Source organism: Caulobacter sp. SRI_008, from assembly GCF_057586355.1.
Map to the genome: position 1 here is coordinate 112,549 of NZ_JBYCZS010000008.1, position 55,113 is coordinate 167,661.

General features: G+C 68.9%; 52 protein-coding genes and 1 pseudogene (2 of these 53 cut by a window edge). 29 read left to right on the forward strand and 24 right to left on the reverse strand.

What is annotated here, in order from left to right; all coding sequences use genetic code 11:
- The 5 genes in view from AC2YHT_RS09270 to AC2YHT_RS09290 are tightly spaced (at most 52 nt apart) and all read left to right on the forward strand, a layout consistent with a single transcriptional unit that may run on beyond the window.
- Positions 1-1,273, forward strand: the 3' portion of a protein-coding gene (locus tag AC2YHT_RS09270; RefSeq protein ID WP_487289347.1) for a glycoside hydrolase family 1 protein. 44 nt of this gene lie to the left of the window's left edge; only the last 1,273 of its 1,317 coding nucleotides appear in the window; its start codon lies off the left edge, out of view; its stop codon occupies positions 1,271-1,273.
- A 4-nt stretch (positions 1,274-1,277) separates the two neighbouring features.
- Positions 1,278-1,487 (forward strand): hypothetical protein, encoded by a 210-nt coding sequence (locus AC2YHT_RS09275; RefSeq protein ID WP_487289348.1) that lies wholly within the window; start codon positions 1,278-1,280, stop codon positions 1,485-1,487.
- A 52-nt stretch (positions 1,488-1,539) separates the two neighbouring features.
- The gene (locus AC2YHT_RS09280; protein ID WP_487289349.1) at positions 1,540-4,815 is read left to right on the forward strand and encodes a glycosyl hydrolase; all 3,276 of its coding nucleotides are present in this window, start codon (positions 1,540-1,542) and stop codon (positions 4,813-4,815) included.
- A 6-nt stretch (positions 4,816-4,821) separates the two neighbouring features.
- The gene (gene rhaT / locus AC2YHT_RS09285; protein ID WP_487289350.1) at positions 4,822-5,877 is read left to right on the forward strand and encodes an L-rhamnose/proton symporter RhaT; all 1,056 of its coding nucleotides are present in this window, start codon (positions 4,822-4,824) and stop codon (positions 5,875-5,877) included.
- 9 nt (positions 5,878-5,886) lie between these two features.
- On the forward strand, positions 5,887-6,591 hold the full coding sequence (locus AC2YHT_RS09290) for an IclR family transcriptional regulator (RefSeq protein ID WP_487289351.1): 705 nt from the start codon (positions 5,887-5,889) through the stop codon (positions 6,589-6,591).
- Between the two features lie 102 nt (positions 6,592-6,693).
- Here AC2YHT_RS09290 and AC2YHT_RS09295 read toward each other — a convergent pair whose 3' ends face one another.
- Positions 6,694-7,047: a hypothetical protein gene (locus tag AC2YHT_RS09295; RefSeq protein WP_487289353.1), complete on the reverse strand. Its 354-nt coding sequence runs from the start codon at positions 7,045-7,047 to the stop codon at positions 6,694-6,696.
- A 161-nt stretch (positions 7,048-7,208) separates the two neighbouring features.
- Between AC2YHT_RS09295 and rhaT (AC2YHT_RS09300) the strand changes: the two genes are divergently transcribed.
- The 3 genes from rhaT (AC2YHT_RS09300) (at position 7,209) to AC2YHT_RS09310 (ending at position 11,966) form a co-directional block, all read left to right on the forward strand.
- Positions 7,209-8,276, forward strand: coding sequence for an L-rhamnose/proton symporter RhaT (rhaT, locus tag AC2YHT_RS09300; RefSeq protein WP_487289354.1), 1,068 nt, complete (start codon positions 7,209-7,211; stop codon positions 8,274-8,276).
- Positions 8,277-8,283: 7 nt separating this feature from the next.
- Positions 8,284-10,167, forward strand: a complete 1,884-nt coding sequence (locus AC2YHT_RS09305; protein WP_487289355.1) for an NPCBM/NEW2 domain-containing protein — start codon at positions 8,284-8,286, stop codon at positions 10,165-10,167.
- A 119-nt stretch (positions 10,168-10,286) separates the two neighbouring features.
- A complete protein-coding gene (locus AC2YHT_RS09310; RefSeq protein WP_487289356.1) occupies positions 10,287-11,966 on the forward strand; it encodes an O-linked N-acetylglucosamine transferase, SPINDLY family protein in 1,680 nt (559 codons plus the stop codon).
- Positions 11,967-12,200: 234 nt separating this feature from the next.
- On the opposite strand, the gene AC2YHT_RS09315 is transcribed toward AC2YHT_RS09310, so the two are convergent.
- Genes AC2YHT_RS09315 through AC2YHT_RS09340 form a run of 6 tightly spaced genes read right to left on the reverse strand, consistent with a single transcriptional unit; the run spans position 12,201 to position 16,873 of the window.
- Positions 12,201-13,220 carry an aromatic ring-hydroxylating oxygenase subunit alpha gene (locus AC2YHT_RS09315; protein ID WP_487289357.1) on the reverse strand — a complete coding sequence of 340 codons (1,020 nt, stop codon included), beginning with the start codon at positions 13,218-13,220 and terminating at the stop codon, positions 12,201-12,203.
- Entirely contained in the window at positions 13,220-13,843 is a 624-nt protein-coding gene (locus AC2YHT_RS09320) for an LbetaH domain-containing protein (protein WP_487289359.1), read from the reverse strand. The genes AC2YHT_RS09315 and AC2YHT_RS09320 overlap by 1 nt, the downstream gene beginning before the upstream one ends.
- A 25-nt stretch (positions 13,844-13,868) precedes the next feature.
- Positions 13,869-14,630 carry an SDR family NAD(P)-dependent oxidoreductase gene (locus AC2YHT_RS09325; protein ID WP_487289360.1) on the reverse strand — a complete coding sequence of 254 codons (762 nt, stop codon included), beginning with the start codon at positions 14,628-14,630 and terminating at the stop codon, positions 13,869-13,871.
- Positions 14,627-15,661: a 3-oxoacyl-ACP synthase III family protein gene (locus tag AC2YHT_RS09330; RefSeq protein ID WP_487289361.1), complete on the reverse strand. Its 1,035-nt coding sequence runs from the start codon at positions 15,659-15,661 to the stop codon at positions 14,627-14,629. The genes AC2YHT_RS09325 and AC2YHT_RS09330 overlap by 4 nt, the downstream gene beginning before the upstream one ends.
- On the reverse strand, positions 15,661-15,882 hold the full coding sequence (locus AC2YHT_RS09335; protein WP_487289362.1) for a phosphopantetheine-binding protein: 222 nt from the start codon (positions 15,880-15,882) through the stop codon (positions 15,661-15,663). Before AC2YHT_RS09335 ends, AC2YHT_RS09330 begins: the two co-directional genes overlap by 1 nt.
- A 10-nt stretch (positions 15,883-15,892) precedes the next feature.
- A complete protein-coding gene (locus AC2YHT_RS09340) occupies positions 15,893-16,873 on the reverse strand; it encodes a 3-oxoacyl-ACP synthase III family protein (RefSeq protein ID WP_487289363.1) in 981 nt (326 codons plus the stop codon).
- A gap of 105 nt (positions 16,874-16,978) precedes the next feature.
- Here AC2YHT_RS09340 and AC2YHT_RS09345 point away from each other — a divergent pair, with 105 nt between their 5' ends.
- A complete protein-coding gene (locus AC2YHT_RS09345; protein ID WP_487289364.1) occupies positions 16,979-18,643 on the forward strand; it encodes an O-linked N-acetylglucosamine transferase, SPINDLY family protein in 1,665 nt (554 codons plus the stop codon).
- An 18-nt stretch (positions 18,644-18,661) separates the two neighbouring features.
- A pseudogene (locus AC2YHT_RS09350) lies at positions 18,662-18,809 on the forward strand (hypothetical protein); the annotation flags it as partial.
- A gap of 17 nt (positions 18,810-18,826) precedes the next feature.
- Here AC2YHT_RS09350 and AC2YHT_RS09355 read toward each other — a convergent pair.
- Positions 18,827-19,741 (reverse strand): phytanoyl-CoA dioxygenase family protein, encoded by a 915-nt coding sequence (locus AC2YHT_RS09355; protein ID WP_487289366.1) that lies wholly within the window; start codon positions 19,739-19,741, stop codon positions 18,827-18,829.
- Between the two features lie 156 nt (positions 19,742-19,897).
- Here AC2YHT_RS09355 and AC2YHT_RS09360 point away from each other — a divergent pair, with 156 nt between their 5' ends.
- Complete coding sequence (locus AC2YHT_RS09360; protein WP_487289367.1) at positions 19,898-21,016, forward strand: DegT/DnrJ/EryC1/StrS family aminotransferase; 1,119 nt, start codon at positions 19,898-19,900, stop codon at positions 21,014-21,016.
- Here the strand turns inward: AC2YHT_RS09360 and AC2YHT_RS09365 are convergent.
- From AC2YHT_RS09365 to AC2YHT_RS09375, 3 genes are read right to left on the reverse strand one after another with little or no spacing between them, the layout of a single operon-like run.
- Positions 21,000-22,469, reverse strand: a complete 1,470-nt coding sequence (locus tag AC2YHT_RS09365) for an efflux transporter outer membrane subunit (protein WP_487289369.1) — start codon at positions 22,467-22,469, stop codon at positions 21,000-21,002. The two genes, AC2YHT_RS09360 and AC2YHT_RS09365, sit on opposite strands and share 17 nt — an antisense overlap.
- Positions 22,453-23,994 carry an MDR family MFS transporter gene (locus AC2YHT_RS09370; protein ID WP_487289370.1) on the reverse strand — a complete coding sequence of 514 codons (1,542 nt, stop codon included), beginning with the start codon at positions 23,992-23,994 and terminating at the stop codon, positions 22,453-22,455. The genes AC2YHT_RS09365 and AC2YHT_RS09370 overlap by 17 nt, the downstream gene beginning before the upstream one ends.
- On the reverse strand, positions 23,991-25,094 hold the full coding sequence (locus AC2YHT_RS09375; RefSeq protein ID WP_487289371.1) for an HlyD family secretion protein: 1,104 nt from the start codon (positions 25,092-25,094) through the stop codon (positions 23,991-23,993). Before AC2YHT_RS09375 ends, AC2YHT_RS09370 begins: the two co-directional genes overlap by 4 nt.
- Positions 25,095-25,213: 119 nt before the next feature.
- Between AC2YHT_RS09375 and AC2YHT_RS09380 the strand changes: the two genes are divergently transcribed.
- From AC2YHT_RS09380 to AC2YHT_RS09410, 7 genes are all read left to right on the forward strand, one after another.
- Positions 25,214-26,158: a LysR family transcriptional regulator gene (locus AC2YHT_RS09380; RefSeq protein WP_487289372.1), complete on the forward strand. Its 945-nt coding sequence runs from the start codon at positions 25,214-25,216 to the stop codon at positions 26,156-26,158.
- A gap of 201 nt (positions 26,159-26,359) precedes the next feature.
- Positions 26,360-28,474 carry a TonB-dependent siderophore receptor gene (locus tag AC2YHT_RS09385; RefSeq protein ID WP_487289374.1) on the forward strand — a complete coding sequence of 705 codons (2,115 nt, stop codon included), beginning with the start codon at positions 26,360-26,362 and terminating at the stop codon, positions 28,472-28,474.
- 262 nt (positions 28,475-28,736) lie between these two features.
- Positions 28,737-30,023, forward strand: a complete 1,287-nt coding sequence (locus tag AC2YHT_RS09390; RefSeq protein WP_487289375.1) for an RNA polymerase sigma factor — start codon at positions 28,737-28,739, stop codon at positions 30,021-30,023.
- Between the two features lie 61 nt (positions 30,024-30,084).
- Positions 30,085-30,609, forward strand: coding sequence for an SRPBCC family protein (locus AC2YHT_RS09395; RefSeq protein WP_487289377.1), 525 nt, complete (start codon positions 30,085-30,087; stop codon positions 30,607-30,609).
- Positions 30,610-30,648: 39 nt separating this feature from the next.
- Complete coding sequence (locus AC2YHT_RS09400; RefSeq protein WP_487289378.1) at positions 30,649-30,858, forward strand: hypothetical protein; 210 nt, start codon at positions 30,649-30,651, stop codon at positions 30,856-30,858.
- A 377-nt stretch (positions 30,859-31,235) separates the two neighbouring features.
- Entirely contained in the window at positions 31,236-32,864 is a 1,629-nt protein-coding gene (locus AC2YHT_RS09405; protein ID WP_487289379.1) for a DEAD/DEAH box helicase, read from the forward strand.
- A gap of 120 nt (positions 32,865-32,984) precedes the next feature.
- Positions 32,985-33,242 (forward strand): hypothetical protein, encoded by a 258-nt coding sequence (locus AC2YHT_RS09410; protein WP_487289380.1) that lies wholly within the window; start codon positions 32,985-32,987, stop codon positions 33,240-33,242.
- A 132-nt stretch (positions 33,243-33,374) separates the two neighbouring features.
- Here the strand turns inward: AC2YHT_RS09410 and AC2YHT_RS09415 are convergent, their stop codons facing one another.
- A complete protein-coding gene (locus AC2YHT_RS09415) occupies positions 33,375-34,832 on the reverse strand; it encodes a coniferyl aldehyde dehydrogenase (RefSeq protein ID WP_487289381.1) in 1,458 nt (485 codons plus the stop codon).
- 180 nt (positions 34,833-35,012) lie between these two features.
- On the opposite strand from AC2YHT_RS09415, the gene AC2YHT_RS09420 reads away from it, so the two are divergent.
- From AC2YHT_RS09420 to AC2YHT_RS09430, 3 genes are all read left to right on the forward strand, one after another.
- Positions 35,013-36,074, forward strand: coding sequence for a GGDEF domain-containing protein (locus AC2YHT_RS09420; protein ID WP_487289383.1), 1,062 nt, complete (start codon positions 35,013-35,015; stop codon positions 36,072-36,074).
- 157 nt (positions 36,075-36,231) lie between these two features.
- Positions 36,232-37,035, forward strand: coding sequence for an enoyl-CoA hydratase/isomerase (locus AC2YHT_RS09425; protein WP_487289384.1), 804 nt, complete (start codon positions 36,232-36,234; stop codon positions 37,033-37,035).
- 20 nt (positions 37,036-37,055) lie between these two features.
- Complete coding sequence (locus tag AC2YHT_RS09430) at positions 37,056-37,379, forward strand: low molecular weight protein tyrosine phosphatase family protein (protein WP_487289385.1); 324 nt, start codon at positions 37,056-37,058, stop codon at positions 37,377-37,379.
- Positions 37,380-37,574: 195 nt separating this feature from the next.
- On the opposite strand, the gene AC2YHT_RS09435 is transcribed toward AC2YHT_RS09430, so the two are convergent.
- From AC2YHT_RS09435 to AC2YHT_RS09445, 3 genes are all read right to left on the reverse strand, one after another.
- A complete protein-coding gene (locus AC2YHT_RS09435) occupies positions 37,575-40,775 on the reverse strand; it encodes a TonB-dependent receptor (RefSeq protein WP_487289386.1) in 3,201 nt (1,066 codons plus the stop codon).
- Positions 40,776-41,043: 268 nt separating this feature from the next.
- Positions 41,044-41,430: a DUF6165 family protein gene (locus AC2YHT_RS09440; RefSeq protein WP_487289387.1), complete on the reverse strand. Its 387-nt coding sequence runs from the start codon at positions 41,428-41,430 to the stop codon at positions 41,044-41,046.
- The gene (locus AC2YHT_RS09445) at positions 41,430-42,404 is read right to left on the reverse strand and encodes a glycosyltransferase family 9 protein (protein WP_487289388.1); all 975 of its coding nucleotides are present in this window, start codon (positions 42,402-42,404) and stop codon (positions 41,430-41,432) included. Before AC2YHT_RS09445 ends, AC2YHT_RS09440 begins: the two co-directional genes overlap by 1 nt.
- A gap of 95 nt (positions 42,405-42,499) precedes the next feature.
- On the opposite strand from AC2YHT_RS09445, the gene AC2YHT_RS09450 reads away from it, so the two are divergent.
- Genes AC2YHT_RS09450 through AC2YHT_RS09475 form a run of 6 tightly spaced genes read left to right on the forward strand, consistent with a single transcriptional unit; the run spans position 42,500 to position 45,722 of the window.
- The gene (locus tag AC2YHT_RS09450) at positions 42,500-43,060 is read left to right on the forward strand and encodes a TetR/AcrR family transcriptional regulator (RefSeq protein WP_487289389.1); all 561 of its coding nucleotides are present in this window, start codon (positions 42,500-42,502) and stop codon (positions 43,058-43,060) included.
- An 11-nt stretch (positions 43,061-43,071) separates the two neighbouring features.
- The gene (locus AC2YHT_RS09455) at positions 43,072-43,857 is read left to right on the forward strand and encodes a lysophospholipid acyltransferase family protein (protein WP_487289391.1); all 786 of its coding nucleotides are present in this window, start codon (positions 43,072-43,074) and stop codon (positions 43,855-43,857) included.
- Positions 43,858-43,870: 13 nt separating this feature from the next.
- Positions 43,871-44,230: a hypothetical protein gene (locus AC2YHT_RS09460; RefSeq protein ID WP_487289392.1), complete on the forward strand. Its 360-nt coding sequence runs from the start codon at positions 43,871-43,873 to the stop codon at positions 44,228-44,230.
- A gap of 23 nt (positions 44,231-44,253) precedes the next feature.
- A complete protein-coding gene (locus AC2YHT_RS09465) occupies positions 44,254-44,811 on the forward strand; it encodes a hypothetical protein (RefSeq protein WP_487289393.1) in 558 nt (185 codons plus the stop codon).
- A gap of 24 nt (positions 44,812-44,835) precedes the next feature.
- Complete coding sequence (locus AC2YHT_RS09470; RefSeq protein ID WP_487289394.1) at positions 44,836-45,351, forward strand: CDP-alcohol phosphatidyltransferase family protein; 516 nt, start codon at positions 44,836-44,838, stop codon at positions 45,349-45,351.
- Positions 45,351-45,722 (forward strand): hypothetical protein, encoded by a 372-nt coding sequence (locus tag AC2YHT_RS09475; RefSeq protein WP_487289395.1) that lies wholly within the window; start codon positions 45,351-45,353, stop codon positions 45,720-45,722. Before AC2YHT_RS09470 ends, AC2YHT_RS09475 begins: the two co-directional genes overlap by 1 nt.
- Before the next feature lie 19 nt (positions 45,723-45,741).
- On the opposite strand, the gene AC2YHT_RS09480 is transcribed toward AC2YHT_RS09475, so the two are convergent.
- The 9 genes from AC2YHT_RS09480 to AC2YHT_RS09520 are packed head-to-tail and all read right to left on the reverse strand — an operon-like array spanning position 45,742 to position 52,869.
- Positions 45,742-46,134: a HesB/IscA family protein gene (locus tag AC2YHT_RS09480; RefSeq protein WP_487289396.1), complete on the reverse strand. Its 393-nt coding sequence runs from the start codon at positions 46,132-46,134 to the stop codon at positions 45,742-45,744.
- 11 nt (positions 46,135-46,145) lie between these two features.
- A complete protein-coding gene (locus tag AC2YHT_RS09485) occupies positions 46,146-46,505 on the reverse strand; it encodes an SUF system Fe-S cluster assembly protein (RefSeq protein WP_110119803.1) in 360 nt (119 codons plus the stop codon).
- Between the two features lie 4 nt (positions 46,506-46,509).
- Positions 46,510-47,730, reverse strand: coding sequence for an aminotransferase class V-fold PLP-dependent enzyme (locus tag AC2YHT_RS09490; RefSeq protein ID WP_487289397.1), 1,221 nt, complete (start codon positions 47,728-47,730; stop codon positions 46,510-46,512).
- Entirely contained in the window at positions 47,727-48,752 is a 1,026-nt protein-coding gene (gene sufD / locus AC2YHT_RS09495) for a Fe-S cluster assembly protein SufD (protein ID WP_487289398.1), read from the reverse strand. Before sufD ends, AC2YHT_RS09490 begins: the two co-directional genes overlap by 4 nt.
- A complete protein-coding gene (gene sufC, locus AC2YHT_RS09500) occupies positions 48,749-49,498 on the reverse strand; it encodes a Fe-S cluster assembly ATPase SufC (RefSeq protein WP_110119806.1) in 750 nt (249 codons plus the stop codon). Before sufC ends, sufD begins: the two co-directional genes overlap by 4 nt.
- The gene (locus AC2YHT_RS09505) at positions 49,498-49,818 is read right to left on the reverse strand and encodes a hypothetical protein (protein WP_487289399.1); all 321 of its coding nucleotides are present in this window, start codon (positions 49,816-49,818) and stop codon (positions 49,498-49,500) included. Before AC2YHT_RS09505 ends, sufC begins: the two co-directional genes overlap by 1 nt.
- On the reverse strand, positions 49,815-51,284 hold the full coding sequence (gene sufB, locus AC2YHT_RS09510; protein WP_110119809.1) for a Fe-S cluster assembly protein SufB: 1,470 nt from the start codon (positions 51,282-51,284) through the stop codon (positions 49,815-49,817). Before sufB ends, AC2YHT_RS09505 begins: the two co-directional genes overlap by 4 nt.
- Positions 51,284-52,420: a cysteine desulfurase family protein gene (locus tag AC2YHT_RS09515; protein ID WP_487289401.1), complete on the reverse strand. Its 1,137-nt coding sequence runs from the start codon at positions 52,418-52,420 to the stop codon at positions 51,284-51,286. Before AC2YHT_RS09515 ends, sufB begins: the two co-directional genes overlap by 1 nt.
- The gene (locus AC2YHT_RS09520) at positions 52,417-52,869 is read right to left on the reverse strand and encodes an Rrf2 family transcriptional regulator (RefSeq protein WP_110119811.1); all 453 of its coding nucleotides are present in this window, start codon (positions 52,867-52,869) and stop codon (positions 52,417-52,419) included. The genes AC2YHT_RS09515 and AC2YHT_RS09520 overlap by 4 nt, the downstream gene beginning before the upstream one ends.
- A gap of 194 nt (positions 52,870-53,063) precedes the next feature.
- On the opposite strand from AC2YHT_RS09520, the gene AC2YHT_RS09525 reads away from it, so the two are divergent.
- Both AC2YHT_RS09525 and AC2YHT_RS09530 read left to right on the forward strand, forming a co-directional pair.
- Positions 53,064-53,717, forward strand: a complete 654-nt coding sequence (locus AC2YHT_RS09525) for an alpha/beta hydrolase (RefSeq protein WP_110119812.1) — start codon at positions 53,064-53,066, stop codon at positions 53,715-53,717.
- Positions 53,718-54,043: 326 nt separating this feature from the next.
- On the forward strand, positions 54,044-55,113 hold the 5' portion of the coding sequence (locus AC2YHT_RS09530) for an NAD(P)/FAD-dependent oxidoreductase (protein ID WP_487289403.1). Its footprint extends 211 nt past the window's final position; only the first 1,070 of its 1,281 coding nucleotides appear in the window; it begins with the start codon at positions 54,044-54,046; its stop codon lies beyond the right edge, outside the window.

Here is a 55,113-nt window from a genome sequence, read left to right on the forward strand (position 1 = left end):
GGCCGGCGCCGCGGCCGCCGCTGCTCCCGCTGTGTCTCAGGCCAAGGCCACTGGCGGCGACTTCCCCAAGGGCTTCCTCTGGGGCGCGGCCACCGCCGGCCACCAGGTGGAAGGCAACAACGTCAACAGTGACACCTGGCTGTTGGAGCAGCTGAAGCCCAGTCCGTTCATGGAGCCGTCGGGCGACGCCTGCGACCACTATCATCGCTACGAGGCCGACATCGCCCTGCTGGCGAAGCTGGGGTTGAACACCTATCGCTTCTCGCTGGAGTGGGCGCGGATCGAGCCGGCCAAGGGCCAGTTCTCGGCCGCCGAGTTGGAGCACTATCGCCGGGTCGCCCTGACCTGCCGCAAGCACGGCGTCACGCCGCTGATCACCTTCAACCACTTCGTCGTGCCGCGCTGGTTCGCGGCCCAGGGCGGCTGGGAGAACCCGGAAAGCCCGGCCCTGTTCGCGCGCTACTGCGCCTATGCGGTCAAGGGCGTGGGTGATCTGGCCGGTGGGGCCGCCACCTTCAACGAGCCCAATATCGGCCTGCTGCTGCAGTGGATTCTGCCGCCGTTCATCCTCGACCAGATGAAGCAGGCGATGGTCGACGCGGCCAAGGCTTGCGGCACGCCGCTTTTCTCCAGCGCCCAGTTCGGTCGCCAGGACGTGATGCTGCCCAACCTGATCGAGGCCCACAAGCAGGGCTACGCCGCCATCAAGGCCGGTCCCGGCGACTTCCCGGTCGGCGCCACCCTGGCGATGTTGGACGACCAGGCCGTGGGCGAGCACAGCCGGCGCGACGAGAAGCGGGCCCAGTGCTACGACCCCTGGCTGGAGGCCATCAAGCAGACCGGCGACTTCGTCGGCGTGCAGACCTACAGCCGCGCCGAGATCGACGCCAAGGGCCAGATGCAGCCGCCGCAGGGCGTCGAGCTGACCCAGACCGGCGAGGAGTTCTCGCCCCAGGCCCTGGGTCAGACCGTGCGCTACGCCCACGCCCTCTCGGGCAAGCCGATCTACGTCACCGAGAACGGCGTCGCGATCGAGGACGACACGCGTCGCGTGGCCTATATCAAGATCGCGCTGCAAGGCCTGAAGGCGGCGATGGACGATGGCATCCCGGTGAAGGGCTACGTCCACTGGTCGCTGCTGGACAATTTCGAGTGGGTGTTCGGCTACGGGCCGAAATTCGGCATCGTTGCGGTGGACCGCGCCACTCAGGTGCGCACGCCCAAGCCCAGCGCCGTGCTGCTGGGCCAGATCGCCCGCGCCAACCGGATCTAAGGCCATGAAGAACGCTCTCATCGCCGGGCTGATCGGCGGCGTCATCGGCGCGGTGATCAGCGCCGCCGTCGGCTATGTCGTCCCGTTGCCGCCGCACGCCGCCGCAAACGCGCTCGGCAACGGGATCAGCGGCTTGTTCAGCGGCTTCTTCGGCGGCTTCATGGCCCTGCTGGTCGAGGGCCTGAAGGCCCGTCGCGCCGCTTCCGCCGCCTGACATCCTGTTTGTTGGGGCGGCCGGCGCGCGGCCGCCTCTGGAGTATCTGCCCATGACCCTCGCCCGACGCCTGATCGCCGGAGCGGCCCTGGCCGCCATGCTCGCCGGATCGCCCGCCCTGGCCCAGCAGCAGGCCGACGCCCTCGGCGCGAGCTTTGTTGATCCGCCCAACACCGCCCGGCCGCGCGTCTGGTGGCACTGGATGAGCGGCAACGTCACCCAGGACGGCATCGACAAGGACCTGGCCTGGATGAAGCGCATCGGCCTGGCCGGGGTGCAGAACTTCGACGCGGGCTTCAACGACGGCGGCTTCTTCGACACCCCGCACATCGTCGACAAACGCCTGGTGTTCATGACGCCGGAGTGGCGGGCGGCGTTCAAGCACGCCGTCGAGACGGCCGACGCCGACGGCTTCGAGTTCGCCATCGCCGGCTCGCCCGGCTGGAGCGAGACCGGCGGCCCGTGGGTCAAGCCCGAACAGGCGATGAAGAAGCTGGTGTGGAGCGAGACGTTCGTCGAGGGCGGCCGCAAGCTCGACAAGCCCCTGGCCGCGCCGCCGTCGGTGGCCGGACCGTTCCTGGGCGTGCCGGGCGGTGGCTCGGCCATGGCGGCGATCAAGGGTCCGCTGCCGACCTATTATCGCGACGCGGCCGTCGTCGCCTACCGTCTGCCGGCCGCCGAGCAGGCCCCGCTTGCACCCGCGAAGATCACCGCCAGCAATCCGGTCGACGTCGCCCTGCTGACCGACGGCGACCTGGTGCGCCAGGTCGAGCTGCCCTTCGCGCCCGACAAGGAAACCTGGATCCAGGTCGAATACGCCAAACCCCAGACCCTGCGCGCCCTGCGGCTGGTGGCCGCCCACGCCGGCGGCTTCGGCGAGTTCGGGGCCACAGCGCCGGAAGGCCGCATCGAGGCCAGCGACGACGGCAAGACCTTCCGTCCGGTCGTCAAGCTGCCGGTCCACGGCGCCCTGCAACAGACCGTGGCCTTCCCGGCGACGACGGCGCGCTACTTCCGGGTCGTCTTCCTGCCGCGCCCCTCCAATCCGGCCCTGGCCATGGCCGGCCTGAAGGATCCGACCAGCCACCAGATCGCCGAGCTGGCCTTCGAGGCCGGGGCGCGGGTGCACCGCTTCGAAGACAAGGCCGGCTGGTCGTCGGCCGGCGGGCTGGACGAGGATCCCACGCCCCAGGCCTCGGCCGATACCATCGTGCATCGCGCCGACGTGATCGACCTGACCGACCGCCTCAAGCCCGACGGGACCCTGGACTGGACGCCGCCGGCCGGCCGCTGGGAGGTGCTGCGCTACGGCTATTCGCTGACCGGCCGCCAGAACAGCCCGGCCTCGGCCGAAGGCACCGGCCTGGAGGTCGACAAGCTCAGCCGCGAGCACGTCACCGCCTATGCCGACACCTATCTGGACCTCTACCAGCAGACCGTTGGCCCCGAGCTGATGGGCAAGCGCGGCGTCCAGGCGATGATCACCGACAGCTGGGAAGCCGGCTCGGCCAACTGGACCGAGAAGATGCTGGCCCAGTTCCAGGCCCGGCGCGGCTATGACCCCAGGCCCTGGCTGCCGGTGCTGAGCGGCCGGGTGGTCGAGAGCGCCGCGGCCAGCGACGCCTTCCTGTGGGACTTCCGCAAGACCATCGGCGACCTGATCGCCGACGAGCACTACGGCGCCCTGTCTGACGCCCTGCATGCGCGGGGTATGAAGCGCTACGGCGAGTCCCACGAGACCGGCCGCGCCTTCGTCGGCGACGGCATGCAGGTCAAGAAAAGCGCCGACGTGCCGATGGGCGCGACCTGGACCGAGGTGCCGGTAACCAACGATCCCTTCAGCTACGACGCCGACATTCGTGAATCAGCGTCGGTGGCCCACCTCTACGGCCAGAACCTGGTGGCGGCGGAGTCGTTCACCAGCGCCAGCAGCACCTTCGGCTACGACCCGGCCAAGCTGAAGCCGACCGCCGACGCGATGATGGCCAACGGCCTCAACCGCTTCATCATCCACACCTCGGTGCATCAGCCGCTCGACACCGCCGGGCCGGGCATGACCCTGGCCATCTTCGGCCAGTGGTTCACCCGCAAGGAGACCTGGGCCGAGCAGGCGGGGCCGTGGATCGACTATCTGTCGCGCAGCTCGCTGCTGCTGCAGCAGGGCCGGTTCGTCGCCGACGTGGCCTGGTTCTACGGCGAGGACGGCAACATCACCGAGCTCTATGGCAAGGCTATGCCGAAGATCCCGGCCGGCCACGCCTACGACTTCGTCAACGGCGACGCCCTGGTGAACCTGTTGGAGGCCAAGGACGGCCAGGTCGCGACGCCCAGCGGCATGCGCTACCGCGTGCTGGCCATCGATCCGTCGGTGCGCCGCATGACCGTTCCCGTCCTGCGCAAGCTGGCCGCGCTGAAGGCGGCCGGCGTGCCGATCGTGGGCGTCCGCCCCGACGCCACGCCCAGCCTGTCGGACGATCCGGCCGAGTTCCAGCGCCTGGCCGACCAGGTCTTCGCCGGCGTGAGCGCCGACCTCGGCGCGGCCCTGGCGGGGATCGGTCCGGACGCCGACGACGGCGGCGCGGGCCTGCGCTTCGTGCACCGCCAGTTGCCGGACGGAGACCTCTATTTCGTCAGCAATCCGGGTGACGCCAAGACCGCTTCGGTCAGCTTCCGCACCAGCGGCCGCGAGGCCGAGATCTGGCGGGCCGACACCGGTTCGATCGCGCCGGCCAGCTACAAGACCGCCAGCGGCCGCACCACCGTGCCCCTGGCGCTGAACGCCCATGACGCGGTGTTCGTGGTGTTCCGCAAGCCCGGCCCGGCCGAGCGCACCGTTCCGGCCAAGGTCCGCACCGTGGCCGCCACCATCGACGGCGGCTGGACGCTGAGCTTCCCGCAAGTCCCGACCTTGAAGGACGTCAAGCCCGGCTCCTGGACCGACAACGCCGACCCCGCCGTCCGCTACTTCTCAGGAACCGCCGCCTACACGACCACCTTCAAGGCTCCGAAGGCGGGGAAGGGGGCCCGCGTCGTGCTCGACCTGGGCGCGGTCAAGAACCTGGCCAGCGTCAGCGTCAACGGCAAGGACCTGGGCGTCCTGTGGAAGGCGCCGTTCGAGGTCGACGTCACCGACGCCCTGAAGGCCGGCGACAACAAGCTCGAGGTCAAGGTCGTCAATCTGTGGCCCAACCGCCTGATCGGCGACAAGCAGCCGGGCTACGCCGGGCCCAAGACCTTCGCCACCTTCGATCCCTATCCGCCCCAGGCGCCGCTGTCGCCGTCGGGCCTGCTCGACCCGGCCAGGCTGATCGTCGAGCGCCAGGAGTAATCGCGTATGGGCAACCCGCTTCTCGGGCTCGTCTTCCACTGGCTGGGCGGGCTGTCCTCGGCCAGCTTCTACGTGCCCTACAAGGGCGTGCGGAAGTGGTCGTGGGAGATCTTCTGGCTGACCGGCGGCATCGTCAGCTGGCTGATCGCGCCGTGGCTGTTCGCCAGCCTGCAGACAAAGGACCTGCTGGCCGTGCTGGCGGCGACGCCGCGCGACACCCTGTTCTGGTGCTGGCTGTTCGGGGCCCTGTGGGGCCTGGGCGGACTGACCTTCGGCCTGACGATGCGGTATCTGGGCCTGTCGCTCGGCATGGCCGTGGCGCTGGGCCTGACGACGGCCTTCGGTACGCTGGTTCCGCCGCTGTTCGACGGGACTTTCGCCGACAAGCTGCTGGTCAACACCAGCGGCCGGGTGATCCTGGCCGGCGTCGTCGTCACCCTGCTGGGCATCGTGCTGGTGGCCCTGGCCGGCAAGGCCAAGGAGGCCGAGCTTTCGCACGAGGCCAAGACCGCCGCCGTCGGCGAGTTCGACCTCAGGAAGGGCCTGGCGGTCGCCGTGTTCTCCGGGATCATGAGCGCCTGTTTCGCCTTCGGCCTGGCCGCCGGCGAGCCGATCCGCAAGCTGTCGCTGGAGCACGGCACGGGCGTGCTGTGGCAAGGCCTGCCGGTGCTGTGCGTGGTGCTGCTGGGCGGCCTCTCGACCAACCTCGTCTGGTGCGGCGGGCTGATCCTCAAGAACCGCAGCGCCGGCGAGTGGTTGGGCCGGGGAGGGGGGCAGGGCGCCCCGCTGGCCCTCAACTTCGGCCTCTGCGCCCTCGGCGGCCTGGCCTGGTACCTGCAGTTCTTCTTCTACACGATGGGCGAGAGCCAGATGGGCCGGTTCGGCTTCTCCAGCTGGACCCTGCACATGGCCAGCATCATCATCTTCTCGACCCTGTGGGGCTTCGCCCTGAAGGAGTGGGCGGCGGCCAGCAAAAAGACGCGCGGCCTGGTGATCGCCGGCATCGCCGTGCTGGTGGCCTCGACCGTCGTCATCGGTATCGGCAACGCGCTGGCGGCGTAGGATGACCCGATGACCGACAGCGCCCAGAAGCTCTCCCAGACCCTGCATCGCGGCCTCGACATCCTCGAGGCCGTGGCCGCCGGCTGCGCCAGTCCCGCGCAGATCGCCGAGCGGCTGTCGCTGAGCCGCAGCACGACCTACCGGCTAGCCGCGCTGCTGGCAGAACGCGGTCATTTGAACGTCGGCGGCCACGGCTACAAGCTTGGACCGCGGATGTTCGCCCTGGGCGCCAGCGCCGCGCGCGCCGTCGATCTGCCCAGGCTCGCCCAGCCGATCCTGGAGGGCCTGACCCGCGACACCGGCGACGCGGCCAATCTGGGCGTGCGCGACGGCGACGAGGTGATCTACGTCGCCCAGTCGCCAGGCACGCGCCGGCTGGTCGTCCGCCACGGTGTCGGCGCGCGCAACCGGCTGCGCCAGACGGCCATGGGCCAGGCGCTGATGCTAGACAGCGACGACGAAGCCGACGAAGCGCCAGAATGGACCGCCGTCATGCGCCAGGCGCGCGCTCGCGGCCTGGGCTTTCACCGCGACGAATTCGGCGACGCCATCGTCTGCATCGCCGCGCCCGTGCGCGACGCCGCCGGCGCGATCGTCGCCGCCATCAGCCTGTCGACCATCCCGCAGTATCTCGACGACGAACGCCTGGAGCGCCTGAGAGGCCAGGTGCGAGAGGCAGGCCAGGCTCTGAGCCGCAGGATCGGTGGGGAATAGGAATTTAGTCCTAGATACACACCGCCGCGGACGCATCAATGTACATCGCCTAAGGAATATTATCAGAAATAATATCCCAAGCCGAGCCGCACGCTCTTTGGCTCAGCCCAGCGCCGCCACCACGGCCTCCAGTTCGCCCTTCACCGCGATCTTGCGTGCGGCGCTGACGACGAAACAGACGCTGGCGACCTGCGGATGCGGCACGACGCTGGTGACCCGCGCCGGATTGATCCAGACATGGTCGAAGTCCAGCGACGCCGCCGCCAGCCGTCGCAGATCGGCGTCGAGCCGCGCCGCGGCCTCGTCGGCGGTATGCAGCGCCAACACGCTCCTGGGCGCGTCGTAACGGATTTCGCAGTCAGCCGCCGGCGTCTGCGGCTCCGGCACGATGCAGAACACGTCGGTGGAATTGACCGCCACCGGTCCTTGCGGAGTGTTCATGATCACCAGCGGCATCGATCCCTCTCCAACTCCAAGCGCGCGATAGTCGCAAACCTCGCGACTGCAAGTCCAGGACGCGATTGCATCCGGCAAACACGGCGACGCATTGACAGATCCGCTCGGCGCACCGACCATCTCATTAATTAGAACAAAGTTCCAAATTACGGGAGTTGGCGTTGAATCCGCTTTTGGGCGTCCTTTTCCATTGGCTGGGCGGTTTGGCCTCGGCCAGTTTCTACGTGCCCTATCGCGGCGTTCGACGCTGGTCCTGGGAGATCTACTGGCTGACCGGCGGCGTGTTCTCCTGGCTGCTGGCGCCCTGGTTCTTCGCTTCCTTGCAAACGCACGATCTCCTCGGCGTCATGGCCCAGGTTCCGTCGAACGTGGTCGGCCTCTGCGTGCTGTTCGGCGTGCTGTGGGGCTTCGGCGGCCTGACCTATGGGCTGACCATGCGGTATCTGGGCCTTTCGTTGGGCATGGCCGTGGTCCTGGGCCTGTGCACCGTGTTCGGCACCCTGATCCCGCCGCTGGTGCGCGGCACCTTCGCCGACGCCCTGCTGGCCACCACCTCGGGCCGGATCATCCTGCTGGGCCTGCTGATGACCCTGGCCGGCATCATCGTAGTGGCCTGGGCCGGGGCCAAGAAGGACGGCGACCTGTCGCCGGATGAAAAGCGCGCGGCCGTGGCCGAGTTCGACTTCCGCAAGGGCATCGCCGTGGCGGTGTTCTCGGGCGTCATGTCGGCCTGCTTCGCCTTCGGCCTGGCGGCCGGCGAGCCGATCAAGGCGATCTCGGCGGCGGCCGGCACCGGCCCGCTGTGGACCGGCCTGCCGGTGCTGTGCCTGGTGATGTTCGGCGGCCTGATCACCAACGGCGTCTGGTGCGCCTTCCTGATCGTCAGAAACCGCAGCGCCGGCCAATGGATCGGCCGCGCGCCCGACGCCAAGGAAGCGGCCGATCGGCCGCCGCTGCTGGCCAACTACCTGCTCAGCGCCCTGGCCGGCACGGCCTGGTACTTCCAGTTCTTCTTCTACACCATGGGCGAAAGCCAGATGGGCAAGTTCGGCTTCTCCAGCTGGACCCTGCACATGGCCAGCATCATCATCTTCGGCACGCTGTGGGGCTTCGCCTTCAAGGAATGGAAGGACGCCCGTCCCGCCGTGCGCAACATGGTCTGGGCCGGCGTCGCCCTGCTGGTCGGCGCCACGGTGGTGATCGGCTACGGCAACATGCTGGGAGCCTGAAACCGCCATGCGCGCCCTGCCCCGTCGCCGCCTGCGCAAACTCCTGACGGCGACGGCGGCGCTGGCCCTGCTGGCCGCGCCGGTCGTCGCCCTCGCCCAGGACGGCCTCGAGCCGACGGGCCGCTGGACGGCCCGAAAACCTGGCGCAGCAGCCAAACCGCCGATGGGCTGGAACGCCTGGAACGCTTTCCGCACCGAGGTCGACGAAGCCAAGGTCATGGGCTCGGCCCAGGCCCTGGTCGACACCGGCCTGGCCAGGCTGGGCTATGTGCAGGTCAATCTCGACGACGGCTGGTGGCTGAGGCGCCGGCAGAGCGACGGCCGTCTGGAGATCCGCACGGCGATCTTTCCCAGCGCCGAGGTTCCCGGCGGCGACTCCAGCTTCAAGCCGTTCGTCGATCGCCTGCACGGCATGGGCCTGAAGGCCGGCATCTATACCGACATCGGCGCTAACGCCTGCTCGCAGGCCTGGGACCTCAAATCGCCCAACCTGCCGGTCGGCTCGACGGCCGAGCGCGAGGTCGGGCTGGAGGGCCATGTCGATCAGGACATCGATCTCTTCTTCGGAACCTGGGGCTTCGACTACGTGAAGGTCGACGCCTGTGGCCTGGCCGACTACGCGCCCGGCGCGCCGGTCGTGAGCCGCAATGACTATCGGCCGCGCGAGCCGCTGATCGTTCGCCGCGAACCGGCCAAGGACGCCTCGGCCCAGATCGAGGCGATGTACCGCCAGGTCGCCGGCGCCATGGACCGCCACGGCGCCGACGGCGAGCGCGTGCTGTCGATCTGCACCTGGGGCCGCGGCGACGTGCGCGCCTGGGGCGGCGAGGTCGGCGCCCTGTGGCGCACCAGTCCCGACATCAGCCCGCGCTGGAGTTCGATGCTGCGCTCGTTCGACAGCGTGGCGACGCGCTCGCTCTACGCCCGCCCAGGGGCCTGGAACGACCCGGACATGCTCTACATCGGCGCCGGCGACTTCGACGAAAACCACCTGACCGAGGCCCGCAGCCACTTTGCGCTGTGGGCCATGACCGCCGCCCCGCTGCTGATCGGCTACGACCTGCGCCAGGCGCCGAAAGCGCTGCTCGACATCTGGGGCGCCGCCGACCTCGTGGCCGTGAACCAGGACCCGCTGGGCGACCAGGCCGTGCTGGTCCACCACGAGGGCGAGGCGCAGATCCTGCTCAAGACGCTGAGCGGCGGGCGCAAGGCCGTGGCGCTGTTCAACCGTGGCGACCAGCCGGCGAAGATCACGCTGACGAACGAACTGCTGAAGCTGGCCGCCGATGCGCCCGTCACCCTGCGCGACCTCTGGACCGGCAAGGACGCGCCGGGCTTCACCGGCCAAGCCGGCTTCGACCTGGCGCCGCGCGAGACCAAGGTGTTCGAGGTCAGGGGCGCGCCGCTGATCGCCGACGGCGTGCTGCTGTCGGAGATCCCCGCCCGCATCCATGTGGCGCGGGAGCCCTCGTGGCCGCCGCCGGCCGACGGCTTCGACGGACCGGTCGGACCGGCCGGCCACACCGGCGGCGCCCAGGCAGACTTCTCGCCCTATCGCACGCCGCTGGCGGCGGGCGGGCGCCGCTTCGCCCACGGGATCGGCGTGCTGGCCAATTCGCGCCTGGAAGTCCTGGCCGCGGGCGAGTTTCGACGCTTCTTCGCCAGTGTCGGCGTCGACGACGCCTCGAAGACGTCCGGGGCGAGCGTGCGCCTGGCCGTCTATGGCGACGGCCGGCTGCTGGCGCGTAGCAAGCCGATGCGGGCCGGCGATACGCCGGTGGCGCTGAGTGCGTCGATCAAGGGCGTGAAGGTGGTCGAGCTGGTGGCCGTCTCCAGCGACGCGGCCGCGCCGCCGGCGGTCGTCTGGGGCGGCGCGCGGATGACGCATTGAGACGCCGCGAGCCGCCCGAACCGCCTTTCTGGCGATCCGGCCGATCGGCTACAATCGGCGGTTAGGTGACTCGTTTTCGTCCATGGGGGGCGGCGTCTCGCCCGAGATGATCGCAATCCATGGCCGCGCCCGAGCAGGATCTTCTTCGCACCCGCAACGCGCTGCTGACGGGCAAGCCCGCCGTGGCCCTGCACACGGCCAAGGCCGCCGTCGCCAAGGCGCCGGGCACGGCCGAGCCGCTCTACTGGCTGGCCTCGGCCCAGGCGGCCAACGGCGATCCCGCCGCCGCCCAGACCCTGAACGACGCCCGCCTGACCCACGGCCTTGCGGTCATCCGCGCTATCGGCGGCGACGCCAGGCGGCTGACGACCGACGGCGAATACGCGTTGCAGACCGGCCACCGCCTCTACAACGCCAACTATCCGGCCTGCGCCTCCGTCGCCTTCGGCCTGGCGGTCATCGCCGGCCGGGACGAGCCGCAGTCGCTGGTGTCGCTGGGGCTGGCCTTCCTGCACCAGGGCCGCGCCGAGGAGGCCAACAACATCTTCCGCGCGCTTTCTGAAGCCATGCCGACCAGCGCGCCGGCCCAGCAGTTCGAGCTCTACAGCCTGTTCATGGTCCAGGACGGGGTGGCGCGGCACGCCCAGGCCGCCAGAGCCTGGGCCGAGCGCTTCGAGACGCCCGTGCTGACGCCAGCCCAGCCCCCTGCCCCGCTGGCCGGCCGCCGGCTGCGCGTCGGCTATGTGGCGCCGGTGTTCTCCAGCGGCCAGATCCGCCAGTTCATGGCCCCGCTGCTCGACCACCACGACACCGAGCGGTTCGAGATCTTCCTCTATCCGAACGACGCCGACGACACGACGGACTGGGCCGCCAGGCCGACCGTGCGCCCGATCGGCGCGCTAAAGGACGACGAAGCCGTCGCCCTGATCCGCCAGGACCAGATCGACGTGCTGATCGACGCCTGGGGCCACACCTCCGGCTCGCGACTGGGGATCTTCGCCCGCCGGGCGGCGCCGGTGCAGGCCACCTGGCTGAACTATCAGCAGACCACGGGCCTGCGCGCGATGGACTTCGCCATCCACTCGCAGTCCATCCTGACGCCCGGCATGGAGACGCTGTTCACCGAGACCGTCTGGCCGGTGGAGCCGATCTCGGCCCCGTTCCGCGCCGATCCGGCGACGCCCTCCCCCGCCCCCAGCCTGGCCAGCGGAAGCGTCACCTTCGGCAGCTTCATCAATCCGTCGAAGCTGAGCGACGAGGCGGTCGCCGGCTGGTCGCGGCTGCTGCTCGCCGTCGCGGGCTCGCGGCTGCTGCTCAAGTACCGCTATTTCGAGGATCCGGTGCTGGCGCGGGCGACGACGGCGCGCTTCGCCGCCCATGGCGTGGACCCCGAGCGGCTGGTCTACGAGGGCCACGCGCAGGGCGACGACTACGAGCAGGCCTTCGCCAGGATCGACCTGTCGCTTGACCCCTCCCCCTGCCCCGGCGGCACCACCACCCTGGAAGCCCTCGCCCGCGGCGTGCCGGTGATCACCCTGCGCGGACCGACCTTCTACAGCCGCATCGGCGTTCAACTCGTCGAGGGCGCGGGCCTGCCCGACCTGGTGGCTGACAACTGGGACGACTACGTCGCCAAGGCCGCCGCGGCGGCGGCAGATCCGGCCAGCCTGCAGGCCCTGCGCGACCGCACCTGGGAAGGCTTCGCCAAGGCCTCGTTCCGCGACGAGGCGCTGGTCACCCGGACGCTGGAGGAGGCCTATCTCGGGATGTTCGCGGCGAAGTGGCCGGAGCAGGCCTAGCCGCCCGATAGATCCCTCTCTCTTTGAGAGAGGGAGGGGCCCGCGCCGCAGGCGTGGGAGGGTGAGAGGTAACAAACTCTCAGAACGAGGCGCAGCGCTCCGTTGTGCGAGGTTCTGATGTTTATATGCTTATTTATCAGATAGTTACCGGCACATAATCACGCGTCAGGATTTACCTGCCGGCGGTGAAACCTCTCACCCTCCCATCGCTTCGCGATGGGCCCCTCCCTCTCTCTAAGAGAGAGGGTTTTTCATCGCAGACAGCCGCTCATGCAGGAGCCGCAGGCGCTCCTCGGAACGCGCGAAGGCCCGCTGGGGCTTTTCCAGGTCGTAGGCGGGGCTGACGCGTTCGCAGATCTGGCGGTCCTCTTCGAAGATCCGGCGGTTCATCTCGGCGCTGGAGTCGAGGAAGGCCTCGACCGCCCGTTCGGCGCCGGGGCGCACGCGGCCGTCGAGCAGGCGGGTGCAGAAGTGCGTCCGCCGACCCTCCCGGGCCGGGAAATAGGTCTGCACGGCGTAGGAATAGCCGAAGGTCGACGAGATCATCGCGAACGGAAAGACGTAGATCGTCCAGTAGCCCTGATAGGCCTCGGCGGCGTCGAAGTAGCGCCCCAGGGCCGAGAGGCCGCGCAGGGTGCGCTTGTCGGTGACCTCGCCCTCCCAGGTCAGGTTGGGGCCGTCGACGACCAGGCTCTTCTCGACCATGGCCAGGCTGGCCAGGGTTTCGCCGTGGATCAGATTGACGTGGTAGGTCTCCAGCGCGTTCTCGACCGCCACCCGCCAGTCGCATTCGAACGGCAGGGCGTGGAAGTCGCGCCGCGCGGTGATCAGCCTCGACACCGTCTCCAGTTGCGCCGCGGCGCCGCCAAGCTGGTCGGCCAGGTCCTGCTCCGGCTCGACGCCGACGAACAGGAAGTCGCCGCACCAGGCGGTGCGATAACGGCCGATGGTCTGGGCGGCCAGGACGTCCGGATCAAAGCTCTTGGCCAGGGCCGGCTTCAGGGCGCCGCCGCCGTAGCGCCAGCCGTGATAGGGGCACAGCATCGGTCCGACGCCATGGTCGCCGACGAAGAAGCGCGCGCCGCGATGCGGGCAGACATTGTCGAAAGCCCCGATCTCGCCGTCGTCGTTGAACACCAAGAGGTCGCCGAACGCCCAGTCCAGGCGCAGCCAGGCGCCCGGCTCGGCGACTTCCGAGCGGTGGGCGACCAGGTGCCAGTAGCGGCGGTAGAGCGCGTCGACCTGAGGCGTCATCAGAGCTTTCGGGCTGGAGCCGCGTAGTAGGTGCCGCCCGCGACAGTGTCGCGGACGATCACCGCGCCGGCCCCGATCGTGCCGCCCGCACCGACGGTCACGCCCGGCAGCACGCGCGCGCCGGAGCCGAAGAACACCCCCTCGCCCACCTTCACGCGCCCGGTCAGGTCGACATGGCAGCTGAGGGTCGAACCGGCGCCCAGCACCACGTCGTGGCCGACGCCGGAATGGCCGTTGATGGTGACGAGGTCTTCCACCTTGCTGTCGGACGAAACGTTGGCGAACGGCCCCACCAGCACGCCCTCGCCCAGCCTGGCCGAGGCGGTGACGAAGGCCCGGTCGTGAACCAGGGTGGCGAACCTGCCGCCGGCGGCGCGCAGGGCCTTGCCGACCGCCGTCTTGCCGGCCGGCGTGCCGATGCCCATGACCAGCTGGACGCCGGCGGCCGGAACGTGGCCGGCGATCTTGCCCAGGTACGGCAGGTCGCGGCCGAAGGCGGCCATCGGCGCGTCGCCGTCGTCGAGATAGCCGACGAAACGGTCGCCGCTCTTGGCGAACTGCGGGCCGAACCAGTCGAGAATTTCCCGGGCGAGCGCGCCGCCCCCGACCATCACGTAGTCCATCTCGCGTTTCCTCCGTGTAGCCCTGTCAGGCGGCCTTGTAGCCGCCGTCCACGTCCCAGATCGCGCCGGTGACCCAGGCCGCGGCCGGGGTCAGCAGGAAAGCGGCGACGGCCGCCACGTCCTGCGGCCGGCCAAAGCCCAGCAGGTGGCGGGCGCGATAGGCCTCGATCCCGTCGCCGGTCAGGCCGCGGGTGATCCGCTCGTGCATCTCGGTCTCGACCGCGCCGGCCGCCAGGCCGTTGACGCGGATGCGACGCGGCGCGAGCTCGCAGGCCAGCGACCGCACGAGGCCTTCCACGGCGGCCTTCGAGGCGGCGTAGGCGGTCATGCCCGCGCGACCACGCTCGGCGGCGACCGAGCTGACCACCACGATCGAGCCCTCGTCCTTCATGACCTTGGCCTTGGCGGCGGCGCGAGCGACGGCGAAGGCGCTGCCGAACGATGCGCCCATCACCTCGTCGAGCTTGGCGTCCTTGGTCATGCGGATCGGCAGGACCATCTCGATCCCGGCGGCGTGGAAGATCCCGTCCAGCCCGCCGGCCTCGATGGCCGCCTTGGCCACCGCGTCGGTGGCGGCGTCGCCTTCGGAAAGGTCCTGGATCAGGGAGACGTGGCCTTCGCCGGCGAGGCTGGCCAGGGTCTGGTCGAGCCGCTCGGCGTCGCGACCGGCGGCGATCACCCGCGCGCCGACGGCGGCCACGGCCTGCGCCGTCGCCCGACCCAGGCCCGACGAGGCGCCGGTCACGAGGATGGTCTTTCCGGCCAGGGCTTCGGGATGCAGGCTCACAGGTACAGCGTCTCCGCGCAGTCGAGAGGGCCGAAGCGGCCGGCGACCGCGCCCCAGGAATAGCCGACGCCGAACCCGGCCAGGACCAGGGTCGCGGCCTGGCTCGACAGCTGCTCGGCCAAGGCGTCGGTCAGCAGCAGCGGCAGGGTCGCCGAGCTGGTGTTGCCGAACTTGCCGATGTTGATCGGCAGGCGTTCGGGCGGGGCCTTCGCCTTCTTGCCGATATGGCGCAGCATGAACTGGTTGGCCTGGTGCAGCAGGTGGAAGTCGACGTCCTCGGCCGTCAGTCCGGCGTCGGCGCGCACGGCCTCGATCAGGGCCGGAACCGCGCGCAGGGTGAAGGCGAAGACGGCGTTGCCGTCCATCTTCAGGGTCGGAGAGATGCTGCTGGCGGGACCGCAGGGCGAGCGGAAGCCGCCGTCCTGCACGATCAGATCGGTCGCGCCGGTCCCGTCGGTGCCCAGGCGGAAATGCAGCGGCGCGGCGGCGGCGTCGCGCTCCAGGGCCGTGGCCGAGCCGGCGTCGCCGAACAGCACGGCGGTGGCGCGGTCGTCGGGGTCGAGCAGCGGGCTGATCGTGTCGCCGGCCAGCAGCAGCACGCGCTTCAGGCCGGCTTGCAGCAGGCACGACGCCAGCCACAGGCCGTAGACGTATCCCGAGCAGCCCATGCCGACGTCGAAGGCCTGGGCGTGCGGCGAAAGACCAAGCTTGCCGTGCAACAGGCAGGCGCTGGCCGGCAGGGCGTGGTCGGGGGTCTGGGAGACGAAGATCACCCCGTCGATCGAGGCGCGGTCCCAGGCCAGGCGCTCGATCAGCCGCTCGGCGGCGGCCTGGCAGAGATCGGCCGTGGTCTGGCCCGGCTCGACCCAGTAGCGGGTCTGGACGCCGGTCATTTTGGCGACGTCGGCCACGGCGGCCTCGCCCAGACGGTCCTCGAACGCCTGGTTCTCCAGCCGCCTGGCGGGCACGGTCGAGACCACGCCCGCCAGGCGGACGCCTTCGATCCGATAGCCGCCGGGCGCGGGCTGCATCAGGCGGTTTCCTTGGCGACCAGCGCCTCGATGTCGGCCACGGTCTCGCACTTGGCCAGGGCCTGACCGTCGACCAGCACGCCATGGATTTCGTCGACCAGGGCCAGGGTCGAGATGATCGCCAGCGAGTCCCAGTTGAAGGCGGCCAGCTCGGCCGCCGGCGAGATCTCGGACTCGTCGACCTCGAAGATCTCGGCCAGTCCGGCGTAAAGGGCGCTCATCTTGGTCTCCTCAAATGACGACGCTGGCGGCGGCCCACGACAGGCCCACGCCGAAGCCCACCAGCATCGCTCGTCTGGGGCCCCGTCTAGGGGCGCCCGCGCTCTGCAACAATGGGGCGAGGGCCAACGGAATGGTCGACGACACGGTGTTGCCCACCTCGCGCATGTCGATGACGAAGCGCTCGGGCTCGATGGCCAGCTTGCGGCGCAGGCGCTCCAGGATGAAGCCGTTGGCCTGGTGGAAGACGAAGAGGTCGTGCTCCTCCATCGTCCGCCCCGTGCGTTGCAGCAGGCCGTCCACGGCTTTGGGCACGTGGCCGAGGGTGAAGGCCATCACCGCCGGACCGTCCATCCGCAGCACCATGTCGCCGCCGGCCGAGGGCTCGCGGAAGCCGCCGCGTCGCACCATCAGGTGCTCGCCGCCCTTGCCGTCGGTGCCGAACACCACCGGGTCGATCAGCGGCGCGTCGGCCTCGACCGCCTCGACCAGGGTGGCGGCGGCGCCGTCGCCGAACAGGGTGCGCACGCTCTGGTCGTCGGGATCCAGCAGCTTGGAATAGGTGTCGGCGGTGACCAGCAGCACGCGCCGGGCCTGGCCGCTCTCGATCAGGGCCTTGGCGAGGCTGAGGCCATAGACAAAACCTGAACAGCCGAGGTTGAAGTCCAGGGCCCCGGCGCTGGTCGGCAGCCCAAGACGCGCCTGCAACAGGCAGGCGCCCGTCGGCAGCACGTAGTCGGGCGTCTGGGTGCACAGCAGCAGGAAGTCGATCTCGCCCGGATCGAGGCCTTCCTTCGCCAGCAGGGCCCGCGCCGCGCCCTCGGCGAGGTCGAGCGCGGTCTCTCCGTCCGCCGCGATGCGACGCTCGGCTATGCCTGTCTTTTCGAGGATCTTGTCGGCGCTCCAGTCGGGGAAGCGTGCGGCCAAGGCGTCGTTGGTCAGGCGGCCTTCGGGCAGGTGACCTGCGATCGCCTTGATCCTGGCGGTCAACATATACGCCTCGCGGCCGCGGAATGAATCATTGCAGAACAATGTCGAGCGCAATCTAAGCGCGTCGTTGGCCCAAGGGCCAGCCGTTTGATTTGCGGGAAACCTTCAATGTCGGCGCAAGACGTGTTCCCTCGGGCGATGGAGCTGCTCCTGGCCGGCGACGCCGTCGGCGCCGAGGCGCTGCTGGGTCCGCTGGCCGCCCGGAACGGCGACGACGTCCAGGTCCACTACTTCCACGCCGCGGCGCTGAGCGCGATGGGCGAGGAAGCCCGCGCCCGAGCGGCCTTCGAGACCGCGTGGATGAACCACGCCTTCACGGTGATGGGCGAGAACGACATCGCGCTGGACCGGGTCGCCCGCGACGCCGCCTTCGCCCTCGACGTCGGCCGGTTGTTCTACGCCGAGGACTATGTCGGGGTCGCCGCCGCGGCCTGCGGCTGCGCGCTGAACGATCCCACGGTGGCGGCCAACGAGGGCCTGTTCGTCTACGGCCAGTCGCTGCACCACGCCGGCCGCATCGAGGCGGCGCTGGCGGCCTTCGACAAGGCGGTGGGCCTGACCGGGGCGTCCTATCTCTCGGGCTTCGTGCTCTATTCGCTGATGTTCGCCAAGGACGGCCTGCAGCGCCAGGCCGACACCGCCCGCCGCTGGGGCGAGGTGATGCGGAAGGTCAGGCCCGCCGCCCCGACCTTCCCGCCCGCCTGGGACGGCGCGCGCAAGCTGCGCGTCGGCTATGTGGCGCCCAGCTTCGCCAACCAGCTGCGCCACTTCGTCGACCTGGTGTTCGAGAACCACGACCCCGAGCGCTTCGAGGTCTTCGCCTATGTCGATCACGCCGAGAAAGAAGTCCTGCCCGGCCACGTCACGGTGCGGTCCTGCAAGGCCCTGACCTACGACGCCCACGCCGACCTGATCCGCGCCGACGCGATCGACGTGCTGGTCGACGTCTGGGGCCATGCGTCGGGCAACCGCCTGGCGGTGTTCGCCCGCCGGCCGGCGCCGGTGCAGGTCGCCTGGCTGAACTGGATCCAGACCACGGGTCTGGAGGCCATGGACTATTCCATGCTCGGCTCGCACATGCTGACCGCAGACGCCCCGCCGCTGTTCGTCGAGACGCTGCACGACATCGGCCCGATCCTGGCCGCCTTCCGGCCGACGCCGACGGCGACCCCCTCGCCTTCCCCGGCGATCGAGACCGGCCATCTGACCTTCGGCAGCTTCAACCACCCGGCCAAGATCAGCGACGAGACCGTCGCCGGCTGGGCAGTTCTCCTGCACGCCTGCCCGACGGCTGAGCTGCTGTTCAAGTACAGCTACTTCGTCGATCCGGTGCTGCAGACCACGATCCAGTGCCGGTTCCTGGCTCACGGGATCGCGCCCCAGCGCATCCAGTTCGAGGGCAAGACGACCGGCGAGGAATACGAGCAGGCCTTCACGCAGATCGACTTCGCGCTGGACCCCAGTCCCGTCGGTGGCGGCACCACGACCATGGAGGCCGTCTCGCGCGGCGTGCCGGTGCTGGCGATCCGAGGCCGCGACTACTACAGCCGCGTCGCCGTCGAGGCGCTGAGCGCCATGGGACTGGAAGAGCTGCTGTTCGACGACTGGAACGCCATGGCCGCCTTCGCCGCGCGTCTGGACCAGGACCACGAGGCCCTGGCCGCCCTGCGCGCCAGGATCCGGCCGGCTCTGGACGCCTCGCCCTATCGCGACGAGACGGGCTTCACCCAGCGGATGGAGGCGGCGTTCGAGGCGATGGCGAGCAAGGTTTAACGCTCACCATTTCCTCGTCATCCCAGCCGCAGCGCAGCGGAGAGCCGGGACCCAGGGGAGTGGGCGCAGCAGCCAGCTTCATCAGCCCAGGGCGGTAGCGAGCGCTATGCGGCCGCCCCTGGGTCCCGGGTCTGCGGTCCGCTGCGCGGCCCTCCGCCCGGGATGACGAGGCAAAGGAAAGCCCTACGCCTCGTTGACGCTATTCGCCTTCACCTTCGCCGCACCGGCCTCGTCCAGATCATTCCGCGTCGCCGTCAGGCTCAGCGGCCCCTTCAGCGTGGCGTTGACCGCGTCGATGCCGGTGTCCTTGCGGCTCGGCTTGCGGGCGATCAGGTAGCGCAGCGACAGGCGCTCGTGGTCGGCGGCGTCGGGCTGGGTGCCGTGCAGGGTGCAGGCGTGCCACATGGCCGCGTAGCCGGCCGGGCCGACCAGCAGGTGCTGCGGGCAGTGCACCTGCCCGCCCTTGCGATCGCTGTAGGTCCAGCCGCTCTCGTCCTTGGTCAGGTCGTGCGGAAACAGCGTGCCGCCCAGGGTCTGGCTGTTCTCCAGCAGGAACAGCGGCGCGTCGCGCTCGCCCACGTCGTGCAGATAGACATAGAGGGTGATGAAGTCGGCTTCCCGGTCCTTGTAGTCGATCAGGTCCTGGTGGAAGTCGATGCCGTAGAAATAGGTCACGTCCCGGTACTGCGGCTTCACATAGGGGCCCAGGTTGTTGACCGGGTTGCCGTGGATCCGCGTCTTCAGCCACTGCGGCACGGCCGAGGCCGGCACGCCGCAGATCAGCTTCTTGAGCAGGATCTCGTAGTCGTCGCCCAGCAGGCCGGCCACCGCGCCGGTCAGACCGGCGTCCTTCTCGACGAAGGCCAGCTCCTCGTCGAAGCGCTCCAGCAGGTTGCGGCCAGGGGCCGGATTGACGCCGACATACTGCGGGTTGGCGTCGAACTCTTCCTCGCTGAGGAACAGCTCCTCGCCGAAACTGCGCAGATCACGGATGCGCGCGAGCAGCCGGCCCGCCGCATCGGCGTCCAGTCCGCCGGGAAGCACGTGATAGCCGCGCTCGATCAGATCCCGCACCGGGCCGGGCGACATGGCCGACATCGAAAGCTTCTCCATGACCGCCGAACACGACGGCGACGGATGAGATGAATACCGCTTCAAGGCGACGAGGCAATCCGTCGCAACCCGTACACGGCGACGGTTAGCGTCCGTTAACCATGTGGCGCGCAGGCTACGTACCGCATTCGGGGATTCTCAATGGCCAAGACCGCCCGCAATCCGCGCGCCGACATCATTTCGCCAATCGCGGTCGCGAAACCTCGCCTGCCCCTGGCCGACGCTATTCTTCCCTATCTTCGCCGCATCGACACCGCGCGCTGGTACTCGAACTTCGGCCCGCTGGTGCAGGAGCTGGAAGAGCGTCTGGCCCATCGATTCGGCCCCTCCGCCCTTGCCGTCACCTGCAGCAACGCCACCCAGGGCCTGACCCTGACCCTCAAGGCCCTCGGCGCGACGCCGGGAACGCTGTGCGCCATGCCGTCCTGGACCTTCGTGGCCACGGCGCACGCGGCCGTGCAGGCCGGGCTGATGCCCTGGTTTCTCGACGCCGACCACGACAGCTGGATGCTGACGCCGCAGACGCTGGAAGCGGCCCTGCCCCGCGCGCCCGGCCCGGTCAGCGCCGTGATCATCGTCGCCCCGTTCGGCCGCATGCCCGACGTCGCCGCCTGGCTCGATTTCCAGGACCGCACCGGCGTGAAAGTGATCCTCGACGCGGCCGCCGCCTTCGACGCCGCCGGCGATGCTCGCTTGCCCACCGTCGTCAGCCTGCACGCCACCAAGGTTCTGGGCATGGGCGAAGGCGGCTACGTCGCCACCCTCGATCCGGCCCTGGCCAGCCGCCTGCGTCGCCTGACGGGCTTCGGCTTCGAAGGCACGCGCCTGTCGCAGCACGCCGCGACCAACGCCAAGATCAGCGAATACGCCGCGGCCGTGGGCCTGGCCGCCCTAGACGCCTGGCCGGGCGACCGGCTGCGCTGGTTCACCGCCGCCCAAGCCCTGCGCCAGGCGCTGTACGGATCCGACATCAGCTTCCAACCCGGCTGGGGCCGCGACTGGACGACCAGCGTCTGCGTGGTCGCCACCCCAGAAGGCGCGGCGCCGCGCCTGATCGCCGCCTTGAAGGCCGCCGACATCGACACCCGCCAGTGGTGGGGCGACGGCTGCCACGCCTCGCCCGCCTTCGCCGAGTGCCCGCGCACCGACCTGCCCAACACCGAGCGCCTGGCGCGCTCGACCCTGGGCCTGCCGTTCTACATGGACCTCGACGCGGCGGACGCCGCGCGGATCGCCGACATCCTCAAGACGGCTGGCTGAGCCGCCAGTCGGCGCCGGTCGCGGCGAACAGCCGGATCGCGTCGGCCAGCCGGCGCCCTTCGGCGCGGGCGCGGGTCGAACGCGCGCCGTTCAGCGCCCGCTGGGCGTCGATCACCTCCAGCATCGTGCCGCCGCCGCGATCAACGGCCAGGCGCGCCAGTCGCAGGCGTTCGCTAGCCTGGGCCTCGACGCGGTCCTGCGCCGCCAGGCTGGCCTCGTCGGCCGATAGGGCCGCCAGCGCGTCGGCCACCTGACCGAAGGCGCTCAGCACCGTCTGCTGGTAGCGGGCCGAGGCGACGCGGGCGGCCGCCCTCGCCTGCTCGCGGCGCGCCTTCAGGGTGCCGCCGTCGAACAGCGGCGCCGTCAGGCCCGCGCCCACGTCCCAGCCGCTGGCGTCGTAGCTGAAGATGTCCTTCGGCTTCAGCGCGCCCTGGGTCAGCGAGGCGCTGAGCTTGAGGTTCGGATAGAGGTCGGCCGTCGCCACGCCGATATCGGCGGTGGCGGCGTGCAGCTCGGCCTCGGCCGCCAGGATGTCTGGGCGCTTGCGCACCAGGGCCGACGGCAGAACCACCGGCACCGGCGCCGACAGCTTCAGGGTGTCGAGCGTGAAGGCCGGCGCCGTCCAATCGGCCGGGGCCTTGCCGACCAGCAGCGCTAGGGCGTGGCGGGCGGCCGCCAGCTCGCCTTGCAGCGGCGGCAGCTGCGCGCGGTCCTGCTCGAGCTGGGCCTGGGCCGAGACGCCGGCCAGGCGGGTCGCCCCGCCCAGGGCGTCCGCGCGGCGCACCAGAGCGATGTTGGCCTCGTCGTCGGCGATCATCTGTTCGACGCTGGCGATCTGGGCCTGGAGCGTGGCGATGGTCGCCGCCTGCAGGGCGATATTGGCCGTCAGGCTGAGATAGGCCGCCTCGGCGCGCCGGCCTTGCGCCTCGGCGCGAGCCGTCGCGCCCTCGATCCGGCGCTTCTGGCCGCCCCAGAGGTCGAGGTCGTAGCCGACGCCCGCTCCCACGGAATAGAGGCTGAAGGTCGGGTTGCTCAGCGTGATGTCGCCGAAGCTGGTGAAGCCGAAGGCCTGGAGATTGGCGCGTTCGCGGTCGATCCCGGCGTTGGCGCTGACCTGCGGCCCGGCCTGGCCGCGCGCGGCGGCGAGCGCTGAACGCGCCTGGGCCAGGGTGGCGTCGGCCTCGACCAGCGAGGGGTTGTCGGCCAGGGCCTGGCGGATCACCGCGTCGAGCTCGGGCGAGCCCAGCGCCGTCCACCACGGACCGACGCCAGCTTGGTCCAGCGTGGCGGCGGCGGCCGGAGAGGCCTCGTCCTTGGCCAGGTAGCCGGCCGTCTTCGGAGCTTCTGGCGCCTGGAAGTTCGGACCGACGGTGGTGCAGGCCGAGGCGAGCGCGGCGAGGCTGATCGCGCCGGCGAGGGCGGCCAGGCGGGAGGTCTTAGTGGTCGGCGACATGAACGGTCTCGCCCCCTTTGGCTTTCGGGGTTCGCATGAGCAGGATGAGCGGTGAGCAGGCCACGGTGATGACCAGCATCAGGCGGAAGTCGTCGAGATAGGCCAGCATCGAGGCCTGGCGGTTGATGACGCCGTTGAACGCCGCCATGGCGTTCTGGCTCAGGAACACGCTCTTGGCGTAGGCTTGGTAGAGCGGATTGTCGGGCCGGGCGTGCTCGACCAGCACGGCGTGGTGCTTCTCGATGCCACTGACGAACAGGGCCTGCATGATCGAGATGCCGGCCGCCGAGCCGATGTTGCGCACCAGGGTGAACAGGCCCGCGCCCTCGGCCCGCAGCTCCGGCTTCACCGTGGCGAAGGCGATGGTGCTGAGCGGCACGAAGATCAGGCCCGTCCCCGCCCCCGACAGGAAGCCGGAGATGATGATCAGATGGGTGTCCATGCCCAGGCTGAAATGGCTCATCTGCCACAGCGACACGATGCTGATGGCCATGCCGATCGCCAGGATCAGCTTGATGTTCATGCGCCCGACCAGTTGGCCGACGGCGAACATGGCGATGAACGAGCCCAGGCCCCGGGGCATCGAGACGAGGCCCGTGAAGGCCACCGGATAGCCCAGCAGGGTCTGCATCATCGGCGGCAGCAGGGCCAGGGTGCTGTAGAGCAGTATGCCGATGAAGAAGCCGAAGAAGCAGCAGGTCATGAAGTTGGCATCGGCCAGCAGGGCGCGCGAGACGAACGGCTTCTGCGCCGTCGCCAGCTGCACGGCGAACACCCACAGCGAGATCCCGCAGACGATCAGGTAGGTCCAGATCTCGGCCGAGCCCAGCCAGTCCTGGCCGGGTCCGCGGTCGAGCATCAGCTGGAAGGCGCCGATGGCGATGGCCAGGCTGGCGAAGCCCAGGATGTCGAAGCGTTTCTTCTCGGTTCCCTTCTTCTCGGACAGGAAGAAGAACACCCCGCAGAAGGCCAGCACCCCGACCGGCAGGTTGATGAAGAACACCCAGCGCCAGTCGAGATTGTCGGTCAGCCAGCCGCCCAGGGCCGGGCCGAGGATCGGCCCCAGCACCGCGCCGGCGCCCCAGACGGCCATGGCCTGGCCGTGGCGCTCGGGCGGGTTGATGTCGAGCAGCACCGCCTGCGACAGCGGGATCAGCGCCGCGCCGAACAGGCCCTGCAGCAGCCGGAACAGCACGATCTCGACGAGGCTGTTGGCCACGCCGCACAGCATCGAGGCGATGGTGAAGCCGACGATGCAGACGTTCAGCACCATCTTGCGGCCCAGGCGCTCGGTCATGAAGCCGGTCAGCGGCGTCATGATCGTGGCGGCCACGATGTAGGAGGTCAGCACCCAGGTGATCTGGTCGGCCGAGGCCGAGACGCTGCCCTGGATGTGCGGCAGGGCGACGTTGGCGATCGTCGTGTCCAGCGAGATCATGATCGTCGCCAGCATCACCGAGACGGTGATGGGGCCGCGGTTGGCGACGTCGCGATCGTGGCCGGAAAGGGCCCGCGCGGCGTTCATCCCTGGCGGCCCGAGCGGACGTCCACCGTCGCCTTGGCGCTGAGGCCCGCGCCCAGATTGCCCGGGACGGCCTCGTCGAGGATCAGGCGCACGGGCACGCGCTGCACCACCTTGACCCAGTTGCCGCTGGCGTTCTCGGCCGGCAGCAGGGCGAAGCTGGAGCCGGTGCCGGGGCTGAAGCTGGCCACATGGGCCTTCAGCGGATGGTCGTAGGCGTCGACCTTGATGCTGGCCGGCTGGCCGACGCGCATGTGGGCCAGCTGGTCTTCCTTGAAGTTGGCCTCGACCCAGGGCTTGCCCGAGATCAGCCAGAACACCGGCTGCGAGGCCGTGACGCGGGCGCCGACCTGCAGCTGCTCGACCTTGGCCACCACGCCGTCCGCCGGGGCGACCACGGCCGCGTAGGAGCGATCAAGCTTGGCGCGCTCGAGGCGGGCCTGGGCTTCCAGCACCTTGGGCTGGCGCTCGGTCGGGGCGTCGGGCGAGCCGCCCAGGTCCGCCAGGGCCGTGGCGATCTGCTGGCGGACGACGCCGATCTGGCGCTGGGCCTGGTCGGCGGCGTGGCGGGCCTCGTCGGCCTGGGCCTGGGTGGAGACGCCGGCGGCGGCCAGGTCGCGCTGGCGGGCGGCCTCGCGCTTGGCGTAGGAGGCGGTCTCTTCGGCCGCGGCCATGTCGGCCAGCCGCTGGCCGTAGACGGCGCGGCGGGCCTGGACGTCGTAGCGGGCCTGGGCCAGGGCCGCCTCGGCCTCCGACACGGCGACCTGGTAGTCGGCCGGATCCAGGCGGAACAGCACCTGGCCCTTCTTAACCGTCTGGTTCTCGCCGACCTCAATGCCGACCACGCGACCGTCGACGCTGGCGCTGATGGCCGTGCGGCTGGACTGGATATAGGCGTTGTCGGTGGTCTCGGACTTGCCGCCGGTCAGCACCACGACGCCCACGCCGGCCAGCACGACCAGCGGAACGCCGATCATCAGCGGCAGGCGCAGCCGCTGGCCCAGGGTCTTGCCTGGCGCCTTGCCTTGCGTTGGGCCTTGCCGCTTGCGGGCCGCATCGGCCTCGGCTTCGGCGATGGCGTCATAACCTTCAGCGTCGCTCACGCGCTGCTCCACGTCTCTTCGAGTTTTCGGGAATCGCTAGGTCCGTTCGATCGCGAACCTTGAGCGGGCAGATAGGACTCCACCCATCATGAGTGAAATGATATCTCTTCACGTCAGCCATGAACGCCGTGAATTTCAGAACCGCCGACCTCAATCTCTTCCGGGTTTTCGTGACCCTGCTGGAGGAGAACAACGCCACCCGCGCCGGTGAGCGCCTGGGGCTTTCGCAGTCGGCCGTGAGCCACGCCCTGCGCCGCCTGCGCGAGATGGTCGGCGACGACCTCTTCGTGCGCGGCCAGACCGGCCTGCGCCCCACGCCGCGCGCGCTGGAGATCGCCGAAACCGCCCGCACGGCCCTAAAGCTGCTGGAGACGGCGGTCCTGGCCCCGCGCTTCGACCCGGCCGTCGACCAGCACGCCTTCAACGTCGCGGCCGGCACCTACATCACCTACGTGCTGGGTCCGCTGATCGCCGAGCGGGTGATGGCGGTGGCGCCCAACGTCCAGGTCCACTTTCGCAACCTCTACGCCGGCATGACCGAGGACCTCGACACCGGCCGGCTCGACATGGTCATCGGCTGTTTCGAGGCCGTGCCCGGCCGCTTCACCCACACCCGGCTGTTCGACGAGAGCGGCGTCTGGGTGGCGCGGATCGGCCACCCGGCGATCGCCCAGGGACTGGACCACGCCGCCCTCGCCCGCCTGCCGCGGCTGGGCGTGACCGGCGGCAACGACGATCCCGATCGCACCTCGGCGGGGCACCTCGGCCTGCGCCGGGTGACCTCCTGGGGCGAGCGCTACGGCCTGGGCGAAAGCCCCGATCCGTCGTTCTCGGTGCAGGACTCGTTCAGCGCCCTGAACATGGTCAGCCGGTCCGACATGATCTGCATCCTGCCCCGCCGCCTGGCCCAGACCGCCGCCGAACGCGGCAAGGTGGTGATGATCGAGCCGCCCAACGCCCCGCCGCCGACGCCGTTCGGCGCGGTGATGCGGGCCAGCGACGGCCCAGACTCGCCCAACGGCTGGCTGCTGGAGCTCTGCCGCGAGGCCGGCGCCCTGCTCTAGCGCCTAGGCAGGCTTCTCGACCGGCGTCACCGGCGGCCTGATCAGCTACCCCTGAGATATTTCGAAATACAATTGCGAGTGATTTGCAATCCCACCCTCCCCTCGCTATAGCCTGCCGGACGCCGACACCATCGGCGTCCGGATTATCTGGCGCCGCCCTCCCATCGCGTGATCGCAAGCGGCGCAACGAAGGGGTGGCCCATGTTCCTGAAGACCACGCTGCTGGCGAGCGGCGCTTTCCTGGCGCTCGCCGGGCCCGCTCTCGCGCAGACGACGACCGACGACACCGACGTCGAGGGCGTGGTCGTCACCGGCGCCTACACCGTCAACAGCCGTATCGACACCGCGACGGGCCTGGGCCTGACCCTGCGCGAGACGCCGCAGTCGGTCACCGTGATCACCGCCCAGCGCATCCTCGACCAGAACCTGTCGACGATCGCCGATGTCGTGCGCAACACTGCCGGCGTCTCGATGGTCGAGGTCGACGACGTGCGCAACGTGTTCAACGCCCGCGGCTTCGAGATCAAGAACTACCAGATCGACGGCGTGCCGCTGGCGTGGAGCCTGGCCGGCGATAGCGGCGAAACCGTCGCCGACGTGTCGATCTACGACCGCATCGAGATCGTTCGCGGCGCCACCGGCCTGCTGACCGGCGCGGGCGATCCCTCGGGCTCGGTCAATCTGGTGCGCAAGCACGCCGACTCCCGCGAGTTCAAGGGTCTGCTCACCGCCACCGTCGGCAGCTGGGACCGTCACCGGATCGAGGCCGACGTGTCGGACGCGATCAAGGACGGCAGGATCCGCGGCCGCCTCGTCGCCAAGTACGAACAGGGCGACACCTATTTCGACCGCCAGACCACCGAGAAGCACGTGCTCTACGGCGTGGTCGAGGCCGACCTGACCGATTCCACGCTGCTGCGCGTCGGCGCCAGCCAACAGGTCACCACGACGAACGCGTCCTTCTGGGGCTCGCTGCCCAGCTTCTACACCGACGGCACGCGCACCCACCTGCCGATCTCGACCAACACGTCCGCCAACTGGTCGTACTGGGACACGACCAACACCAATTATTTCGCCAACCTGACGCACACCTTCGCCAACGACTGGACGCTGTCGTTCAACTATAACCGGATGATCAACGAGCAGGATTCCCAGCTGCTCTATCTGTATGGGGCGATCGACCGCACCACCGGCGTCGGCCTGGCGACCTGGCCCTACAAGAGCAAGGGCGAGACCACCCAGGACAGCTTCGACATCCAGTTGCACGGCGACTACTCGCTGTTCGGCCGCGAGCACGACTTCACCGTCGGCGCCCTGCGCAGCGTCCAGAAGTCGGACGTGGTCTACTACCAGGCCAGCGGCGCCAACGCCTTCCTGCCGGCCACCAGCATCTACAGCTGGGACGGCAACTTCCCGAAGCCGACCTTCGCCACGACGCCGACCCAGTACACCGACAACGAGACCGAGCAGAGCGGCTTCTTCGCCGCCACGCGCCTGAACGTCACCGACGCCTTCAAGGTCATCGGCGGGGCGCGCCTCTCGGCCTGGAAGCGCAGCGGCCTCAACGGCGGCACGCAAGAGAACTACTCGTCGAACAACGTCTTCATCCCCTATGTCGGGGTGCTCTACGACCTGACCCCGACGCACCGCGCCTACGCCAGCTACACCGAGATCTTCCAGCCGCAGAACGTGCGCGGCGGCAGCGGCTCTGTGCTCGATCCGGTTACCGGCAAGGCCTACGAAATCGGCCTCAAGAGCGCCTTCTTCGGTGACGTGCTGCAATCGACCATCGCGGTCTTCAAGATCCAGCAGGACGGCCTGGGCCAGTCGACGGGCATTCCTTTCGCCGACAACCCGACCGAAGAAATCTATATCGCGACCGACGGTGCCGAGAGCAACGGCTTCGAGCTGGAGCTGCTGGGCCGTCTCACGCCCAACTGGAAAATCAGCGCCAACTACGCCCAGTTCCAGGTCGAGGACGCCACCGGCGCCAAGGTCAACACCGACCAGCCGCGCAAGAGCTTCACGATGTTCACGACCTACGAGTTCAACGGCGCGCTTGACGGCCTGACCGTTGGCGGCGGCGTCAACTGGCGCGACACCATCTACTCGGTCACCGGCTCGGCCCGGATCGAGCAGGAGGCCTTCGCTCTGGTGAACCTGATGGCCCGCTACGAGATCAACGAGAACCTGTCGGTGCAGGCCAACGTCGATAACCTGTTCGACGAGACCTACTACAGCCAGATCAGCTATTTCAGCCAGTACCGCTACGGCGCGCCGCGCAACTACACGGTCGCCCTGAAGTACGCGTTCTGATTACTGGGAGGCGGATCACGCCTCCCGCCTGATCCAGTCGAAGAAGCCGTCGGGTTAGCCCCGGCGGCTTTTTTCGTGTCCGCGATGTCGGCAAGGGGAGGCGGCCGGCGTCCTTGGCCAGCGGCGCCGCGGCCGCCGGAGACGCCAGGATGCCCGACGCCATTCTCTGCTATCAGATGCAGGACGACGCTGGTGCAGCGGGCTGCGCATCTGTTTTGGGAGCAGAGGGTCGCCGGTCCGACCAGCGTTGTGGAGCTCGATGATGACCGATCCCGACTGGATCGACGCCGCCCTCGTCTCGGCCCGTCCTCGGGCCATGGCCGCCCTGCTGCGCTATTTCCGCGACCTCGATACGGCCGAAGAAGCCTATCAGGACGCCTGCCTGCAGGCACTGAAGTCCTGGCCGGAGAAAGGCCCGCCGCGCGATCCGACCGCCTGGCTGATCCTGGTCGGGCGCAACAGCGGCGTCGACGCCGCCCGCCGCCGGGGCCGCCAGACCGCCCTGCCCTCCGACGAGGTGCTGACCGACCTCCAGGCCGGCCTCGACGACGCCGAGGCGGCCGCGGCCGAGCGGATCGACGGCGCCGACTGGCGCGACGACATTCTGCGGCTGCTGTTCGTCTGCTGCCATCCCGACCTGCCGGCCACCCAGCAGATCGCGCTCGCCTTGCGCATCGTCTCGGGCCTGTCGGTGCGCCAGATCGCCCGCGCCTTCCTGGTCGGCGAGGCGGCCATGGAACAACGGATCACCCGCGCCAAGGCCCGCATCGCCAAGGGCGACGTCCCGTTCGAAGCCCCCAGCCTGACCGAGCGCGCCGAGCGGCTGCTGGTGGTCATGGCCATGGTCTATCTGGTGTTCAACGAAGGTTATTCGGCCGGTGGGGCCGAGGCCGACGCCCGGCGGCCGCTGTGCGACGAGGCCATCCGCCTCTCACGCCTGCTGCTGGTCCTGTTTCCAGACGAGGCCGAGGTCATGGGGCTGACGGCGCTGATACTGCTGCAGCACGCCCGCTCGCCCGCCCGGCTCGACGCCGATGGCCTCGTGGTGCTGCTCGAGAACCAGGACCGGTCGCTGTGGAACCGTGCGATGATCGACGAGGGCCTGGCCCTGCTCGACCAGGCCATGCTGCGCCGGGATCCCGGCCCCCATCAGGCGCAGGCCGCCATCGCCGCCCTGCACGCCCGCGCCGAACGCCCCGAGGACACCGACTGGGCCCAGATCGACCTGCTGTACGCGGTGCTGGAGCGCATGACCCCCTCGCCCGTCGTCACCCTCAATCGCGCCGTCGCCGTCTCCAAGGTCGCCGGACCAGAAGCCGCCCTGGCGATGATCGCGCCGCTGGCGGAGCGGCTCTCCGGCTACTTCCACTTCCACGGCCTGCACGGCGCCCTGAACCAGCAGCTGGGCCGCGACGACGAGGCCCGCGAGGCCTTCGGCCGCGCCATCGCCCTGGCCGGCGGCGCGGCCGAGGCGGTCTACATCCGCCAGCAGCTCGATCTGCTTCAGGCCGGAGCGGAGAAAAATCGCGCGCCCGTGTCGGAAGCCTGACGGTTCGAACGTCCTCGTCGCGAACGGCCCGGCAAGGGCCTCGCCTTCAAGGGAGTTTCCGATGCTGAAGATCATCGCCGCCGTCGTCATACTGGGCCTGGCCGCCCTGCTGATCGCCGCCGCCCTGCGTCCGCCGACCTTCCGCGTCGAGCGCTCGATCCTGGTCAATGCCCCGCCCGAGGCCGTGCTGGCCCAGGTCTCAGACTTTAAGGCCTGGCGCGGCTGGTCGCCCTACGAGACCCTCGACGCCGACCTGCAACGCACTTACGCCGGTTCAGATCGCGGCGTCGGCGCGACCTATGCCTGGGCCGGGAAAAAGGCCGGGACCGGCCGCATGCGTATCGACGAGGCTGCGAGCCACCAGGTGCGCATCGCGCTCGACTTCGAAAAACCCTTCAAGGCCAGCAACACCGCCCTCTTCACCGCCGTTCCCGAAGGCGACGTCACCCGCGTGACCTGGTCGATGTCGGGCCCCGCGCCGTTCGTCTCGCGGCTGATGGGCCTGGTGTTCAACATGGACAAGATGATCGGCCGCGATTTCGAGACGGGTCTGTTCAATCTCAAGACCGTGGTCGAGCGTTCATAATCCGTCGTCGCCCCAAACCCGTCGCCCGAGGAGTCCGACATGGCCCGTTTCCTCCTGCTGAAGTTCGAACCCTCTTCAGAGCCGCGGGTTTTCCTGGGCGACCAGGAGGCGAGCCATCCGGCGGCCCACAAGGGCGGCAAGGAAGGTGGCGAGGCCTCGGCCGGCGGCCGCGCCGCCGATCGTTCGGCTTCCGCCAGGAAAGCTGCGGCCACCCGCAAGCGAAACGCCGGGCAGCACGCGCATCACTGAGCCGCGCGGCTGAAAGCTCTCTTAGAAAAACTGACGCGCTCGAATCCATACTAATCCAGTAGTGATTTCTCAGCGCCGTCTTCCTCCCCTTTGGCGGCGCCGAGCGGAGCGCCGCCCCGCCAGGACTTCACGGACGGCTCCCGTGTCCTGGTCCCGTCCTTCGGGGGAAGGACTGGGGCGGCGCTCACTCTTGCACTCGCTCTCTCCCTTCCTCTTGCGCTTTGGCGCACGGCGGCCCACCTGAGCCCGCATAGGCCCCGCGAAGATTGACTTTGCGGCGATTGCGCCTATTTATCCCCACCTTCGGAGCAGGTCTGGCGAATCCGCGCCGCCCGCTCGCCCAAGCACGGGCGGCTCCGAGTTCAGACCAGCGTGAAATGACAGAATTCTCCGATCTCGGGCTCTCGCCCACGACCCTTCAAGCGGTCGCCGACACCGGCTACACGACCGCCACTCCGATCCAGGCCCAGGCGATCCCGGTCGCCCTCGCCGGCCAGGACGTCCTGGGCATCGCCCAGACCGGCACCGGCAAGACCGCCGCCTTCACCCTGCCGCTGATCGACAAGCTGCAGTCGGGCCGCGCCAAGGCCCGCATGCCGCGCGCCCTGGTCATCGCCCCGACCCGCGAGCTGGCCGACCAGGTCGCCTCCAGCTTCGAGAAGTACGCCAAGGGCACCAAGCTCTCGTGGGCGCTGCTGATCGGCGGCGTCTCGTTCGGCGACCAGGAAAAGAAGCTTGATCGCGGCGTCGACGTGCTGATCGCCACCCCCGGCCGCCTGCTCGACCACTTCGAGCGCGGCAAGCTGCTGATGACCGGCGTGCAGTTCCTCGTCGTCGACGAAGCCGACCGCATGCTCGACATGGGCTTCATCCCGGACATCGAGCGCATCTTCAAGATGACGCCGCCGAAAAAGCAGACCCTGTTCTTCTCGGCGACGATGCCGCCGGAAATCACGCGCCTCACCAAGCAGTTCCTGAAGGATCCGGTGCGGATCGAGGTCGCCAAGCCGGCCACGACCAACGCCAACATCACCCAGCTGCTGATCAAGGTGCCGTCCTCGGACCCCAAGGCCAAGCGCCTGGCCCTGCGCACCATCGTGGAGAAGGCCGCGCCGGAAACCGGCATCGTCTTCTGCAACCGCAAGACCGAAGTCGACATCGTCGCCAAGTCGCTGAAGGTGCACGGCTTCGACGCCGCCGCCATCCACGGCGACCTCGACCAGAGCCAGCGCATGAAGACCCTGGCGGCCTTCCGCGACGGCTCGCTGAAGATCCTGGTGGCCTCCGACGTCGCCGCCCGCGGCCTTGATATCCCGGCCGTCAGCCACGTCTTCAACTACGACGTCCCGCACCACGCCGACGACTATGTGCACCGCATCGGCCGCACCGGCCGCGCCGGCCGCTCGGGCGTCGCCTACATGCTGGTGACCCCGGCCGACGACAAAGGCTTCGACAAGGTCGTCAAGCTGATCGGCTCGACGCCCACCGAAGAAGTCATCGACGTCGACTACAGCGACGCCGTCACCGTGCCGCGCGAAGGCGACCGCCGTCGCGGCCGCAGCGAGCGTCCGGGCCGTGAACGCGGCGAGCGGAGCGAGCGCGGTGAACGCAGCGGCCGCGGCCGTCGCGAACGCGCCGAGGCCGCTCCGGCCGAGGGCGAAGTCGTCGAAACCGTCGCCGTCGCCGTCGCCGTCGAGGCCGCTCCCGAAGCGCCCGTCGCCGAGCGCCCCGAGCGTTCGGAGCGTCCGGAACGCGAGCGCAAGCCGCGCCGCGAACGCACCCGCGACCGTGAGCGCGCCCCCGCCGCCGTGGTCGAAGCCGCTCCGGTCGAGGAAGCCGCTCCCGCGGCCCGCCCCTCGCGCGAGCGTCCGCCGATGCCGGTGCGCGGCGTCCAGCCGGTCCGCGCCCGCGACGACGACGACGATCGCCGCGTGGTCGGCTTCGGCAACGACATCCCCGCCTTCCTGCTGCGGGCTCCGCCCCGCCTGGCCAAGGTCGAGGACTGACGAACCGCCCATTCGGGCGTAGAGTGGCCGGCGTGCTCCACGGAGCCGCCGGCTTTTCTTTGTTTCCTCGACGGTTCCGCGCGTTTGCCAAGAACGAGCAAAAAGCCCGGAGGAACCGCCATGGCCAATTTCACGCCGTCCCAATCAGACGCCGACCTGCTGACCCACGAACGCACCTATCACGCCTTCAGCGTGCTGATCCGCTGGTGCGTCGTCGCCCTGGCGGTCGCCATCACCACCCTGACCCTGTGGTTCGCCACCCCGGCGGGCTTCTTCGGCGGACTGATCACGGGCGTCGTGCTGGCCGTGGCCGGCTATTTCGCGGTCATCCGCCACGAGGCCAAGCAGCCGCTGGACCTGTGGACCGAGGGGCGGTGAAGCGCGCCTTCGGCGCTCCCCCTCCGGCCCTTCGGGCCACCTCCCCCAGAGGGGGAGGATCTGCGCCGCGCCAAATGCTCCCCCTCTGGGGGAGCTGTCGGCAAAGCCGACTGAGGGGGTCGCCGCAGGCGACTACCGCTTGATCTGCCCCGCCAGATACTTCCGGATCGCCGCGCCATAAGGCGGGCGCAGGGCCAGCATCGGGCCGATGTCCTTCTTCAGCTGGTGGAACACCGCCTTGCGGTGGCTGAACTCGCGGAAGCCGTCGTGGCCGTGATAGGCGCCCGTGCCGGCCGGGCCGACGCCGCCGAACGGCAGGTCCTCCTGGGCGACATGGAAGATCACGTCATTGACGGTGGCCCCGCCGCTGGTCGTGCCGTCCAGCACCTTCTCGCGCTCGGCGTCGTCGGTCCCGAACCAATAGAGAGCCAGCGGACGGGCGTGGGCGTTGACGTAGCCGATGGCGTCCTCGACGCGGTTATAGGCCTTCACCGGCAGCAGCGGACCGAAGATCTCGTCCTGCATCACCGTCATGTCGTCGGTGGGATCCAGGATCAGGGTCGGCGGGATTTTGCGGTGCTCCTGCTGGGCGAAGTCCTCGCCGGCCGGATTGAGCTCGACCACCCTGGCGCCCTTGGCGCGCGCGTCGTCGACATAGCCCTTCACCCGGTCGTAGTGCCGTTGGGCGACCAGGGCCGTGTAGTCGGGATTGTCCTTCAGGGTCGGGAAGCTCTTGGCGACCGCCGCCTTGGCCGCCTCGACGAAGCGATCGACGTCCTCGGCCGGAGCCAGCACATAGTCGGGGGCCAGGCAGATCTGGCCGGCGTTCAGCGTCTTGCCGGCCATCACCCGCGCCGCGGCGGTCTCCAGGTCGGCCCCGCGCGACAGGATCACCGGGCTCTTGCCGCCCAGCTCCAGCGTCACCGGCACCAGGTTCTCGGCCGCCGCCCGCATCACGTGGCGCGCCACCGAGGTCGCGCCGGTGAACAGCAGGTGGTCGAAGGCCAGGCCCGAAAACGCCTGTCCCACCTCAGGACCGCCGGTGACGACCGCGATCTCCTCCTCGTCGAAGGCCTTGGCGAACATCGCCTTCATCAGCTCCGACGTCGCCGGCGTGAACTCCGACGGCTTGATCATCGCCCGATTGCCGGCCGACAGCACCCCGGCCAGCGGCGCGAAGGTCAGGTTGATCGGGAAGTTCCACGGGCTGATCACGCCAACCACGCCCTTGGGCTGCCAGCGCACCTCGGCCTTGGCCCCGAACACGCCCAGCAGCGCCGGCGTGGTGCGTCGCTTCTCGGTCTTCATCCACTGGCGCAGATGGTCGCGGGCGAACTTCAGCGGCCCGATCGAGCCGGCGACGTCGGTCAGGGCCGTGGCGTCCTTGGAGCGCACGCCGAAATCGTCGCTCACCGCCTTGGCGATGTCGTCCTGGTGATCGACCAGCAGGCCGATGCTGCGGTTCAGCCAGTCGATGCGCCGTCCGGCCGACGGCGCGCCGTCACGCAGGTGAGCGGCCTTCTGCTTCTGCAGCACCGTCTCCAGGCCGGCCCGGACGGCCTCCGGACCAAGGTTGGCGGGGGCGTTCATGCGGCGTCTCTCCCGAAAACGGCCTCTCGGCTCATCTTATCAGCGTTCAGGATGCGTTGAAGTTGTGACCGGCGCAAGCGCGCCCGTCCGGCCTTAACCGCTCGTTTGAACTCTTGCGCTTATGTTTGGCGCGCAAGCGATCGGCCTCGGAGAAACCGGGACCGAACGGGGGAATGAAAGATGTCGGACGTCGAGACCACGCTGCGCGGCCCTGAAGCCTACAAGATCGCCCGTCGGGCCCTGGACCTGATGGAGCGTCATCAGATCTGGCCGACCGCGCTGAACTTCGAGCTCTGGACCCACTATGTGGCCGATCCGGACGGCGCCCTGGCGCGCGAGATCACCCGCCTGATCTCGATGGGCGAGCCCATCACCGAGATGCTGAGCGAAGAGCTGGCCGCCGCCTATCTTCCCAAGGCTCGCCTCAACGAACAGATCCGCGACGCCGGCGACCTGCTCTCCAAGGAGCTGGAATCGGTTTCGAAGGCCATCCAGAACGCCCAGAAGACCAACGCCGCCTTCGGCAAGACCCTGGCCGGGGTCTCCAAGGACCTCGACGGCCCGACCGCCGTCGAAGGCATCAAGGCCGTGGTCACCAGCCTGGCCGCCGCCACCCGGCAGGTCGCCAAGGAAAACAAGGCGCTGGAAAACCGCCTGGCCGAGTCCACCGCCGAAGTCGACCGCCTGCGCGAGCACCTGGAGCAGGTGCGCCGCGACGCCACCACCGACGGCCTGACCAACCTGGCCAACCGCAAGGCCTTCGACGAAGAGCTGGAGCGCGCCTGCGCCGAGGCCGACGAGGCCGGTTCGGCCATCTGCCTGGCCGTGCTCGACATCGACCACTTCAAGGGCTTCAACGACACCTGGGGTCACCAGACCGGCGACCAGGTCATCCGCTACGTCGCCAGCGTCATCGGCCGCGTCGCCGCCCTGCCCCGCTTCGCGGCCCGCTACGGCGGCGAGGAATTCGCGATGATTTTCCCGGGCGAAGCCGCCACCGTGGTCAACGCCACGCTGGAAGAGATCCGCGTCGAGGTCTCCTCGCGCATGCTCAAGCGTCGCTCGACCAACGAGGACCTGGGCGCCATCACCCTGTCGTCCGGCTTCGCCGAGCGCCGCAAGGGCGAGACCGCCCACTCGGTCATGGAACGCGCCGACACCGCGCTCTACGCCTCCAAGCGCAGCGGCCGCAACCGCGTCACCGCCGCCGAGACCCAGCAGGAATCGGCCAACGCGGCTTAAGAACAGAACACGCGTTCTTCTCCAGAGAACCGCGTCCGGAGCCCGTCGATCCCAGGATCGGCGGGCTCTTTCCTTTTGAGCCATCCAGCGCTTGCGTTCCCCCGGGGCAGCCGCGCCTAGCTTGCCTTCAGGCGCGAAAAGACGCCCGGAGGATGTGATGGCCTACGAGAAGATCCGGCTGGAAACCGAAGGCGGCGTGGCCGTCGTCACCCTTTCCGATCCCGCCACGCTCAACGCCGCCAGCCCCGAGGTCGCCCGCGAACTGGCCCACGCCTTCGGCGTCGTTGCGGCAGGCCAGGTCGAAGCGCGATCCGTGGTGCTGACCGGCGAAGGCCGCGGCTTCTGCTCGGGGGCCAACCTCTCAGCGGGCGCGACCGCCGGCCGGCCGATGGACGCCGACGGCAGGCCCGACGCCGGCGCGGCCCTGGAAAGCGTCTACAATCCGCTGGTGACGCTGCTGCGCGACTTCCCGCTGCCGATCGTCACCGCCGTCAACGGCCCGGCCGCCGGCATCGGCTGCTCCCTGGCCCTGCTCGGCGACATCGTCGTGGCGGCAGAGAGCGCCTATTTCCTGCAAGCCTTCCGCCGCATCGGCCTGGTGCCTGACGGCGGCTCGACCTGGCTGCTGCCGCGCCTGGTGGGCAAGGCCCGGGCGATGGAGATGATGCTGCTGGGCGACAAGATCCCCGCCGCCAAGGCCCTGGACTGGGGCCTGGTCAACCGCTGCGTCCCCGACGCCGAGCTGATGCCGACCGCCCTGGAACTGGCCCGCGCCCTGGCCGAAGGCCCGGCCTCGCTGGGCGCGATCCGGCGGCTGGTCTGGGACAGCCTGGAGACCGACTGGATCGGCCAGCTGCACGCCGAACGCCAGGCCCAGCGCGCTGCCGGCAAGACCGAAGACTTCATCGAAGGCGTCTCGGCCTTCCTGCAAAAGCGCCCGGCGGCCTTCAAGGGGCGGTGAGGCTTGGCTAAGCTTGGCGGATGAACGTGCTTTTCGTCTGCAGCCAGAACAAGCTGCGCAGCCCGACCGCCGAACAGGTCTTCTCGCACTGGCCGGGGATCGAGGTCGACTCGGCGGGTCTCAATAACGACGCCGAGAACCCGGTGACGCCCGAGAACGTCGCGTGGGCCGACCTGATCTTCGTCATGGAGAAGGCCCATCGCAACAAGCTGTCGAAGCGGTACCGCCAGCACCTGCGGGCCAAGGTGATCTGCCTGGGCATTCCCGACGACTACGACTTCATGGACGAGGATCTGGTGCGGCTGCTCGAGGCCCGCGTGCCGCAGTTCCTGCCGCAGACTTAGGGCCATCACCTCGCCATCCTTCCACCGTGCATCCCCGCGAAGGCGGGGACCCAAGCTGACTCTCAGGGTATGGCGCGGCCCATGGGAAGCCCGCCGTCTCAGCTTGGATCCCCGCCTTCGCGGGGATACTCGGATTTGGGATCCAATGCAGCGGATCAGAATGGTCCCCGCCCAGGGGCGAGGACCAGTTCACGCCTAGTACTTCAGCCTGAACCCAACCGACACGCTGCGCCCGGTCGAGCCGTAGTTGGTGACCAGGTGGTTGGCGTCGTAGGCCCAGCGCTCGGTCTTCTGGTTGGTCAGGTTCAGCGCCTCGATGTTCAGCGTGATGAACTTGTTGACCGTGTAGGTCGCCGAGCCGTCGAGGTTGAAGGTGGCGTTGGAGCCGCCGAAGTCGTTGACGTAGGGTGAGGAGCAGTCGCCCGGCGCGCAGGTGCCCGAGGCCAGCGGATAGGTCGTGTAGTAGGCCGCGCGATAGGCGCTCGACAGGCGGGCCGACCACTTGTCGGCGTCGTAATAGACCGTGAAGTTCACCGCGTCGGGCGAGGCGCCCAGCCACGGCCCTTCGACGATCCCGTCGGCCTTGTCGGGGTTGAGGATGTAGCCCAGCTTGGATTCCAGGTGGGTGTAGTTGGCCTGGACGCCCAGCTTGTCGAACGGCGCGGGCAGGAAGGTCAGGTTCTGCTGGTAGCTGAACTCGACGCCCGAGATCCGCCCGCCGGGCGCATCGACGTACTGGCGGATGGTCCAGTCGCCATCGGCGGCGATATAGGCCAGCAGCGCGGTGTTGGTCAGAGCGTCCTTCACCGAGGCCAGGCTGTCGCTGTCGAGCAGTTGGCTCAGCGGCCCCGAACGCGTCACGTTCTGCGGGAAGCTGCTGATCTCCTTGGTGAAGATCGCCGCCGAGAACAGCGCCCCCGGCGCGAAGTACCATTCGAACGACAGGTCGTAGTTGGTGGCCCGGAACGGCTTGAGTTCAGGATTGCCCAGAGTGATCGACGGCAGCGAGCTCGACGGCAGCGAGGTGCTGAGCGACGAGATGCCCGGCGACAGGTTGGCCAGTTGCGGCCGCGCCATCACCTTGGCCGCGCCGAAGCGCAGCAGCATGTTGTCCTTCAGCTCGTAGGCCAGGTTCAGCGATGGCAGCAGGTCATGGTACTTGTTGGTCGCCGTCAGCGCCCGGGCCGAGGTCGAGTAGCCGTTCGATTCCAGCTCGGTGAGGGCGTATCGCACCCCGACATTGCCGCGCAGGGTGCGGTCGAAGAGCCCGCTGCGGAAGTCGAACTGGTTGTAGAAGCTGGTGTCGGTCTCGGTCACCGAATAGGCGTTGCCGGGGTTGGACTTCGACGACAGGCGCCAGTCGCCCCATTTGTTCACGCAGTTGCAGTCGAAGCCGAACAGGCTGCGGAACTTGTCGATGTCGGGCACGATGAAGCTGGTCGGCGTGCCGGACGAGACGTCCAGGCCCGCGCCCCAGTTCACCAGCTTGCTCATCGCCGCCGTCGTCGTGCCGGCTTCCAGCAGCGTCGGGTTCAGAGTCTCGGTCGACAGGCGTTGATACTGCGCCGTCGTGAACTGATAGACGCGCCGGGCGACGCCGCCGCTCCAGGTCAGGTCGTCATCGATGTCGTACTTCAGATCGACCTTGGCGGTCTCGTAGCGGTTGTCGACATAGCGCTCGTAGTGGCGCAGGGCCGAGAAGCCCTTGACCGTGTCCCACTGGGTCGGGTCGGCCACGTTGAAGCCGAAGTTGAGGATCGGCATCGAGCCGCCGCCCCGCTCGTCATAGACCACTCCGTCGGCGTCCATGTGGTTGAACTCGACCAGCAGGCCGGTGTTCTGGGTGCGCGAGCGCGACAGGCCGTAGGTGGCGTTCAGGGTGAAGCGGTCGCTGAACTCGTGGGCGACGTTGAACGAGGCCTGCTGGAAGGTGGTGGTGTAATAGCTCTCGTCGGCCGCCGAGCGGACGTCGACATTGTCCATCACCAGATAGTCGGCCTGATTGGCGTCGTTGACGTGGGCTTCCAGCACCTGGGTCGCCGGCCGGCCGACCAGGGCCTGGATCGCACCCAGCACGCCCGCCGTCCCCGTCTGCCCGTTGTAGCCGTACTTGTAATAGTAGTCGTAGGGCTCGAGGTTGTTGGGATTGTAGCTGTAGCTCGTGCCCGACACGAGCGAGGAGCCGTAGAGGTCCGTGCCGCAGTCGATGGCGTCGCGATAGGCCGTGCCCGTCTGGCTGGTGCAGTACGGCAGGATCTGGCGCTGCACGCTCGCCGGCGCGGTCGAGGCGTTGTAGGTCGAATAGGTCTTGCCGCCCGAGGTCACCGTCTTGGTGTTGTTGCGGTTCAGGCCGACGGTCTGCAGCTGGTAGTTCGTCTGGTCCTGCCACAGGCGCGAATAGACCAGATCGGTGGTCACCGTGGTCTTGGGGGTCGGCCGCCACTGGAAGGCCGCCGTCGCCCCGATCCGCTCCTGTTGCAGCTCGGCGTGGTTCAGGGTCGCCAGGGCCGGGATCACCGTCAGGTCGTTCATCTGCGCCAGGGCGTCGGCGCTGGAGCCTTCGGCCACGGTCGCGAAGCCCGTGGCCGTCGTCGTCGCGCCAGTGTGGGTGGCGTTGCGGTACAGCAGGTCGCTCTGGCCGGCCTGGCGCTGGTAGCTGTCGATGGTCTGCTTGCGCGAATTGTAGGCCAGCGAGAACAGCGCCCCGAGGTCGCCGATCTTGGTGTCGTTCCAGCGGTCGGAGACGAGGCCCGCGATGCGCGGCACGTGGTTGCCGCCGTTCTCGTAGTAGGAATCCTGGATCGACAGGGCCAGGCGCCGGCCCTTGAAGTCGAACGGCCGGCCGGTCTGCAGGTCGACCGTCGCGCCTAGCGAGCCCTCGTCGGTCTCGGCCGAAGCGGTCTTCTGCACCTTCAGCGAGTTGAACAGCTCCGAGGCGAAGGTGTTGAAGTCGAAGCCGCGCGAGCGGTTGGGGCTGGTGCCGGAATCGGTGGCGGCCGCCGTCGAAAGCGCCTCCAGGCCGTTCAGGCGCACCCGGGTAAAGTCGCTGCCAAGACCCCGGACAGTGATCGTACGCCCTTCCCCGTTCTCGCGGTCGATCGACACGCCCGGCAGGCGCTGCAACGACTCGGCGAGGTTGGCGTCCGGGAAATCGGCGATGTCCTCGGCGTTGATGGCGTCGACCATCACGTTGGCGTTGCGTTTGACGCTGATGGCGCTTTGCAGGGCCGCGCGGTAGCCGGTCACCACCACCTCCTCGACGGCGGTGTTCTCGACGGACTGGCCCGAGGCCTGAGCCGCCTCTTGAGCGTGAGCCGCCCCGGCGCTCAGAGCCAGCACGGACGCGGCCGCGCACAGACGCGCCGCGGCGCGACGTTGGAATGTCGTTTGAAGCATGATGCCTCCCCCTCCCTGTCGTTTCCTTCGGAGGAGGCCCGTGTGATCCGCGCCGCCCTCCGGTCGCCGCCCAGAAGCGGTAACCGGTGTCATTATCGGCGAGACCTCTTTGGCGGCGGATTTCGTCAGATTGCCAGGTAGCGTCGTTCGGTGTCGCAAACGCAGTGAAGCGCTAGACGTCGGAACGACGAAGGGCGGCTCCGCCTGGCGGGCCGCCCTCTTCGCGCGCCTCGAAAACCTGGCGCAACAGATTGATTTGAAATGCCGATCAGTACGGCTTGTAGCTCTTTTCCTCGACGATGTCGGAGCCGGTCAGGGCGTTGATCTGACGCTTCACGGCGGCCCGCTTGTCGTTGTCCATATAGACCCGGCGGGCCAGCTGGACGAACTCGGGGCCGAATTCCTGGCGACGTTCGCAGGCCCGCTTGCCGTCTTCGATGTCCCAAAGCGCCGCGTTGATTTCGGTCAGTTCGGCCGTCAGGCGGTCGAGCTCGGCGCTGGGCGTCAGCTTTTCGGCGGCGATTCCCTCCAGCAGGGCCAGCTCCTTGCGGACATTGGCCTCCTTGGCGGCATCGCCGATCCGCTCGGCCTTCACGCGCAGGATGGTGATCTTGTCGACGAGCTCGCCGGCGGAAATGGGGGCGAGGATGGACATCAGGAAACTCCGGCGATCAGGGTGTCGAGGGCGGCCTTGACGACATCGGTCGGGAGCGCGGCCATGCCCTCTCCGTAGTCCTCGGCGCATAGCACCTCAAGACGGCGCGCGGCAGGCCGGAACTTGACCGCCTTGCGGCGATTCAGTTGCAGCGACAGCAGGGGCGCCCCGCCGGCCGCCAGCATGTGTCCGGGGCCGGCGTCGTTGGCGACCGCGGCGGCCAGCCGCCCGGCCAGGGCGATGGCCAGCAGCGGCCCCTTCACCGAGGTGAAGCCGTCGCCGCGATCGACCTCCGGAAACAGGGCGCCAGGAACCTCGGCGCGGGCGATCGCCGCGTCGGCCGCCTCGTCTGGCCCGAAGAAGAATACGGGCGTCCGCCCAGCCGCCTGCTGATCGCGGGCCAGGTCGAGATAGCGCTCCAGCGGCCAGCGCTTTTCCTGGCCGCCGGCGCCGGGCGCCAGGCCCACATAGACGGGACCGTCCGGCAGCAGGGCGCTGGCGGCCGAAAGGGCGTCGGTCTCGGTCAGGGCCAAGGGCCGCAAGGCGCCCTGCCCGTCGCTCGCCAGAGCCAACAGCCGCGCCAGCCGGTCGACCACGGCCGCCGGCCAGTCGCTCTTGCGGGCTTCCATCGCGGCCGAGACGAAGCGGCCTTGGGCGGCTCGCCGCGCCACCAGGCTGCGGCGCAGGTTCTCCTGGGTGTCGATGACCAGGTCGAAGGTCCGTCCGCCGAACGGCTTGACCCAAGGCAGCACGTCCAGCGCGCCCGCGCCGGTGACGCCGTCCTTGAGGATCTCGTCGACATAGCCGGCCACGACGCGCTTCAGCGGGCCGTCATAGACCGTCTCGCCCTTGGCCGCGCACCAGGTGATCCGCGCATCGGGAAAGGCAGCGCGCAGGCCAGCCACGAAGGGCAGCTTGATCAGGCCATCGCCGATCACCTCGCCCATGGAATAGATCAGAACCGTCTGGACCATGGCCGTGCATGACCGCGCCCGCTCTCCCCGTCAATCGCTGGAGCGTATGTGAGCGTTTACTTGCAATCTGTTCGATCTGATGTAACGTCGGTCTCATGAGCGCCAAGCCCCGCATCGAACGCGCCGCCCTCGAGGTCTTCGCCGCCCAGGGCGTCGACGCGGCCACCACCAAGCTGATCGCCGCCCGCGCCGAGGTGTCGGAGGGCGCGATCTACCGTCACTGGAAGAGCAAGGACGAGCTGGCCCTCGGCCTGTTCATGGCCGCCCACCGGCGGCTGTCCGAGCTGATCGAGGCCGAGGCGAGCGCCGTCCACGGCGTCGAGGCCAAGGCCGGCGCCATCGTCCGCGCCTACTGCACGGCGGCCGACGAGGACTGGACCCTGTTCTCGTTCCACCTGCTGCAGCTGCACCACTTCCTGCCCTACTACCAGGAAGACGGCCGCGACCCGGTCACCCTGGTCGAGACGATCATCAAGCACGCCATGCTGAAGATGGAGCTGCCGCCGGGCGACCCGCGCGTCATCGCCGCCATGGCCATCGGCGTCATCACCCAGACCGCCCAGAACCGCGCCTACGGCCGCCTGGGCGAAGACCTGCTCTCGGCCCACGCTCCCCTGATGACCGCGGCGGTCCTCGCCGTGCTCAAGGCCCGATAAAGGACCGCTTGATGCGCAGCGCGCTGTTCAACGCCTACTACTGGGTGCTGTCGATCTTCTACGGCCTGTCGGCGGCGCTCTCGGCGCTGCTGCCGGGCCGCCGGCCGGTGACCTTCGCCCTGCGGCTCTATTCGAAGCGCATGCTGTGGGCCCTGCGGATCTTCGCCGGGGTCGAGGTCGAGCTGAAGGGCCAGGAGAACCTGCCGAAGGGCGCCTTCATCATCGCCGCCAAACACCACAGCTGGGGCGACGGCTTCGTGATGTTCGCCAATCTCGACAATCTCAGCTTCGTCACCGGCGACCACCTGGAGAAGTTCCCGCTGCTGGGCGGCATCCTCAAGAAGTTCGGGGCCATCGTCGTCGACAGCTGCGGCGGACCGGAAGCGCGCGCCGCCCTCTCCAAGAGCGCCGCCCAGGTGGCCGCCGAGGGCCGCCGCATCCTGATCTATCCCGAGGGCCACCTGGCCGCGCCGGGCGAGCGCTATCGCTACCGCACCGGCGTCTATCACATGAGCCAGGACTTCGGCCTGCCGGTGGTGCCGGTCGCCACCAATCTCGGCTGCTTCTGGAAGCAGCAGGAGAAGAAGAAGACCCCCGGCCGGGCCACGGTCGAGTTCCTGCCCGCCCTGCCCCAGGACCTACAGAAGGTCGAGTTCATGAAGCTGCTGGAAAACACCGTCGAAGGCCGCACCAACGAACTGATCGCCGAAGCCACCGGCCAGCCGGTGAAGGCCTCGGTGCTGGTCGATCCGCCGCGTAAAAAGCCGGCGGCCGAAGCCGAACCGCTGTCGGCGTGACGCGATGCGGGACTTGGCGGTCATCCTGCTGCTCCAGGCCGTGGCGACCTTCGCGGCCGTCACGATCGCAAGAGCGACCGGGGCAGAGAAGAAGCGCTCGCTGCTGCTGCTCGTGCTGGCCGCGCCGATGGTGCTGGGCCTGGCGTTCGACCTCACGTTCATGGCCAGACCAGACTCGGTCTTTCCGCGCCCGGACTGGCTCCTATGGCTCGCCTTCGCCATCCCGCTTTCAATCCTGCCCGCGACGATCGTCGTCATCGCCTACGGTCGAAAGTTCCGCTTGGTGGCGGCCTTGTTCGGCCTGCTGCAGACGCCCTTCACCCTCGTCATCGGCTTCTTGTCGGCCCTTCTGGTCGGCGGGGTCATGCCATGACTCAAGCACTGATCAGAAAACCGATGGCCAAAGCCTTCGCCGCCCGCCTAGCCGTCGTCCTGGCGTTCGCCGCCCCGATCCCCGCCGCCGCCCAGATCACCAAGGCCGTGATTCCCACGGAAACGGGCTTCGAGCCGCATTGGTGGCCCGAGATCACCGCCCCGGCGGGGTGGAGCGCGCTTGACGACGTCAGGCACGAGAACAACTGCAAGGCTCTCACGCCGGCGGGCCAGACCTTCCGGGACGCGCCGGCGGTCATCTACGCCTGCGCCACCCGACGCGACGGCGACGCCGACGACCTGGCGGGTTTCCTGGAGCAGGACCAGGCCAAGTTCCTCGCCGACGATCCGGGCCTGAAGCTGGAACGCCTGCCGGACATGGCCACCGCCGCCGCCGGCGCTCTGACGGTCTACCGCCAGACCCCGGGCAAGGGCGCCAACTGGGAGCTGGTCGCCTACGGCCAGGAAAACGACGCCGACGGCCAGACCTTCTTCCTGACCTTCGTGCTCAGCGCCCGCTCGCCGGAAGCGCTGGCCACGAGCCAGCCGGCCTACAGAGCGATGGTCGCCGCCTATCGCTGACCCAGCGACGCAGAGGAGACGGACATGCTGCCCAATCTGCTGACCGCCCTGCGCATCCTGGCCCTGCCCTTCCTGGCCTGGGCCGTTCTCGCCGACGCCGGCTGGATCGCCCTGGCCCTGTTCCTCGGCGCCGGCCTGACCGACGTGCTCGACGGCTGGGTCGCGCGACGCTTCGGCCAGACCTCGACGTTCGGGGCGATGTTCGACCTGCTGGCCGACCGGCTGCTGACCCTCGTCAGCCTCGGCGCCCTGATGGCGGCCGGCGCCTTTCCGGGCGCCTGGATCTCGGTTCCGCTGCTGCTGATCGCCCGCAACTTCTTCGTCGCCGGCCTGCAGCAGGCCCAGCCCGAGCGCGACTTCAACTTCCCGCCGCTGGAGCACCCGAAGATCGCGCTGAACTTCCTGGGCGTCGGCCTGCTGCTGGCGCCGCTCGGCGCCCAGACGGCCGGCCTGTGGGCCCTGGCGGCCAGCGCGGCGCTGTCGGTCGTGACGGTGGCGATCTATGCGCGCCGGGCCGCACCCGGCTTCGTCGGCGCCTGATGGAGATCCTGCTCGCCCTCGGCTTCCAGGCCCTCCTGGTCGGCCCGGCCGTCGCCTTCGCGGCGCGCCGCGGCCTGCGTCCCAGGCACGCCGTCCTGCTGCTGCCGGCCCTGCCGTTTCTGATCTGCGCCGCGATCGGCCACTTCTTCTGGATCGAACCGGGCGCTAGGCCGAGGCTCGACCTCGACGCGCAGCCGTTCCCATGGTTGGGCCCGCTGCTGCTCTATTCTGGCGCGCCCATCGGCGCCCTGACCATCTGGCTTTCGCGCGGCTGGCGGATCACGGCGACCGTCCTTGCGGTGCTGGAGACGCCGCTGACCTTCCTGGCAATATTGTTCGTCACCATGCAGGTGACGGGATCGTGGATCTGATCCTCGGCGAAGCGCCGCGTCAGTCGTTCTGCTCAGGCGCCGGCTGAATGGTCACGCTCTCGCCGCAGCCGCAGGCGTCGGTCTCGTTCGGGTTATGGAACACGAACTTCGACGACAGCTTGGTGACCTCGTAGTCGATTTCAGTGCCGATCAGGAACAGCACCGCCTTCGGCTCGATCAGGATAGTGACGCCCTTGTCCTCGACGACCTCGTCGATCGGGCCCTTCTCCTTGGCGTATTCGAAGACATATTCCTGGCCCGCGCAGCCGCCGTTCTTCACGCCAACGCGCAAGCCCGCATAGGGCTGGTCGGCCCTATCCATGATCTCCTTCACGCGCGCGGCGGCGGCCTCGGTCAGGGTGACGACCTTGGGGCGCGGGCGGCGCGGACGGGCGGTGACGGCGGCTTCCATGGGCTCTGTCCTCAGAACATGTTCAGCTGCAACTTGGCCTCGTCGCTCATCCGCGACGGGTCCCACGGCGGGTCGAAAGTCAGATCGACATTGCACGAGCGGATGCCGTCGATCTCCATGACCGCATCCTTGACCCAGCCCGGCATGTCGCCGGCCACCGGGCAGCCCGGCGCGGTCAGGGTCATGTCGATGGCCACGTCCTTGTCGTCGCTGACATCGACCTTGTAGATCAGGCCAAGCTCATAGATGTCGACCGGGATTTCCGGGTCGAACACCGTCTTCAGCTTCTCGATCAGCTGGTCGGTCAGGCGGTTCAGCTCTTCGGAGGAAAGAGCCGTCGCGGCTTGCGGGACTTCGGCTTGGTCGGTCATAGGCTCAACTGAAGAAGCTGCGGGCCTTATCCAGCGCGTCCACGAACGCGTCGGCTTCGGCAGGCGTATTATATAGGGCGAAGGAAGCCCGGGCGCTCGACGTCACCCCGAACCTTTTCATCAGCGGCTCGGCGCAGTGCGTTCCGGCCCGCACGGCCACGCCGTAGCGGTCCAGCACCTGGGCCACGTCGTGGGCGTGGGCGCCCTCGACGACGAAGCTCATCACCGCGCCCTTGCCAGGCGCCGTGCCGAGGATCCGCACGCCGTTGACGCCTTCGAGGCGCTGGGCGACCCGCTCATAGAGCGCGTGCTCGTGGGCCAGGGCCGCGTCGCGGTCGATGGCGTTCAGCCACTCGATGGCCGCGCCCAGGCCGACGGCCTCGAGGATCGCCGGCGTGCCGGCCTCGAAGCGGTGCGGCGGGTCGGCATAGGTGATCTTGTCCAGGCTGACCGAGCCGATCATCTCGCCGCCGCCCTGGTAAGGCGGCAGGGCGGCCAGGCGCTCGGCCTTGCCGTAGAGCACGCCGATGCCAGTGGGGCCGTAGAGCTTGTGGCCGCTGAAGACGTAGAAATCGACGTCGAGCGCCTTCACATCCACCTTGGTGTGGACGATCCCCTGGCAGCCGTCGAGCAGCACCGGCGCGCCGGCCGCATGGGCCAGGCGGACGATCTCGGCCACGTCATTGACCGTGCCCAGCACGTTCGACATGTGGGTGACGGCGACCATCTTGGTCTTTTCCGACAGCAGGCCCTTATAGGCCTCCATGTCGAGCCGGCCGTCGTCGAGCACCGGAATGAACTTCAGCACGACGCCGTAGCGCTCGCGCAGGAAGTGCCAGGGCACGATGTTGGCGTGGTGCTCCATCTCCGAAGCGATGATCTCGTCGCCGGGCTTCAGGCTACGCCCGAAGGTGTCGGCCACCAGGTTCACCGCTTCGGTGGCGCTCTTGGTGTAGACGATCTCGCCCACGTCGGCGTTGATGAAGCGCGCGATGGTTTCCCGCGCCTTTTCATAGAGTTCCGTCGTTTCGTTGGCCAGCGTGTGCAGGCCGCGATGGACGTTGGCGTAGGAGGTGCGGGCCAAGCCCATCATGGCGTCCAGCACCGCGTCCGGCTTCTGGGCGCTGGCGGCGCTGTCCAGGTAAACGAGCGGCTTGCCGTGCACCGTGCGCGACAGGATCGGGAACTGGGCGCGGATCGCCTCGACGTCGAAAGCGGCGGTCATTCTTCACGCCCCAGCTGCTTGGCGACCCAGGCGGCGGCGATCTCGCGCGCGCTGGCGTGCTCGATGCGCTCGACCACCTCGCCGACGAAGGCCTGGGTCAGCATCGCCCGGGCTTCCAGCTCGGGAATGCCGCGCTGGCGGGCGTAGAACACCGCTTCCTCGTCCAGAGCGCCGATGGTGTTGCCGTGGGCGCAGGCGACGTCGTCGGCGAAGATCAGCAGTTCGGGCTTGGCGTCGATCTCGGCCTTGTCCGACAGGATCAGGGCGTGGTGGCCCATCCGCGCGTCGGTCTGGTCGGCGCCGGGCTGGACGATGATCCGCCCCTGGAACACGCCGCGCGCCTGGTCGGCGACCATGCCCTTGGTCAACTGGCTGGTCACGCCGTCGACGCCGTCGTGGGTGACCACGGTGGTCTGGTCGGCATGGCGCTGGCCGCTGAGCAGGTAGATCCCATCCAGGCGAGCCTGGGCGTGGGCGCCGGGGTGAGCGACGTGGGTCTCGATCCGCTGGCGACGCGCGCCGCTGGTCAGGACGGTCTGGGCGAAAGTCGCGCCGGCGCCGAGTTCGACGCGGGCGGTGACGACGTCGACGGCCTCGGCGTCATCCTCGACCAGCACGATGCGCGTCAGGCTCGCGCCCTCGCCCACGGCGATGTCGAGCGACACGTCCGAGATGTAGCCGGCCGCGCGGCCCTCGTGGCTTTCCAGCAGGGTCAGGCTGGCGCCCGGCTCGACCACGACCGCATACGAGGCGGCCTGCGAGACCTTGTCGGTCGCCGCGACGAAGCGCAGCGCCAGGACGTCGCCCTGCCCGCTCGTGGCCACGTGGCGGCCGTTGACGAACAGGATCTCGCCGTCGGCCAGGCCTGCGAACGGACCGGCCGCGACCTCGCCGTCGAACTTCGGCGCGGGCTCGGGCAGCACGCGGATCAGACCGCGCAGGTCGGTCCAGCGCCAGTCCTCGTCGCGGCGCGACGGCAGCGCGGTGACGTCGCCGGTCTTGAGAGCGGTCGAAAGGCTCACGCGGCGGCCCCGACGTACTTGTCGTAGCCCTCGGCTTCCAGCTGCAGGGCCAGTTCCGGACCGCCCGAGGCGACGATGCGGCCGGCGGCCAGCACGTGCACGCGGTCGGGTTTGATGTAGTCGAGCAGGCGCTGGTAGTGGGTGATCACCAGCATGCCGCGCTCAGGCGAGCGCAGAGCGTTGACGCCTTCGGAGACGATCTTCAGGGCGTCGATGTCGAGGCCCGAATCCGTCTCGTCGAGGATCAGGAACTTCGGCGACAGCATCGCCATCTGGAAGATTTCCATCCGCTTCTTCTCGCCGCCCGAGAAGCCGACGTTCAGGCCGCGCTTGAGCATCTCGAAGTCGATCTTCAGCGAGGCGGCCTTTTCCTTGGCCAGCTTCAGGAAGGCCGGGGCGGCGATCTCGTCCTCGCCGCGGGCGCGGCGTTGGGCGTTCACCGCGGTGCGGATGAAGGTCAGGGCCGGCACGCCGGGGATTTCCAGCGGATACTGGAACGACAGGAACACACCCTTGGCCGCCCGCTCGTTGGGCTCCAGGCTCAGCAGGTCCTCGCCGTTCAGGCTCGCCGAGCCCTCGGTGACCTCGTAGCCGCCACGGCCGCTCAGCACGTAGGACAGCGTCGACTTGCCGGCGCCGTTCGGACCCATGATGGCGTGCACCTCGCCGGCCGGCACCTCGAGCGTGACGCCCTTCAGGATCGGCTTGTCTTCGACGCGGGCGTGGAGGTTCTGGATAGAGAGCATCAGCGCGGGTACTTTTCTTCGTTCGTCATGTGCAGGCGGAGGTAGCGTTGGTCCTCGTAGCCGAGAACGACCGCTTCCGGCCTCCAGTAGAGTTCGAGTTGCGCGACGCCATCAGGACGTTCGCTGAAAAAGAGAACCGTTCCGGTCGTGCCGACCGGAACATCGTAGGCGGCCTGGGGATCGTTCTCCGGCGCAATGGCGCGCAGCAGCACGACGTCGTCGTAGGCGCGCACGGCCTTGCCGTCAGCGTCCTGGAACGCGCCATCCTGCGTCCAGCTGGCCGCCTCGACGTCGAGATCGAAGACGCCTTGCTTGATCACCCCACGCTCCCTTCGAGCGAGATCGCCACGAGCTTCTGGGCCTCCACCGCGAATTCCATCGGCAGCTGCTGCAGCACGTCGCGGACGAAACCGTTGACCAGCAGGGCCACGGCTTCTTCCTGCGAAAGGCCGCGCTGCTGGCAGTAGAACAGCTGGTCGTCCGACAGGCGGGTGGTCGTGGCCTCGTGCTCGAACACCGACTGGCCGTTGCGGGCCTCGATATAGGGCACGGTGTGGGCCGCGCAGGTCTTGCCGATCAGCAAGCTGTCGCACTGGGTGAAGTTGCGCGCGCCCTTGGCCTTGGGGTGGGCCGAGACCAGGCCGCGATAGGTGCTGGTCGACTTGCCGGCGCTGATGCCCTTGGCGACGATCCGCGACTTCGTATTGGCGCCCAGGTGGATCATCTTGGTGCCGGTGTCGGCCTGCTGATGGCCGTTGGTGACGGCGATCGAGTAGAACTCACCCGACGAGCCCTCGCCGCGCAGCACGCAGGACGGATACTTCCAGGTGATGGCCGAACCGGTCTCGACCTGAGTCCACGACACCTTGGAGCGGTCGCCGCGGCAGTCGGCGCGCTTGGTGACGAAGTTGTAGATGCCGCCCTTGCCGGTCTCCGGATCGCCCGGATACCAGTTCTGAACGGTGGAATACTTGATCTCGGCGTCGTCCAGCAGGACCAGCTCGACCACGGCCGCGTGCAGCTGGTTCTCGTCGCGCATCGGGGCCGTGCAGCCCTCCAGGTACGAGACGTAGGCGCCCTTGTCGGCGATGATCAGGGTGCGCTCGAACTGGCCGGAATCCTTGGCGTTGATCCGGAAATAGGTCGACAGCTCCATCGGGCAGCGCACGCCCGGCGGCACGTAGACGAACGAGCCGTCAGAGAACACCGCGCTGTTGAGGCAGGCGAAATAGTTGTCCGAGGTCGGCACCACGCTGCCCAGGTACTGCTTGACCAGTTCCGGGTGCTCGCGGATCGCCTCGCTCATCGAGCAGAAGATGACGCCGGCCTGGGCCAGCTCCTTCTTGAAGGTCGTGACGACCGACACAGAGTCGAACACCGCGTCCACGGCGTAGCGCGGCGCGCCTTCGACGCCGGCCAGCACGGCCTGCTCCTTCAGCGGGATGCCCAGCTTCTCGTAGACGGCCAGCAACTCGGGATCGACCTCGTCCAGGCTTTTGGGCCCTTCCTTGGTCTTCGGCGCGGCGTAGTAGTAGGTGTCCTGGTAGTCGATCTTCGGATAGCTGACCTTGGCCCAGTCCGGCTCTTCGAGCTCGAGCCAGCGGCGATAGGCCTCCAGACGCCATTCCAGCATCCACGCCGGCTCGTCCTTCTTGGCCGAGATGAAGCGCACGATGTCCTCGGAGAGCCCCTTGGGGGCGAACTCCTGGTCGATATCGGTCGTAAAGCCGTGCTCGTATTTCTCGAGCGCGGCGACGGTGTCGATCGTTTCCTTGACCGCGGCCATCAAGCCACCTCCCGGCGCCGGGCGCCGATACGCTTCCAGGCGGCGAGCCAGGCGTCGCCGCACACAATCCAATCCGCTTCCGTGCTCGCCCAACCGCCGCTGACACGCAGCGCATAGGGGGCTAGATCGGAGCGGCCCATGGCCTCGACCACGCGACTGGCCTTGACCTTGCCCGACGAGCAGGCGCTGCCGGCGCTGACCATCACCCCGGCGAGATCCAGGTTCATGACCTGGACCTGCGAGGCGAAGCCCTCGGCGGCCAAACAAAGAGTTTGAGGCAGGCGCGGAACGCCCTCCCCGAGCACCACGCCGCCAGCGTCCTTGACCCGCTGGGCTAAGGCGTCGCGCCAAATGCCCTGATCGGCCGCCCGGGGCAAGTCCCGCAGGGCCGCCGAAGCGGCCGCGCCGAACCCCGAAATCCCGGCGACGTTCTCGGTGCCCGCCCGGCGGCCACGCTCCTGGCCGCCGCCATGCTGGCGACGCACCACATTGGCCCGCGTGCCGGCCACCAGCGCGCCGACGCCTTGCGGGCCGCCGATCTTGTGGGCCGACAGCGCCAGGGTGTCGGCGCCCAGGGCGGAGAAGTCGATGGCGATCTTGCCGGCCGCCTGCACGGCGTCGACATGCAGCAGGCCGTCGGCCGCGCGCACGATCGCCGAAGCCTCGGCGACGGGCTGGATCACGCCCGTCTCGTTGTTGGCCAGCATCAGGCAGACCAGGGTCCGGCCCTCGCCGGCCAGCAGGTCCGAAAGCTTGGAAAGGTCGGCCACGCCGTCGGCGTCGACCGGCAGCACCGCGACCGAAACGCCGCTGGCGGCGGCGGTCTCGACCACGGCGTCGTGCTCGATGGCGCTGACCACGATGCGTTTGACGCCCGAGGCGACGGCGCTGTCGATGGCCAGGGCGTTGGCTTCGGTGCCGCCGCTGACGAAGGTGACCGAGCCGGCGACCACGCCGACCAGTTCGCCGACCAGCTTGCGGGCGGTCTCCACGACATCGCGAGCGGCGCGGCCGGCCGCGTGGACGGAACTCGGATTGCCGGCCAGTTCAAAGGCGCGCAGCATCGCGTCCCGCGCCTCGGGGCGGATCGGGGCGGTGGCGTTGTAGTCCAGATAGATGGCGGGCTTGCTGGTCACGCCGCGACCTTCGCCTCCGGCCGCAGGCGGCCTTCCAGAACGTCGGCGATGGTCACCGAGGCCAGGTAGGAGTGGATCTGGCGGCCCATCTCTTCCCACAGGTCGTGAGTCAGGCACTTGGCGCCGCCGGCCATGCAGCCCTTGTGGCCGGTCTTGCCGACGCCGCAGCGGGTGGCTCGCAGGGGCTCGTCCACGGCCATGACGATGTCGGAGATTCGGGTCGAACGGGCGTCGGTCGCCAGCCGATAGCCGCCGCCGGGCCCTCGGGCGCTGACCACCAGCCCCTTGCGGCGCAGGCGGGCGAAAAGCTGTTCGAGATAGGAAAGAGAAATCTGCTGGCGGGCGGCGATCTCGGCCAGGGCCACCGCGCGGCCCTCCGCCTCGTCCTGCTTGCGGGCGAGGTCGGTCATGGCCATCACGGCGTAACGTCCCTTCGTGCTCAGGCGCATCAGGCGCTCTCCCTTGCAGATTCCCCGCGCAACCGCATTTGCGTATGCTACAAGCCGCGACTTCGCGCCGCGCCCTGCTGGGCGGTGCGCGCGATGCGGATTTAGGAAGACCAAGCGCGGCGGTCAAGTATTCCATGCGCCTTTCACGGCGAATGGTACAGGCCCCGACGCCCCAACTCGTGACGGGGACCTGTATGCCTGACGTGATTTTGACCGGCGCCGCGGGCCGTATCGAAGGCCGCTATTCGCCGGGCAAGACGGACAATGCGCCCATCGCGCTGATCCTGCACCCGCACCCTAAGGCCGGCGGTCACATGAACCACCCGGTGTCGGTGCAGCTGTACCACCTGTTCATGAAGCGCGGTTTCGCGACCCTGCGCTTCAACTTCCGCGGCGTCGGCCGCAGTCAGGGCGAATTCGATAGCGGCATCGGCGAACTGGCCGACGCGGCCACGGCGCTCGACTGGCTGCAGGCCAACAACCCGGCCGCCGCCCAGACCTGGGTCGCCGGCTACAGCTTCGGCGCCTATATCGGCATGCAGCTGCTGATGCGCCGCCCGGAAACGGACGGCTTCATCTCGGTGTCGCCGCCGACCAACATGTACGACTTCAGCTTCCTGGCCCCCTGCCCGGCCTCGGGCCTGATCCTGACCGGCGGCGCCGACACCGTCGTGCCGCCCGTCGAGGTCGAGCGCGTGGTCTCCAAGCTGCGCACCCAGAAGGGCATCGTCATCGACTATGAAGTCGTCGACAAGGCCACCCACTTCTGGGCCGAACACCTGCCCAGCGTCGAGCAGGCCGTCGGCGGCTATCTCGACAAGCGCCTGGAAGCCAACCCGATCCCGTAGGGGTTGGAGACTTCAAGGTTCTGGAATTCGAAGCCCGCTCTCGGTCGCCGAGGGCGGGTTTTTCGTTTGCCCCGTTTTTTCCTCCGAGCATCCCCGCGAAGGCGGGGATCCAAGCCGAGTCGGCAGATGGGTCGGGGCCGTGCCGTAACCTGGAAGTCAGTTTGGATCCCCGCCTTCGCGGGGATGCTCGGAGATGTGGAGTAAGAGTAAGCAGCAAGGTCGGAGGAAATCCGCCGCTCGACACCCCAACCTTCGCAACCGCGAGACAGACTCGCCGCCGCCCTCTAAAACCGTCGTTATCGCTCCCATCGCAGAACGGTCGGCCCATGCATTATGACATCGTGATCGTCGGCGGCGGGGCGGGCGGGCTGGAACTGGCCGCGCAGCTGGGCCGCAAGCTGGGACGCCGGGCCGGCAAGGAGCGGATCCTGCTGATCGACCGCTCCAGCTTCCACATCTGGAAGCCGACCCTGCACGAAGTGGCCGCCGGCACGCTCGACGTGCACCAGGAAGGGCTGTCCTATTCGATCCTCGGCCGCGCCAACCATTTCAGCTTCCTGCTGGGCGACCTCGCCGCGCTCGACCCGACCGCCAAGCGCCTGACCCTGAAGCCGATCGCCGCGCCGGACGGCGGCGTGCTGGTGCCCGAGCGCTCGATCACCTTCACCTGGGGCGTGCTGGCCATCGGCAGCGGCTCCAACCTGTTCGGCACGCCCGGCGCCGAGACCGCGCACTTGCTGGAGCGGACGGAAGACGCCGAGGCCTTCCACACCCGCCTGCTGGCCACCTTCATGAAGGCCTCGTTCGCGCCCGAGCGAACCATGGGCGTGGCCATCGTCGGCGGCGGCGCCACGGGCGTCGAACTGTCGGCCGAACTGCTGGAAGCGCACCGGGCGCTGCTGGACGCCCTCGGCGCCGAGCAGCGCTTCCGCCTCGACATCACCATCGTCGAAGCCGCGCCGCGCATCCTTGGCGGCCTGCCCGACAAGACGTCTGCGCAAGCGACCGTCGCCCTGGAGCGCAAGGGCGTGCGCGTGCGCACCGGCGCCAAGGTGCTGGCGGTGCACCCCGACCGTCTGGAAACCAGCCACGGCGACATCCCCGCCGACCTGATCGTCTGGGCCGCCGGGGTGAAGGCCGCCGAGAGCAATCTCGCGCTCGGCCTGGAGACCAACCGCCTCAACCAGTTCGTCGTCAACGAGCGCCTGGAAAGCTCCGCGCCGGACATCTGGGCCCTGGGCGACTGCGCCGCCTGCCCGTGGAAGGACGGCAAGCTCGTTCCCGCCCGCGCCCAGGCCGCCCACCAGCAGGCCAGCTACCTGGCCAAGGTCCTGCTGGCCCGGCTGCGCCAGGCGCGGGTGGAGGAGCCCTATGTCTACAAGGACTTCGGCTCGCT

Coding starts and splice junctions, on each gene's coding strand:
- AC2YHT_RS09275 (WP_487289348.1), top strand. CDS start 1,278: ATGAAGAACGCTCTCATCGCCGGGCTGATCGGCGGCGTCATCGGCGCG.
- AC2YHT_RS09280 (WP_487289349.1), top strand. CDS start 1,540: ATGACCCTCGCCCGACGCCTGATCGCCGGAGCGGCCCTGGCCGCCATG.
- rhaT (WP_487289350.1), top strand. CDS start 4,822: ATGGGCAACCCGCTTCTCGGGCTCGTCTTCCACTGGCTGGGCGGGCTG.
- AC2YHT_RS09290 (WP_487289351.1), top strand. CDS start 5,887: ATGACCGACAGCGCCCAGAAGCTCTCCCAGACCCTGCATCGCGGCCTC.
- AC2YHT_RS09295 (WP_487289353.1), bottom strand. CDS start 7,047: ATGCCGCTGGTGATCATGAACACTCCGCAAGGACCGGTGGCGGTCAAT.
- AC2YHT_RS09305 (WP_487289355.1), top strand. CDS start 8,284: ATGCGCGCCCTGCCCCGTCGCCGCCTGCGCAAACTCCTGACGGCGACG.
- AC2YHT_RS09310 (WP_487289356.1), top strand. CDS start 10,287: ATGGCCGCGCCCGAGCAGGATCTTCTTCGCACCCGCAACGCGCTGCTG.
- AC2YHT_RS09315 (WP_487289357.1), bottom strand. CDS start 13,220: ATGACGCCTCAGGTCGACGCGCTCTACCGCCGCTACTGGCACCTGGTC.
- AC2YHT_RS09320 (WP_487289359.1), bottom strand. CDS start 13,843: ATGGACTACGTGATGGTCGGGGGCGGCGCGCTCGCCCGGGAAATTCTC.
- AC2YHT_RS09330 (WP_487289361.1), bottom strand. CDS start 15,661: ATGCAGCCCGCGCCCGGCGGCTATCGGATCGAAGGCGTCCGCCTGGCG.
- AC2YHT_RS09335 (WP_487289362.1), bottom strand. CDS start 15,882: ATGAGCGCCCTTTACGCCGGACTGGCCGAGATCTTCGAGGTCGACGAG.
- AC2YHT_RS09340 (WP_487289363.1), bottom strand. CDS start 16,873: ATGTTGACCGCCAGGATCAAGGCGATCGCAGGTCACCTGCCCGAAGGC.
- AC2YHT_RS09345 (WP_487289364.1), top strand. CDS start 16,979: ATGTCGGCGCAAGACGTGTTCCCTCGGGCGATGGAGCTGCTCCTGGCC.
- AC2YHT_RS09355 (WP_487289366.1), bottom strand. CDS start 19,741: ATGTCGGCCATGTCGCCCGGCCCGGTGCGGGATCTGATCGAGCGCGGC.
- AC2YHT_RS09360 (WP_487289367.1), top strand. CDS start 19,898: ATGGCCAAGACCGCCCGCAATCCGCGCGCCGACATCATTTCGCCAATC.
- AC2YHT_RS09365 (WP_487289369.1), bottom strand. CDS start 22,469: ATGTCGCCGACCACTAAGACCTCCCGCCTGGCCGCCCTCGCCGGCGCG.
- AC2YHT_RS09370 (WP_487289370.1), bottom strand. CDS start 23,994: ATGAACGCCGCGCGGGCCCTTTCCGGCCACGATCGCGACGTCGCCAAC.
- AC2YHT_RS09380 (WP_487289372.1), top strand. CDS start 25,214: ATGAACGCCGTGAATTTCAGAACCGCCGACCTCAATCTCTTCCGGGTT.
- AC2YHT_RS09385 (WP_487289374.1), top strand. CDS start 26,360: ATGTTCCTGAAGACCACGCTGCTGGCGAGCGGCGCTTTCCTGGCGCTC.
- AC2YHT_RS09390 (WP_487289375.1), top strand. CDS start 28,737: ATGACCGATCCCGACTGGATCGACGCCGCCCTCGTCTCGGCCCGTCCT.
- AC2YHT_RS09395 (WP_487289377.1), top strand. CDS start 30,085: ATGCTGAAGATCATCGCCGCCGTCGTCATACTGGGCCTGGCCGCCCTG.
- AC2YHT_RS09400 (WP_487289378.1), top strand. CDS start 30,649: ATGGCCCGTTTCCTCCTGCTGAAGTTCGAACCCTCTTCAGAGCCGCGG.
- AC2YHT_RS09405 (WP_487289379.1), top strand. CDS start 31,236: ATGACAGAATTCTCCGATCTCGGGCTCTCGCCCACGACCCTTCAAGCG.
- AC2YHT_RS09410 (WP_487289380.1), top strand. CDS start 32,985: ATGGCCAATTTCACGCCGTCCCAATCAGACGCCGACCTGCTGACCCAC.
- AC2YHT_RS09415 (WP_487289381.1), bottom strand. CDS start 34,832: ATGAACGCCCCCGCCAACCTTGGTCCGGAGGCCGTCCGGGCCGGCCTG.
- AC2YHT_RS09420 (WP_487289383.1), top strand. CDS start 35,013: ATGTCGGACGTCGAGACCACGCTGCGCGGCCCTGAAGCCTACAAGATC.
- AC2YHT_RS09425 (WP_487289384.1), top strand. CDS start 36,232: ATGGCCTACGAGAAGATCCGGCTGGAAACCGAAGGCGGCGTGGCCGTC.
- AC2YHT_RS09430 (WP_487289385.1), top strand. CDS start 37,056: ATGAACGTGCTTTTCGTCTGCAGCCAGAACAAGCTGCGCAGCCCGACC.
- AC2YHT_RS09435 (WP_487289386.1), bottom strand. CDS start 40,775: ATGCTTCAAACGACATTCCAACGTCGCGCCGCGGCGCGTCTGTGCGCG.
- AC2YHT_RS09440 (WP_487289387.1), bottom strand. CDS start 41,430: ATGTCCATCCTCGCCCCCATTTCCGCCGGCGAGCTCGTCGACAAGATC.
- AC2YHT_RS09445 (WP_487289388.1), bottom strand. CDS start 42,404: ATGGTCCAGACGGTTCTGATCTATTCCATGGGCGAGGTGATCGGCGAT.
- AC2YHT_RS09450 (WP_487289389.1), top strand. CDS start 42,500: ATGAGCGCCAAGCCCCGCATCGAACGCGCCGCCCTCGAGGTCTTCGCC.
- AC2YHT_RS09455 (WP_487289391.1), top strand. CDS start 43,072: ATGCGCAGCGCGCTGTTCAACGCCTACTACTGGGTGCTGTCGATCTTC.
- AC2YHT_RS09465 (WP_487289393.1), top strand. CDS start 44,254: ATGGCCAAAGCCTTCGCCGCCCGCCTAGCCGTCGTCCTGGCGTTCGCC.
- AC2YHT_RS09470 (WP_487289394.1), top strand. CDS start 44,836: ATGCTGCCCAATCTGCTGACCGCCCTGCGCATCCTGGCCCTGCCCTTC.
- AC2YHT_RS09475 (WP_487289395.1), top strand. CDS start 45,351: ATGGAGATCCTGCTCGCCCTCGGCTTCCAGGCCCTCCTGGTCGGCCCG.
- AC2YHT_RS09480 (WP_487289396.1), bottom strand. CDS start 46,134: ATGGAAGCCGCCGTCACCGCCCGTCCGCGCCGCCCGCGCCCCAAGGTC.
- AC2YHT_RS09485 (WP_110119803.1), bottom strand. CDS start 46,505: ATGACCGACCAAGCCGAAGTCCCGCAAGCCGCGACGGCTCTTTCCTCC.
- AC2YHT_RS09490 (WP_487289397.1), bottom strand. CDS start 47,730: ATGACCGCCGCTTTCGACGTCGAGGCGATCCGCGCCCAGTTCCCGATC.
- sufC (WP_110119806.1), bottom strand. CDS start 49,498: ATGCTCTCTATCCAGAACCTCCACGCCCGCGTCGAAGACAAGCCGATC.
- sufB (WP_110119809.1), bottom strand. CDS start 51,284: ATGGCCGCGGTCAAGGAAACGATCGACACCGTCGCCGCGCTCGAGAAA.
- AC2YHT_RS09520 (WP_110119811.1), bottom strand. CDS start 52,869: ATGCGCCTGAGCACGAAGGGACGTTACGCCGTGATGGCCATGACCGAC.
- AC2YHT_RS09525 (WP_110119812.1), top strand. CDS start 53,064: ATGCCTGACGTGATTTTGACCGGCGCCGCGGGCCGTATCGAAGGCCGC.